The following is a 57671-nucleotide window of genomic DNA, read 5'->3' as shown; positions in this document are numbered from 1 at the left end:
GCCGAAGAGGCGGGGACGGCGAACCTCGCGCATTGCTTCGTCGAGCGGCAGGCGGAGTTCGGCTGGCATCGCGGCATGTTGCTCGACGATTGCCGGATGCAGATTTCCTTCCTGAAGGACCTCGTCACGCAGCGCGATCCGACCAGCCGCTTCACGTTCATCAACTACCTGTTCGAGCGCGGCCGCCTGAACGAATTCGTGAACCTGAAGAATTTCTATCCGACCCGCGTCGAGTTTCACGACTACCTGAACTGGGTCGCGGATGCGTTCGAGGAGTGCGTCCACTACAGCCAGACCGTCACCGCGATCGAGCCGATCTTGGAAGCGGGCGCGAGCGGCGAGATCGCCGCGTTGCGCGTGCTGTCGCAAGACGGCGAGGGACGCGAGTGGCAACGCGTGACACGCGCGCTGTCGGTCGGCATCGGCGGCGCGGCGCGGGTGCCGGAGGCGTTCGCGGCGCTCGGGCCGCATAACGTGATTCATTCGTCGGGCTATCTGAATTCGATCGAGCGTGTCGTCGGCAAGCCGGACGGCGGCACGAAGCGCGTCGCCGTGATCGGTGCGGGTCAGAGCGCGGTGGAAGTGTTCTCCGATCTCGCGCGCCGCTTTACTCACGTCGATGCGAGCCTCGTCATCCGGTCGGGCGCGCTCAAGCCCGCCGACGACACGCCGTTCGTCAACGAAATCTTCAGCCCGGCCTATACCGACGTCGTGTATTCGCAGTCGGAGGACGCCCGGCGCGCGCTGATCGAACGGTTCCGCGATACGAATTACGCGGTCGTCGACCGTCCGCTGATTGAGCAGATTTACGAAATGCTGTACCTGCAGACGGTCACCGACGACGCGCGGCATCGTTTGCTGGCGAACACGGCTATCGAAGGCGCCGTGCGCACGGCGAACGGCCAGATCGAACTGACGATGCACGATCGGCTGACCGGCCACGCGCGCGCCGAACGCTTCGATGCGCTCGTGCTCGCGACAGGCTACCGGCGCGACACGCACCTCGCCCTGCTCGAAGGTCTCGCGCCGCATCTCGGCGACGCGCTTGCCACGCCGAGCGTCGGCCGCGACTACCGGCTCGCGACGCCCGCGCACTTCAAGCCGCGCATCTATCTGCAAGGCTGCTGCGAGGACAGCCACGGACTGTCGGACACGTTGCTCTCGGTGCTCGCGATGCGCTCGGACGAGATTGTCGCGTCGCTCGCGCAACGGGCGGCGGACCGGCACGCCGGCGGCCAGCCGGCGGATACGAAAAAGAATGGGGTGAGCGGCGGCCGCGTGGCTTTCGCTCTTTGATTTCGTTGATCAGTTAGCGGCCGCTGGCCGCAATGCAGCCTGGAGAGAAAAATAATGATGTGGGGAAAAGGGATGCGCCGGACCGCGAGCGCGGCGGCGGCGGGCGTGGCGTTCTGTGCTGCCGCCATGAATCACGCGCTGGCGCAGGAAACATCGCAAACGACGACGCAAGAAGGAACGCAAGAAGGACCACAGGCCACGCTGCCCGCGGTCAGGGTCAGCGCGGCCGCCGAGGGCGACGGCACGGTCGGTCTCGTTGCGCGCCGCAGCCGCACTGGCACGAAAACCGATACGCCGATCGACGAAATTCCGCAGACGATCAACGTCGTCACTTCGGCGCAGATCGAGCAAACCGGCGCGACGAGCATCAACGAAGCGCTGCGCTACATTCCGGGCTTCTCGTCGTATGGCGCGGACGTGCGCTCCGACTGGTACTCGGCGCTGCGCGGCTTCACGCCGACCGTGTTCGTCGACGGCCTGCAAGTGCCCAATACGCTCAATCTGTCGAGCTGGCGCGTCGATCCGTACATGATCGACAGCATCACGATCCTGCGCGGACCCACGTCCGTGCTGTACGGCCAGGGCGATCCGGGCGCGATCGTCGACGTGCAGAGCAAGCTCGCGAACGGCGAGCGCATCCGCGAAGTCGGCATGCAGCTCGGCAACTACGCGCGAAAGCAGGTGCAGTTCGATATCGGCGACACGATCGACGAAGACGGCACGCTGTCGTATCGCGTGCTCGCGGTCGGTCGCGACGGCAATTCGCTCACCGGGCCGCACGCGGAGCAGCGTTTTTCGATCGCACCCTCGGTGCGTTGGCAGCCGAATGCGAGCACGTCGCTGACGGTGGCCGCGAGTTACTTGCAGGACTGGGGCGACGCGTCGAACAACTTCCTGCCCGCCGAAGGCACCGTGCTGCCCAATCCGAACGGCCGGATCTCCGAGAACCTGTACACCGGCGACCCGACCTATTCGTACTATCGCAAGAAGGAGTGGTCGGTCGGCTATCAGTTCGAGCACAAGTTCGATCCGGTCTGGACGTTCCGCCAGAACACGCGCTGGATGCATCTCTCGCTCGACAACGGCGCGGTCTGGGGCGGCGGCCTCGATCCGAGCGATCCGACCCAGCAGACGCTCGCGCGCTATGCCGGGCTCTTCCAGCCGAACTACAGCCGCTTCGACATCGACAACCAGGCGCAGGCGCGCTTCGGCACCGGGCCCATCGAGCACACGGTCCTGCTCGGCTTCGAGTACAACCGCCAGAATTCGACCGACAGCGAATGGCTCGCGCAGGGACCGAGCCTCAACATGTACAACCCGGTCTATACGCCGGTTTCGACTGCGATCTTCAGCGGCCCGGACTCGTTCGGCCAGACCAACACGCGCTCGACGCTCGATTCCTTCGGCCTCTACGCGCAGGACCAGATCAAGTGGAACCGCTGGATGCTGACGATCGGCGCCCGCGAGGACTGGACCGATACGAAGCAGGATGACGTCGTCGGCGGCACGCAGCAGAAGCAGAACGACAGCGCGTTCACCGGGCGCGTAGGACTGACCTATCTGGGCGACTACGGTCTCTCGCCTTACATCAGCTATTCGACGTCGTTCAATCCGATCATCGGCGTGAAGATGGCCGGCGGCGGCCTGCCTGCGCCGACCAAAGGTCGGCAGGTCGAGGCGGGCCTGCGCTGGCAGCCGGCGGGCAAGAACCTGATGCTCAACGCGGCCATCTACCAGATCAACCAGACGAACGTCCTCACGCCCGATCCCACCGACCCGACCAACACGTTCTCCGTGCAGACCGGGGAAGTGCGCTCGCGCGGCATCGAACTGAGCGCGGTCGGCAACGTGACGCGCAACTTCTCGGTGATCGCCGCCTACGTGTATCAGGACGTGAAGAACATCCGCGCGAACGACGTCACGCTCGACAAGTGGCCGGTCTCGATTCCGCTGCCGCGCCAGATGGCGTCGCTCTGGGCCGACTGGACCTGGCACGCGGGTCCGCTCGAAGGCCTGGGATTCGGCGCGGGCATCCGCTATCAGAGCGGCCTCGCCGGTGCCGCCGACAACTCGCTCTACGTGCCGAGCTACACGGCGTACGACGCGGCCGTTCACTACGACATGCGTCACTGGCGCTTCGCGGTGAACGCTTCGAATATTTTCGATCGCACATTCGTGACCGGCTGCCAGTCGACGTCGGCGTGCTTCTACGGCAATCCGCGCACCGTGATCGCCACCGCCCGCTACAACTGGTGACACGCTCACCCCACGCACCTTCATCCATGACGAAGATAAAACTGGTCTACATGCTGTCCTTGCGCAACGCCGCCGCCGATCGGGCGGGACAGGACATCGAATACAAGGGCGGCCTGCGCTACATGAAGTCGCCGCTCGAATTCCTCGTCGAGCAGCTCAACGAGACGGAACTCGGCGACGCCTATTCGCTGGAAGGCGTGATCTACGACGACGACGAAGGATCGTCCACGGACCGCGCGAAGCTCGGCGAATACGGTTTCGCTTGCCAGCCGGGCAAGCCGTGGATTCATCCGCCGCATCTCGCGGTAGAGGGCCGGCCGGTGACGAGTCTGCTGCACGCGATTCCTTCGACATATCGGCGGTTGCCGCTGGATTCGTCCGAGCGCCCGGCCCAAAAGAGCGCGTTCGAGCGGCGCCTGCTCGCCAGGCTGGCCGCGCTCGACGCGGATTTCGTCGTGCTCGACGGCCTGCTCGTGATTCTCGACGAACTGGTGCGGCCGGGTGCGCCGTTTCATCGGCGGATCGCGAATATCCATCCGGGCGTGACGCGGCTCGGTTCGCGCTACGAACGGCGCGGCGCCTACGCGACGCTCGATGCGCTTCATGGCGCGCACGGCCGCAAGGTCGTCGACTGGACGACCGGCGAGACGCGTCCGGTGCCGCCCGTCGACCGGACGGGCGCGTCGTTCCACTACGTCGACAACGGTATCGATTCGGGCGAAGTCATTTTCGATGTGCTGGCAACGCCCATCGACGTGAACGACACGATTCTCGAACTGCGCTGGAACAATTTCCAGCAAAGCCTTTTTCCCGCGCTGCAAGGCGGGCTCGCCACGATGGCCGAGAGCTTCGCGAAAGCGTCGATCTGAGGATCGCGCCTTCCACCTCCCAGTCACACGCCGGAGACATGACGATGAACATTCGCTTCGATCCCGAGATGACGGCGGCTTGCGCCGTCATCGAACCGCCCGATCGCACGCTTGCCGCATGGCGGCCGGATTTCGCGCCCGATGCGCTCCTGCCCGCGCTCGCCGAGCTGTTTTGCGGCGAGACGGACCGCCAGCGTGCGACGCTCGCGATGCCGCTCGCGAGCGCCGACGCTCAGGCCATCGACGCATTCGTCGCGCGCGCGAAGGCTGAAGGCGTGATTGATCAGGCGGCGCAGCAAGACGGCCAACTGCTCGTCACGACTTCGCGCAAGACGTTCTGGCAACTGCCGCGCCCGTGGCTCAGGGCGCGTGCGTCGGGCGACACGCCGCTGCATTACACCGAGACGAACGGACGGCGACATCCCGTGCGGCCGTGCAACGCCGAAGGCACGATCTACGAGCGCCTTTTCCCGCAGATCGGGATGACATTCAGCTTGCGCACCGCCGATCCTGAGGCGGACGCCGACGTCTTCAGCGAGTGGCAGAACCTGGATCGCGTCGCGTACTTCTGGGACCAGAAGGGCACGCGCGCCGAGCACAAGGCGTATCTGGCCGAGCGCCGCGACGATCCGCACATGCATCCGATGATCGGTTATTTCGACGGTAAACCCTTCGGTTATTTCGAATTCTATTGGGCTAAGGAAGACCGTCTCGGCCCGTTCTATGACGCGGGCGATTTCGATCGCGGCCTGCATCTTTTGATCGGCGATCCGCAATTCCAGAGCGCCGGCAAGCTCAGGGCGTGGTGGAGCGGCGTGCTGCACTACATGTTCGTCGACGATCCGCGCACGGAGCGGCTCGTCGGCGAACCGCGCGTCGATCATGTGCGGCACATCGCGTACATGCATCGCATGGGGTTTTATACGCTCAAGGAATTCGACTTTCCGCACAAGCGCGCGGCGCTTACCGTGATCGAGCGCGAGAAGTTCTTCAACGACTTCAGGTTCTGATGCGTCAGGCCGACCACGCGAGCGCAGCCGCATAACCCGGCGGAGCGGCAAGCGTGGCGGTTTGCAGGGAGGCGTCGCCGATGGCGATGCCTTCGCGCGGCGCGCCTAGCGTCGAAACGTGCTGCATGCCCTCTGTAAGCCCGACGCCGTGGGCCTTCAAAACTGCTTCCTTCGTTACCCACATCTCATAGAACGCGGCGTTCTGCGCGGCGCGTTCTAGCTGCTCGATATGCGCGCGTTCGCTGGGACTGAGCGCGATGTCCGCGACGGTGCGCCAGTCGAAATGAATGGCGCATTGTTCGATGTCCACGCCGACCCGCCTTCCCGATGCCAGCGCGATCAGGCCATGCGCGCCCGAGTGCGAAACGTTGAAATCGACGGCCGGTTCGTGCGCGCTTGGGCTTGCCTGCCCTAGCGCCGGGCGACGGTTCCGGCCTTCGACGATCGCCACGTCGGCTGCGCTCAGGCCCGTCACGTCGGCCAGGATTTCGCGCAATGCCGCGCGGACGGTGGCAAAACGCAAGGCATCCTCACGTCGATGAAACGACCGCGCGCGCGAACGTTCGCTGTCCGAGAGAGAGGGGAAAGTTGAATCGTCGAATGGAGCGTCGAGCGCGATGTCGATGCGCCACAAGGAAAGGTCCGCAGGACAGCCTGACGGCAGGGGCAAGGACGGGAACGAAGTCATCGAATGCGTTTTCGGACGTCGCGAAACCGCGAGCGATCATGTTGCTTTCCTAATCGCGGATGGTTTCGACTTCGTGGAGTTGTCACTTCAAAGGCGCGTCGCGCTTGCTTGCGAGTGAATGCCGCTATCCGATGACTTTGGCTCCTTAGGCATCACGCTTGGCTCAAACGCCCGATGTCTTGCCGGGGACGCCCTCGGCAAGACTCGACCATGCTTCGTCAAGCGGCGGCGGCAGGCGCCTGTTCAGCCGCTCCATCGACTACCACCGGCTTTGCACGCGGGCGGCGTGTTGCGGTCTTGGTCGACGCGACACCCTTGCGTTTGGCCGCAGCCTTGACACCCGTCGCTGACTTCTTCGCCGCTGTCTTGCGACTCGCAGCCTGCGTTTTCTTCGCGGCGGCTTTCTTGGCCGCCGGTTTTTTGGCTGACGGGACCGCTTGGCCCGCAGCGCCATCGATCAGGAACTTGGTGCGATCCTTCACGTCCTTGATCCATGCAGGAGGACGCGCATGCCCGCTCCAGGTTTCGCCGGTCTTGGGGTTCATGTACTTGGGCGGCAGCTTGCCCTGAACCTTGCCCTTCGCGGCTACACGAGTCTTCTTGGACGCGGTCTTACGCGTAGCCTTGCCTTTCGTTTCATGCGCTTCGATGTCGGCGGTGGTCAAGCCGTGGCGCTCCATCGTTGCGCGGATGTCATCAAGTACGGATTGAGCCTTCTTTGCGACAATGGCTTCTGCTTGCTTTTGCAGAAGCGCTATTCGTTGGTAAAGCTGATCGAGCGAGGCCATATGCATCTCCTAAAGAAGGTATTGCTCGCACTATGCCATCTTTAGCGCGTTTAGCGAAGGTTTTGGCCGCATCGAACAAGCAAAGTTACTAAAAGCAGGAAATTCCGCATGAGGCGTTGTCGTTTTGGATCGCACGGGTCCGTTCAAAGACGATAAGCGCTAGGGGCAGGGCAAGCTTTATCGGATTCGACGGATCATATGACGCTAGCCGTATGTCCAGCCATCCGCCGACACATTGAAGTGAACCGCTTATTCATTCGCAGGCTTATGCGACCAAGCTTGCGCATCGCGCCCGGCATTGTCGCCGGCGCCGACAATGACCGGCGGCTTCGTTGCAAGAAGGCGTACCGGCGCCGATTGCGTTTGGGCGCTATTATTTCGCTGTGAGCAGATTCGACGCGAGGCGTCCGGATGGTCCGGCGCCGGTCGGCAGACATGAAGCGCGATCATGGAAAGCACACTTACGGCAGAGGCAAGCGTCTCGTCAGACGGGAAAATGGTCCTTTTCATGGCGGTCGCGCACGGCGAAACGGTCCAGTGCGCGATCACGCGGGACGCGCTCGAAGAGCACTTCTGGACGCCCGTCGGCGCGACCGACGCCCGACTCCTGAAGGCCTACATGGACGGGCGCAAACGCATTGCGGCCGCCGTCGAGCGAAAAATGCTGCGCGACAGGCGTGCGCCGATCGTGCTCCACGCAAGCGACTTCTCGCACTAAGGGCGAATCGGGCCGGGCTAGCGCCGATCAAACGCCGCCGGCGGCGCGGCATGCATTTGCCTGACAATCAACCGGCGATCAGCCTGTCCGCACGCAGGCCTTTAGCGCTTCGATCAGATCGCGCGGGTCGTACGGCTTGCGCAAGTGCTGCGCGCCTGCGAGCGCCTGCCGCTCATCGGCCTCCAGCACCACATCGCGGCCGCTGATGAAAATCACGCCGAGCGTCGAATCGAGCCGGCGTGCCGCGATCGCGAGATCGATTCCCGAAGCGCTGCCGAGGCCGATGTCGGTCAGCATCACGTCGATGGCCTGACTGCCCAGAATGCGCGTGGCTTCGGTCTCCGAGTTCGCCTCGACGATGTTCAGTCCGAACGTCGCGAGCAACTCGGCGGTGCTCGCGCGCACGAGGTCGTCGTCTTCGACGAGCAGGATGCGCAGGCCACGCAAGCTGTCGGGCACGAAAAGTGTGCCTCCTTGCCCGGCTTCGTCTTCCGCGGGCGACGCTTGCGCCAGTTGCTGATGCGTCATCGTCAGCACATGCCGCACCTTGCGCGCGAGCGCTTCATGCGTGTAGGGCTTGCTGAGCAGCTCGATACCTTCGTCGAGCCGGCCCGAATGCACGATGGCGTTGTCGGTATAGCCCGACGTGAACAGCACGGCGACCGCCGGCAGCCGCTCGCGCGTCTTGCGTGCGAGTTCGGTGCTGCGCAGCGGCCCGGGCATCACGACGTCGGTAAACAGCAGGTCGATCGGCACGCCGCTCTCGACGATCGCAAGCGCGCTTTGCGCATCCTTCGCCCGCAGCACGCGGTAGCCGAGGTCCGACAGCAATTCGACGACCGTCGTGCGCACTTCCTCGTCGTCCTCCACGACGAGGATCGTTTCCGTGCCGCCCTTCGCGGGGCCGGCGTCGACGTTCGTCTCAAGGTCTTCTTCCTGGCGCACGCGCGGCAGGTAGATGCGGATCGTCGTGCCGTGGTCGGGCTCGCTATAGACCTTCACGTGCCCGCCCGACTGCTTGACGAAGCCGTAGACCATCGAGAGCCCGAGTCCCGTTCCCTGACCCTCGGGCTTGGTCGTGAAGAATGGTTCGAACACGCGCTCGCGCACTTCCGGCGACATGCCCGAGCCTGTATCGGTCACGGCCAGCATCACATATTGGCCGGGAATCACGTCGACGTTGCGTTTAGCGTAGGCGTCGTCCAGCGCGGCGTTGCCTGCTTCGATCGTCAGGCGCCCGTGGCCGCTCATCGCGTCGCGCGCATTGATCGCGAGATTGAGCAGCGCGTTCTCGACCTGGAACGGATCGACGAGCGTATTCCACAACCCGCCCGAGACGATCGTCTCGATTTCGATGCCGTCGCCGAGCGCGCGACGGAACATGTCGTCGAGGCCGCGCACGAAGCGCCCGAGATTCACGACCTTGGGCGCGAGGGGCTGACGCCTGCCGAACGCGAGCAGTTGCGACGCGAGATTCGCGCCGCGCGCCACGCCCGCGAGCGCGTTGCGCACGCGCTGCTCGGGCTTGTCCGATCCCGCGACGTCCTTCGCGAGCAGTTGCAGATTCCCGCCAATCACCTGCAGCAGGTTGTTGAAATCGTGCGCGACGCCGCCTGTCAGCTTGCCGATCGCCTCCATCTTCTGCGCCATGCGCAGCGCCTCTTCGGCGTGACGCAGCGCTTCGGTGGTTTCGCGATCCGACGTGACATCGCGTCCGACGCCGTGGATGCGCTCCGTTGAAGGATCGATCGACAGCGTCCACGCGACCCAGCGCCACGAATGATCGATGCGGCGCAGGCGGCTTTCGTGCCGCACCGGCGCGCCGTTCGCGCGAAGCCGTTCGAGATGCTCGCGCACGGCCGGGATGTCGTCGGGATGCACGAGGTCGAGATACGAGCGCGTAAGCAGCCACGACGGGTTGTGTCCGAGCAGGCGCGACCACGACGGGCTCACGCGTTGCAGCCTGCCGTCGAGCCCCGCGACGACGAGCAGATCCTCGCTCAGTTCCCAGAGTCGGTCGCGGTCCGCGACGGCTTCGATCACGCGGCGCTCAAGTGTTTCGTTCAGATCGCGCAGCGCGTCCTGCGTCTTCGTGCGCTCGGCGATCTCGTTTTGCGCGGCCTGAAAGAGACGCGCGTTGTCGATCGCGATGGCGGCCTGCGCGGCAATCCCGACGACGATCCGTTCCGCGCGCTCGGTGAATATGCCGGGCTGCGGATGGCCGAAGAAGAGGCCGCCCAGCACTTCGCCATTGCGCGAGACGACCGGTGCGGCAAGATAGCTGCGCACCGCGAGATGGCCGTGCGGCATGCCGCGATGCGGCGCGTTGTGGCCGTAGCGCGGGTCGGTCGTGATGTCGTCGGAGCGGACGATGCCGGCGCCCTCGAAGGTCGGCGCGAAGACGGCCGTGTTGCGCGGCATCGGGAACTTCGAGAAGGCGTCCTTCGGCACGCCCGAGAGCGTGTACAGCATGTAGCTGCCGCCCGCTTCGTCGAGCACGTTGTAGAAGAACGAACCGAACGCGGCGCCGGTCAGCTCGGTCGCGGCATCGGTGACGGTCTGCACGGCGCGGTTCAGATCGAGTTCGGCGGCCACCGCCTGGCCCACGCGGTTCAGCACTTCGAGCGTGCGCGAATCCTCGCGCAGCTTCTGCTCCGTTTCGCGCCGCAGCCGCGCGAGTTGCAGATTGCTCGCGACGCGCGCGAGCAGTTCGCGCGCGGAGAAGGGCTTCGTCAGATAGTCGTCGGCGCCGGATTCGAGGCCGCTCACGCGCGCCTCCTCGCCGGCCCGCGCCGACAACAGTAGAACCGGCGTCTCGCGCAACTGCGCGTCCGCGCGCAGTTCGCGCAAGAGGCCGAAGCCGTCGAGGCGCGGCATCATCACGTCCGACACGATGATCTCCGGCTGCGTCGCGCGCGCGGCTTCGAGCGCCGCCTCACCATCGACGGCGACCTCGACCCGATGACCCGCCGCGCTCAGAATGCGCTTCATGTAATCGCGCAGGTCGGCGTTGTCGTCGACGACGAGCACGCGCGCGGGCGCCGCCTCGTTCGCCTGCGGGGCCGCGACGGCGTCCGCGTCGACGCTTTCGGCGGCCTCCGGATTCCAGCGCACGGCGGCATCGACGTAGGTCTGAGCGTTGCGGCTCGTCGCGGCGGTGGAATCGGCCCGGGCCGCGCCCGGCGCGCCCTGCGGCAGCGTGACGGCGAAGCGCGAACCGGCGCCGGGCCGGCTCTCGACGCCGATCGTGCCGCCATGCAGGCGCACCAGTTCCTGCACCATCGCGAGCCCGATGCCGCTGCCTTCGACCGAGCGCCCTTTCGCGCCCGCGACGCGGTGAAAGCGCTCGAAGAGGCGCGGCAGTTCGTCCTCCGCGACGCCGATGCCCGTATCCGCCACGCTCACTTCGACGCCGCCATCGGCTGTCTTCCTCATGGCGACCGTGATCGCGCCCGCGAACGTGAACTTGTACGCGTTCGAGAGCAGGTTCATCACGACCTTCTCCCACATCTCGCGATCCAGATCGACGATGGGACGGCCGCCTTCGTCGTCGAGATCGATCACGAGCTGCATGCCCGCCGACTCGATCGCCGAACGAAAGAGCGACGCGAGATCGGCGGTGAATGCGCCGATGTCCGTGGGTTGCTTGTGGATCTGCATGCGGCCCGCTTCGATGCGCGAGAAATCGAGCAGCGCGTTGACGAGCTTCAGCAGCCGCAAGCCGTTGCGATGCGTGAGTTCGACCAGTTCGCGATCCGTGCTGCCCGGCGTGTCCGGCCTCGCGAGCAGTTCTTCGAGCGGGCCGAGCATCAGCGTGAGCGGCGTGCGGAATTCGTGGCTGATATTGGAAAAGAACGCGGTCTTCGCGCGGTCGATTTCCGAGAGCGCTTCGGCGCGGCGCCGCTCTTCCTCGTAGGCATGCGCATAGCCGATCGCCGCGCCGATCTGGCCGGCGACGAGATTCATGAAGGCGCGGTAGCCGTCGTCGAAGAGGCGGCACGGGTTGAGCGCCGCGATCAGCACGCCCGCGCGGCCCGTTTCGCCGGCCGCGAGGATCGGCAGCACGAGCGCCTGGCGCGGCGGGATGGTCCAGGCGCCGGTCGGCAGCGCGGCGCCGAACTTCGCCGCGAGATCGTCGACGAGCACGGGCGACTGCGTGCGCAACGCTTTGTCGAAGGGCCAGGGCGGCGCGGCGCTCGCGTCCATCGACGCCGGCGCCGCCGGATGGTCCGTGCCGATGCCGCTCGCGCAGACGAGCGAGACGTGCGCTTCGCCCGGCTCCGCGGTGTAGAGCAGCGCGAAGGGCAGGTCGTGCGTATTGGTTGCGAGCGCGCGGGTGGCGAGCGAACACGCCTCGCGCCATGTGTGCGCGTCGGGCGTCGCGGCGGCGAGTTCGCGCAGCAGCGTCAGTTGCCGTTCGCCGAGGACGCGCGCGGTGTCGTCGCTGTTCGCGCAGATGATGCCGCCGATGTTGCCGTCGTCGTCGGGGACCGGGCTGTAGGAGAACGTGTAGTACGTTTCTTCGGGAAAGCCGTTGCGCTCCATGATGAGGAGCTTCTGTTCGACGAACGTGCCTTCGACGCCCGCGAGCGCGGTCGCGAGCAGCGGCGCGATGTCGGACCAGATTTCGCGCCAGACGACTTCGGTCGGTTGTCCGAGCGCGACCGGGTGCTTGCCGCCGATGATCGACTTGTAAGGGTCGTTGTAGAAGAAGATGAGGTCGCGGCCCCAGCCGATCCAGATCGGCTGGCGCGACGTCAGCATGATGCGGATGGCCGTCTTCAGGCTTTGCGGCCAGGTCTCGGGGACGCCGAGCGGCGTCGCGTTCCAGTCGTGCGCGCGGATCAGCGCGCCCATCTCGCCGCCGCCCGCGAGAAAGCTCGCGGTGGCGCCGGCAGGTCCCGCGTTCCCCATCTGGTTGTCTGGTTTCATCGACGCGTTTCTCCTCGACACGCTTGGCGCTGCTGCCGTCCCGAACCCGCTCGCTCGAACGCGACGGCCGCGCTGCCCCCAACGCGGCCGGCCCGTGACGGCCGAACCTCCGAATTTTCGCACGGAGGGAAACGAAACGGGTGACGGTGGAATTGCGCCAGCGAGTGCGCGACAGGAACGGGGTTTGCGCAATGGTCGGAAGGCTTCAGGAGAAAACCGATGACTTACGAAACGGAACATCTGCATGCGCTCGATTCGCGTTGTGAACCTTTCATGCTCGATCGCAACGGCTGGGTGCCGAACAACCGGCGTCTGCCGGTGCTGCTCTACCGTGGTGTGATCGACGGCGCCCAGCCCGGCGGCGCCGAGCGCTTCGAGGCGTTGTTCGCCCGCCACGGCTGGCCGCCGCAATGGCGCGACAGCGTTTTCGACTACCACCATTACCATTCGACCGCGCATGAAGCGCTCGGCATTGCGACCGGGCGTGCGCAACTCATCATCGGCGGGCCGGGGGGACGGGTCATCGGCGTGCAGGCGGGCGACGCGCTCGTGCTGCCCGCCGGGACCGGGCACTGCCTGCTCGCGAGCGAAGGCCGCTTTCAGGTGGTGGGCGCGTATCCGCCTGGACAACAGTGGGACATCCGGCGCGATGCGCTCGATGAAGACGAACTTCGCAGGATGGAAGCGCTGCCGTTTCCGAAGAGCGATCCGGTCGGCGGGGCGCAGGGGGAGGTGGCGCGGCTGTGGACATAAAAAAGCGCTCGCCGATACGGCGAGCGCTTTTCGGGAGGCTGGATGGATCGCTTACCGCGCCGACGTCCACCCCTTATAACTCCCCACATTTTCGCGCGTAATCAGCGTCGACGGCATCTGGATCATCGGATCAGCCGGCTTCTTGCCGTTCATGATTCCATACCCCACTTCCACCGCCGTCTGCGCCATTTTCCACGGGTCCTGGCTCGCCGATGCCTGGATCAGCGTATCGCTCTTGAGCGCCGTTTCGATGTCGGGCGCGCCGTCCACCGACGTGATCACCATCTCCTTGCGATGCAGTTGCTTGGCCGCCAGATCGCTGCCCACCGCTTGCGGATCGTTGATCGCGAACAGGCCGTCGATCTTCGGGAAGCGCGTGAGATAACCCTGCATCGCGTTCATGCCGCCTTCGCGCGAGCCCTTCGCGTCCTGATCTTCAGACAGGATCTTGATGCCCGGCGACTTCGCGAGCACTTCCTTGCAGCCCTTCACGCGGTCGATCACGGCCGAAACCTGCGGGCCGTTTTCGATGACCACGTTGCCCTTGCCGTTGATCTTCTTCGACAGGAAGTCGCACGCCAGTTGCCCCGCCTGCACGTTGTTCGTCTGCACGGTCGCATCGGCGCCGGCGGCGGCGACGTCGACGGCAATCACCACGATGCCCGCCGCGCGCGCCTTCTTCACCGCCGGCTCGATCGCCTTCGGGTCGGCGGCGTTCAGCAAGATGATGTCGACGTGCGCGGAGATGAAGTTGTCGATCTGCGTGAACTGCTTGTTCATGTCGTAGTCCGCCGACACCGCCTGCACTTTCACGTTCGGATTGATCTGCTTCGCCTTCGCTTCCGCGCCCTTCGAAATAGTCACGAAGTACGGATTGCCGAGCGAGCCGACCGTGATGCCAACCGACTTCAGTTCCTTGTCGGCCGCGTGTGCCGCGGGAACGGCGAGGCCGCACGAGAGGGCCAGCGCGATGCTCGCATAAGCGACTTTTTGCTTGAACATTTTTATGTCTCCAGGTGGTCCGTTGGTAGTGGCGGGAACAAGCGGACCTGCCTGTTCCCGCACGCCGCCGTGCAGGTAAAACGATTGGATTACGTGCGTGCCGAGCCGCGCTGGCGATAGCGGTCGAGTGCCACCGCGCCGATGATCACGAGGCCCTTGATGATGTACTGCCAGATGTCCGACACGCCGAGCAGCACGAGGCCGTTGGTCAGCACCGCGATGATCAGCGCGCCCACTAGCGTCCCGACGATCGACCCGACGCCGCCCACGAAGCTCGTGCCGCCGAGAATGACCGCGGCGATCGCGTCGAGTTCGTATGACTGGCCGAGTTGCAGGCCGTTCGCCGCATAGAGCCGCGCCGCCGACATCACCGCGCCCAGTCCGGCGAGCACGCCCGATGCCGCATAGACGAACATCTGGATGCCCCACACCTTGATGCCCGACAGGCGCGCCGCTTCCGGATTGCCGCCGACCGAGTAGATGCGCAGGCCGAGCACCGTGCGTCGCAGGATGAACCACGACACGATCACCACGGCGATCGCGATGATCACGAGCCAGGGCACGCCCAGCACCGTGTCGTTGCCGATGAACGCGAACGAGAGTTGCGGATTGAAGATCGTCGTATCGTGGCCGATGAGGCGCGCGATGCCGCGGACCGCGGTCAGCGAGCCGAGCGTGACGATGAACGGCGGCAGCCGCAAGAGCGCGATCAACGCGCCGTTGACGAGGCCGAACACGAGCCCCACGGCGAGCGCCGCCGGAATGCCGAGCCAGCCCCAGCCCGGAATGTTCGACGCAATGAGCGCGGTCACCGCCGACGCCGCCAGCACCGAACCGACCGACAGGTCGATGCCGCCCGTCAGGATCACGAAGGTCATGCCCGCCGCGAGCACGACGTTGATCGCGGCCTGCTGCGCGACGATCGACATGTTCTGCAGGCTGAAGAAGCCATCGGTCACGACGCCGAACGCGATGCACAGCAAAATCAGCACGGGCAGCATGCCGGCCGTGCGCATCAGCGTCTGCATGCGCTCCTTGTGCTCGATGCGCGATTGCCGCTGGGACGGGTTCTGTCCCTCCGCGATGCCGGGCGCGTCGCCCTCGTGCTTGATCGTCTTGCTCATGTCGTCCTCCGAAGATGTCTCTATGTATGCCGCTGTGTGTATCAGGCTGCCTCGCCGAGCGCGGGGCGTGACCCGGTGGCGAGTTCGATGATCGCTTCCTGCGAGATCGGTTTGCCGCTATAGCCGCCGAGTTCGCCGGCCAGTTCCCCTTCGCGCATGACGAGCACGCGGTCCGCGGTGCCGATCACTTCCGGCAGTTCGCTCGAAATGATGATGATGCCGACACCGGTCTTCGCCAGTTCGTTGATGATTCGATAAATCTCCGACTTCGCGCCGATGTCGACGCCGCGCGTCGGTTCGTCGAGGATCAGCACGCGCGGCTTGGTTTCGAGCAGCCGCGAAAGCAGCACCTTTTGCTGGTTGCCGCCGGAGAGCGCGCCCGCGTTCACTTTCGGGCTCGGCACGCGGATCGTCAGCGAGGAAATCGCATCGCGTGCGCGCGTCGCGCCGCGCGCGAGATCGAGCACGCCCATGCGCGCGTCGCGTCCCGCGACCGACACGTTGATGTTGTCGCGCACGCTCATGTCGAGAAAAAGGCCCTGGCCCTTGCGGTCTTCGGTGAGATAGACGAGCCCGGCGTCGATCGAGTCGCGCGGCGTGCGCGGATTGAGCTTCTTGCCGTCGACGGTGATCTCGCCACGCGTGCGCGGCTCCGCGCCGTAGATCAGCCGCGCGAGTTCGGTGCGCCCGGCGCCGACCAGTCCCGCGATGCCGAGCACTTCGCCCGAATGCAGGTCGAGGCTGCAACCGCGCACGCGTCCCGCATCCGCGACGTCGCGCACCTGCAGCACGACCTTGCCCGGATCGTAGGGCGCGTGTTCCTTCTTGTAGAAGCCGGAGATGTCGCGTCCGACCATCATCTTCACGAGGCTTTCCGCCGACAGGTCCGCGCGTTCGAGCGTGCCGACATAGCCGCCGTCGCGCAGCACCGACACGCGGTCGGACAGTTCATAGATCTCCGCCATCCGGTGACTGATGTAGATGATCGCGAGGCCTTCCTGGCGCAACTGGCGGATCAGCTCGAACAGACGGTCGGTCTCGCGCGACGAGAGCGGCGTCGTCGGCTCGTCCATCACGAGAATGCGCGCCTTCGCGTGCACCGCGCGGGCGATTTCGACCAGCTGCTGCTCCGCAATCGACAAATCGCCGACGAGCGTATGCGGCTTGAACGTGGCGCCGAGGCGCTTGAGCACGTCCTCGCAGCCGCGCTCCATCGCGGGCCGGTCGACGAGGCCGAGGCCGCGCCGCAGTTCGCGTCCCGCGTGGATGTTTTCCGCCACCGAGAGATTCGGCGCGAGGCTCAGTTCCTGATAGATCACCGCGATGCCGAGATCCTTCGCGGCGAGCGGCCCGTCGATCACGACCGTCTTGCCTTCGATCAGGATCTGCCCGCCCGCGTCGGCCTGATAGGCGCCCGACAGGATCTTCATCAGCGTCGATTTGCCGGCGCCGTTTTCGCCCATCAGCGAGTGCACTTCGCCCGGATGCACCGTGAGGCGCACGTTGTCGAGCGCGCGGACACCCGGAAACGTCTTGCTGATGCCGCGCATTTCGAGCAGCACGGGCCGCGCATCGGGCCTCGGTTCAGGACTGGACATGACTCACCTCATTCGTATGGGCGCCGGCGCCCTTGAGAATCCCCGCGCGCGGAGAAAAGTTGAAGAACATCGGCAGCGTCGCCGCGCCGATCGCGCCCGCGTCGCGGCCGAACGAGCCGCGTGCGAGCACCGGCAGGCCGCGCGATTCGGGCGCGTTGGCCGCCATCGTGCCGCGCAGACGTTCGATCAGCGTGTCGAGCAGACCCGCGTCCACGTCGGCGTCGAGCACGACCACCGGCACGTCCAGCACGCAGAGCATCGAGCGCAGCGCCGGAGCGAGGGCGTCCACGCAATCTTCGATCCACTCGTCGATCGCCGGAACGCGACGCGCGATGCAGGCTTCGAGATCGGCACGCGTTTCGACCGCCTCGCCGCAGTAGCGAAGGTGCCGCGCGAGCGCGTTCAGCGACGCGCGCGAGATCAGGATGTCCCATTGCCTGGCCGGTTGCGGCGCCGACGGCAGGCGGCTCGGCGCGACCGGCATCACGCCGATGTCGCCCGCGTTGCCGGACACGCCGCGCAGACAGTCGCCGTCGACCGCGATCCCCGCGCCGATCGCCGAGCCGAGAAACAGATAGATGAAGTCGTCGCAATGGCGGCCGTAGCCGTAGAACAGTTCGGCGATGGCGGCCGAGTTGCCGTCGTTTTCGTTGAACACCGGCAGACCCAGCACGCGGCCGAGTTCGGCCGGGAAGTTGATTTCGTCCCAGGCGCGGAAGGTATCGGTCGGCAGGCCGAGTTCGCGCAGCCAGCTGCCGAGATTGAAGGGTTGCGCGAGGCCGACGCCCGCGAGCCGTTCCCGCTCGCCCGGGCTCAGGTGCTTGAGCAGCGTTTCGATGTCGCGCTGAAGGATCGCGAGGACTTCGTCCGGATGCGGCAGCACCATGTCGTAGGAGGCGCGCGCGAGCACGGCGCCGGCGAAATTGACCAGCACGGTTTCGAGACTCGTGCGGTTGAGCCGCACGCCGATGCCGAACGCGCCGCGCGGATCGAGCCGGATCAGCGAGGCGGGCTGGCCGCGCTGGCCGTCGAGGCGCCGTCCCGAGAATTCGATCAGGCCCGCTTTGTTCAACGATTCGATGATGCTGCCGACGGCCGTGCTGGTCAGATTCGCGTGGCGCGCGAGATCGGCTTTCGAGGCGGGCTCGGTGCGGCGCAACGCCTGCAACAGCAGGCGCTCGTTATAGCGGCGCACGTTGGCCGAATTGCTGCCCTGGCCGATGTGGGGACTTCTCACGCGGTTCCTCCGGGTCTGGACCGTTGGCTTTTTGATTAATTAAATCAAGTTGATTTATTTAATACCATGGGCGGCCGCGCGTAAAGGAGGGAAATCCCCACGCGGAGCGGGCACGGAAGTTAAATCGGAGACGAAGGTTGGATTCGTGCGTTGAATGCCGCGCGTGGCTGAAAAGAGGGTAGTCGCGTCGCGGACAAATAGCACGGAGAGCTTGTCTTGCGGCGCATCAAGTGCCGCATCGCAGAAAAGGGCTGGCGCCCTTTCCGGTCAGGCGCGCGGGAGGCGCCGGCGGCGAGCGAGCGTCGGCACGGCGATGCGCCGGAACCGCTCGCGCTTGTGTTCTTCGTCGAAGTGAGCGAGCGATGGCTTGACGAGATCGCTGCGCGCCACGATGCCGACCAGACGCCGCGTCCCGTTGTCCGCGACGACCGGCAGCCGCTCCAGCCCGTGCACGGCGAGCCGGGTCGCAACGAGCCGGCAGGTCTCGTGCGGCAGCGCGACGACCGGTGTGCGGCCACGCAGGAGATCGGCGACGGTCACATCAGGATCGCCATCGAGCATGCCCCGCTCAACCATGCCCAGCACCGCGCCATCGCGCACCGCCGGATACGCGCGATGCGTTTGCCCCGCGCCGAAGTACTGCACGAGCGCGTCGCCGACCGTGAGGCCGGCGTCGATCGTCTGAACGGCGGTCGACATCACCTCGTCCACGTGATGCCGTTCGAGCGGATCGACGCCGTATTCGCGATAGATGTGATAACCGCGACGCGCGATCTTCTCCGTCATGATCGAGCGCTTCATGACGACCGTCGCGAAGCCGTGCGCGACGAGCGTCGCGGCGAGCAGCGGCAGCAGCGCGTTGACGTCGTGCGTGAGGCCGAACGCGAAGACGATCGCGGTGAGCGGCGCGCCGAGCGTGGCGCCGAGCGTCGCGGCCATGCAGACGAGCGGCCAGAGCGCCGGCTCGCCGCCCGGCAGGACCGGCGCGAGCACCGTGCCGAGTCCGGCGCCGAGCATCAGGAGCGGCGCGAGCACGCCGCCCGACGTCCCCGAGCCGAGCGCGACGACCCACATCACGGCCTTCACCGCCAGAATCGCCACGGCGATCTGCAACGCGACGTGCCCGTGCAGCAAATCGCCGATCACGTCGTAGCCGACGCCGAGCGCGCGCGGCTCGATGTATCCGCCGATGCCGACGATCACGCCGCCGAGCGCCGGCCACCACATCCAGTGGATCGGGAGCCGGCCGAAGAGGTCTTCGGTCTTGTAGAGCGCGGCCGAAAGTCCGGACGCCAGCGCGCCGGAAAGCAGCCCCGCGACGACGCACGACACGAGCGAAAGCCCGTCCGGCGGCGCGGTGACGAGCGGAAAGAGCGGTCCCTGTCCGAAGAACGCGACCCGCGCGAAGCCCGCGACCGCGCACGCAAGCGCGACCGGCAGGAAACTGCGCGGACGCCATTCGAAGAGCAGCAGTTCGACCGCGAGCAGCACGGCCGCGACCGGCGTGCCGAACACCGCGGTCATGCCGGCGGCCGCGCCCGCGACGAGCAGCGTCTTGCGCTCGGCCGACGTGAGCTTCACGCATTGCGCGATCAGCGAGCCGAGCGCGCCGCCCGTCATGATGATCGGACCTTCGGCGCCGAACGGCCCGCCGCTGCCGATCACGATGCCGGACGACAGCGGCTTCAAGACGGCCACCTTCGGCGACATCCGGCTCTTGCCGAACAAAATGGCTTCGATTGCTTCGGGAATGCCGTGTCCGCGAATTTTTTCCGAGCCGTAGCGCGCCATCAATCCGACGATGAGTCCGCCCGCGACCGGCACGACGAGCACCCAGAGCCCGAGCGTGTTACTGGCGGGCGAGCGGTCGGCGAACGAAAAGCTGCCGAAAAAGAAGAGGTTCGTGAACAGATGGATGACGCTGAGCAGGACGAACGCCGCGAGCGTGCTGACGCCGCCGATTACCGCTGCGAGCGCCGAAATGCCGGGAAGTCGCGCGTTGGCGGCAAAGTCGCGTTTTGTGGAATGGAGACTCATGGCGGTCTAGTAATCGATCTGCGGCACGCGGAAAGCGCCCTGCAGCGACTTCAATTCCGCGCGATGTAATTCGGCCAGCCGTGCCAGCACTTTCTCGCCGGGCTTTTCCAGATGCACTTCCACCTGCCGGCGGTCCGTTTCGCTGACCTTACGCCTGACGAGCCCGAGCGCCTCGCAGCGCGACACCAACGCGACGACGCCGTGATGCTGCGCCTGCAGGCGCTCGGCCAGTTCGCCGACCGTCGCCCAGTCGCGGCCGGGGTAGCCGCGAATATGCAGGAGCAGCAGATATTGCAAAGGCGTGATGCCCTCGCCCTGCGCGGCGTTCTCCGAGAAGCGCTCGAAGCGCCGCATCTGATAGCGAAACTCGGATAGCTGTTCGAAGTCCTTCTTCGCCAGGCTGCGGGCCGGCGCGCGGACGAGTTCTTTCATCGTGATGTCTTGAAAAGTGCAAACGGTAAATATATCACAACATGATATGAATGGACGCAGCAGAAGCGCCGTGGCGACGCCGTTCGCTTCAGGCGGCCTGTCTGCTTTGCTGCTGGGTCTGCCGGTAGAGGCCCGCGATCACGTCGGCCTGGGTAATCATCCCGACGAGCCTTTCCTGGCCGTCGAGCACCGGAATATGGTGATGGCCGAAGTTCGCGAAGATCGGCACCAGTTCGGTGATGGGCGTCGCGGCCGAGATCGTGCAGACGTCGGTGGTCATCAACGCGCCGGCGGTGCGGGTCGCCTCGTCGTCGTTCGCGAGCCAGCGCGCCGGCAGGCGGAACAGGGCCGAGAGCGCGCCGCCCGAGCCGTACTGCATCAGGTCCGCGCGCGTGACGATGCCGATCACGCGCTGAGTCGTATCGACGACCGGCAACGCCTTCACCGCGCGCCGGCTCAGCAGATCCGAGGCGGTGGCGGCGGTCGTCGTGGCGAAAATGGACGCGACCGGGTGCGACATGATGTCGGCGCAGGTCAGTTCGTCGAAGGTGCGGACGTACGCCCGCATCTGCGCCTCGTTGACGACCGATTCGAGATCCGCCGGATCGATGTCGAGCAATTCGTCGCGCCGCGCGAGCACGGCGTCGAGATCGGCGCGCGTGAAGCCCGGGTTCGCGGGCGGGTGGCCGGCGGCCTGCGCCTTCGCGGCGTTTTGCCCGGCGGCGTGCGGATAGCGATGGCCCGTCAGCGCGTGGAAGACGATCGCCGCCGTGAGCAACGCGAACGATTGCAGCGCGATGGGTTCCAGCACGAAACGAAAGCCGAGCGAGTGAATCGACGGGCCGCCCAGCACGGCGGTGAGCGCGACCGCGCCGGACGGCGGATGCACGCAGCGCAACGCGAACATCGCGCAGATCGCGATGGCGATGGCGAGCGCGGCGGCGTCGATGGGGTCGGCGATCAAGGTCGCGCAGGCGACGCCGACCGTCGCGGACACCAGATTCCCGCCGATGATCGACCACGGTTGCGCGAGCGGACTGGCCGGCACCGCGAAGAGCAGCACGGCCGAGGCGCCCATTGGCGCGACGAGGAGCGGAATGTTCGCCGAGGGGCCGAGCAGCAACAGCATGGAGCCGCCCGTGAACGCGATGCCGAGCAGCGCGCCGAGGCCCGAGCGCAGGCGCTCGGGCCATTTCACGGCAACCGGCGAAGGGACGAAACTGGCGATCCAGCGAGCGAGAACGGGGCGCATCTAGAGATATCGATTCGGCGAAAAGGGCGGTGCGATACCGTATGAAATATATGGCATTGTGACATAAAGTCGCGGGGTCGCGCCGGCCGGAAAGGGCAGGGAAATGCCTGTTGGCGTTTTCCCTGATATGTGCCGATTGATGATAAAAACGCCTCAATCAAGGCGTTTTCGATGAAAGATGGTGCGAAAACCGAGCGTGCGGCGAATGGAATCCGTGTCCGCGCGGCGCTTCGTAATACCTCACGACATGATGGATCGTGCGCTAGCTGGCGCGGGACAGCATCACGATATACATGACTGTCGAGAACACGATCACGCATGCGCCGATGATCACCTTCCTCTCGTTGAATTCAAGCAATCCATTGACCGCAATGCCGATGCCGACTACCGCGGCGAGCGTGCCGATGGCGGCGAGCAGCACGCGCAACTTGTTGCGCACGACGAGCCGCTGTTCCGCCGTGGCTTCCGGTTTGAGGCGTTCCAGCTTCATGTGAGACCTCCGCGCAACGTGGAGCGTGACCAGAGCGGGCACTGCGCGAATCACCCGCCGCAGGAACGCCGATGATCCGATTATAGGAAACCAAAACGACACGCCGTGGCCGCGCTCATCGTTTCGTCACCGATACCAAAAGCGGTAGTTTTGTGCAACGAACGTTCCGATCGTTGCAGGCTGCGCGCCGCTACATCAGTTCGCGGCCGCCCGGCACGGCGATGCGCTTCCGGCGGAATTGCAACTGCCCGTTTGCGTCGACGACTTCGGAATCGCACGCCAGCACCCGCTCGCCGGCCCACTTCGGATCGCGGCAGCGGCTTGCTTCGAAGAGCTTCGCGCCGGAATCGTCGAAGACCGCGACGCCGTGGACCACGTTGTCCGAGGCGAGGCCCCGCACGCATTCGAAGGCGACATAGCCGTGCTGCGCAATCGCATCCGATGGATTGACGCAGTCGTTGTCCAGCGCGACGCGCTTGCCGCCACGGTTGACCAGCACCACGCGTTCGCGTTTGCCGCCGAAAGGATCGCTGGGATCGTTGGCGAAGTAGCGGACGATGACGAGGCTGCGCCCGTCCGGCAGCGGACGCAGGAGCGAGAGGCGGTCGCCTGCTTCCCAGTTGGCGGCGTTGTCGGGCAAGAGTCCGATCGACCGGTCGACGACGCTCATGCGCAGCGCGACCAGCGATCCGGGTCGGACGTCGCAGAGCCGCATGTAGGCATCCGGGACGGTCTGCCGGATGCGCAGGCGCGCCGCGAGCGCGGGCTTGTCGGCGTTGGCCGTCGCGCCGACCCACATGAAGACGTTTTGCTTGTCGCCGCAGTCCGCGGTCTGGATGACGAAGCCATCGGGCACCGACCGGTAGAGCGGTTCGGCTTTCTTCGCGATGCCCGAGACGCTCGGATCGCTCGGTCCGGCGACGATCCAGACGCGCTCGGCGTGCACGTGCGACGCGAGGGTAAGGAACAGTACAAGCACAGCGAGCGCGCCTGGGCGGCTCTTTCGCGTTGTCCTTTTCACCGCCGGCTGTGCTGGTGTGATCATCCGCGCGTCCTGGCTGGAGTCGAAATGTCTAGAGTTTAGTCATTCCGTCGTGCCTGCCAAGATTTTTGTCGCGCGGTCGTTCGTTTTTGTCTTCGACAAGCGCGCCGTGCCGTCATCCTTGCCGCGCGCGTCGTGGCGCATGCGCGGCCGCACGCCGCCCCGTCACCCGCGACCACACATGCTGGCAGATGTCGCGGCGGCGTCCGGCGTCGAGCGGATTGGGGACGCTTATCGTCAGCGTCGACGCGGAATCGGTGAGTGACGGGCGCACTTCGCCCGCCCGCAGGTCGCCGAGTGGCAACGGCCCTTCCCAGATGACGACGCTGTGGTGGCCGTCCGAGACCTGAATCACCTGATAGTGCGATAAATCGATGTGGTCGAGATCGTGAGGTTCGATGGTTCTGTGCATGGCACGGCTCCGTTGGCTTGCCCGGCCGCTGAGGCGCGTCGCGTCCGTATGGGGGTTATCCGAGTCAAAGCATCGTGCATGCCATCGCGCGCGCGGGCGCCAACGTCATGCCTGACGGCCTTGAGTCGGCGCGCGTCGCTTAAGTACGGCGCTAAGTTTTTCAGTCAGTTGAGAATTTTGCGCAGAACGGCGAGCACGTCGCCAAAGTCGACGCTCACACGATTGCAGCTTATTCCTTAAACTCGAGCACATCTCACGTCAGAGCGAGCGATCATCGATGGCAACCGCAAAGAAGAAGACACACATCAGAATCGGCATCGGCGGATGGACGTTCGAGCCGTGGCGCGGAACGTTCTATCCGGAAGGGCTCGCGCAAAAGCGCGAACTCGAATACGCGAGCCGCCAGCTGAACAGCATCGAAATCAACGGCACGTTCTATGGATCGCAGAAACCGGCCAGCTTCGTGAAATGGCATGACGAAACCCCCGACGATTTCGTGTTCTCGCTCAAGGCGCCGCGCTTCGCGACGAACCGGCGCGTGCTCTCAGAGGCAGGCGACTCGATCGAACGGTTCTTCGCGAGCGGTGTGCTCGAACTGAAGGACAAGCTCGGTCCCGTGAACTGGCAGTTCGCTCCGACCAAGCAGTTCGACGCCGAGGACTTCGAAGGCTTCCTCGCGTTGTTGCCGAAGCGCGTCGAAGGCCGGTCGATTCGGCATGCGGTCGAAGTGCGGCATGAGAGCTTTCGCGATCAGGCGTTCGTGGCGCTCGCACGCAAGTACGGCGTCGCGATCGTGATGGCGGGCGATTCGAAGTATCCGCAGATCGCGGACCCGACGGCGCCATTCGTCTACGCGCGCATCATGGGCACCGAGGAGAAGCATCGGCTGGGCTATCCGAAGAAGCAGCTCGATCTGTGGACGGAACGCGCGCGCGTGTGGGCGTCGGGCGGCATTCCCGAGGGACTCGAAACCGTTACGGCGCCGCCGGCGAAGGAAACGCCGCGCGATGTCTATCTCTACGTCATTAGCGGATACAAGGCGATCAATCCGGCTGCGGGCATCGCGATGATCGAGCGTCTGGCGAGATCGGAAGAATAAGATCGTCTGTCCCATTTCGATACACTGCGCCAGAAGATGACAGCGCATGGGCCGCGCTAACGCGCGCAGCCCGCGCCGGAGCGGCAAGCGGCGGATGGCATGGAACTCGCAAGCGTGGGTGGCCGGTACGGCACGGTTAGACCGGGCCGGTCACTCAAACGATATGCGAGGAGCACACATGAATCACGCCGAGATGCAGTTCCTGACGACCGAATACCCGTTCAAGAAGCAATATGGCAATTTCATCGGCGGCAAGTGGGTCGCGCCGCTAGGCGGCGAGTACTTCGACAACATTTCGCCCATCACCGGCGAGCCGTTCACGTCGATCCCGCGTTCGCGCGAAGCCGACATCGAACTCGCACTCGATGCCGCGCACAAGGCGAAGGCGTCGTGGGGCAAGACCTCCGCGACCGAGCGCGCGAACATCCTTAACAAGATCGCGGACCGCATCGAGGCGAATCACACGCGCATCGCGGTGGCCGAGACCATCGACAACGGCAAGCCGCTGCGCGAGACGATGGCCGCCGACATTCCGCTCGCCATCGATCACTTCCGGTACTTCGCGAGTTGCGCGCGTGCGCAGGAAGGCTCGCTCTCGCAAATCGACGACGACACCGTCGCGTATCACTTCCACGAGCCGCTCGGTGTGGTCGGTCAGATCATCCCGTGGAATTTCCCGATCCTGATGGCGACGTGGAAGCTCGCGCCCGCGCTCGCCGCCGGCAACTGCGTGGTGCTCAAGCCCGCCGAGCAGACGCCGGCGTCGCTGCTCGTCGTGATGGAACTGATCGAAGACCTGCTGCCGCCCGGCGTGCTGAACGTGGTCAACGGCTTCGGACTCGAAGCGGGCAAGCCGCTCGCATCGAACAAGCGCATCGCGAAGATCGCCTTTACCGGCGAGACCACGACCGGGCGTCTCATCATGCAGTACGCGAGCCAGAACCTGATTCCGGTGACGCTCGAACTCGGCGGCAAGAGCCCGAACATCTTCTTCGCCGACGTCATGAACGAAGACGACAGCTTCTTCGACAAGGCGCTCGAAGGCTTCGCGATGTTCGCGCTGAATCAGGGCGAAGTGTGCACGTGTCCGTCGCGCGTGCTGGTCGAGGAGAAGATTTACGACCGCTTCATGGAGCGCGCGTTGAAGCGTGTCGCGGCGATCAGTCAGGGGCATCCGCTCGATTCGAAGACGATGATCGGTGCGCAGGCCTCGCAGGAGCAACTGGAAAAGATCCTGTCGTACATCGATCTAGGCAAGCAGGAAGGCGCGGAGTGCCTGATCGGCGGCGAGCGCAATGCACTCGACGGCGAATTGCAAAACGGCTATTACGTGAAGCCGACCGTGTTTCGCGGCCACAACAAGATGCGCATCTTCCAGGAGGAAATCTTCGGGCCGGTGGTCTCGGTGACGACCTTCAAGAACGAAGAGGAAGCGCTCCAAATCGCCAACGACACGCTTTACGGCTTGGGCGCAGGCGTGTGGACGCGCGACGGCACGCGTGCGTATCGGTTCGGCCGCGACATTCAGGCGGGACGCGTGTGGACCAACTGCTATCACGCGTATCCGGCGCATGCGGCGTTCGGCGGCTACAAGCAGTCGGGTATTGGTCGGGAGAATCACAAGATGATGCTCGATCATTATCAGCAGACGAAAAACCTGCTGGTGAGCTATAGCCAAAAGCCGCTTGGATTCTTCTAAGCTTTTCGAGCGACGCGAGCGGTCTTGAACGGCCGCTCGTCCAAGAGGATCGCGCCATGAGTCAAGAGGACATAGAGCGAGTCGTCGCGACGCCCGCAGCCATCGAGTTGATCGAGCAGCTCAGGGCGGAACACGGCGACGTGCTGTTCCATCAATCGGGCGGCTGCTGCGACGGCAGTGCGCCGATGATGTTTCCGGCCAGCGAGTTCATGGTCGGCGGCTCGGACGTGAAGCTCGGCACGATCGCGGGCGTGCCGTTCTACATGAGCGAATCGCAATTCGAATACTGGCAGCACACGCAACTGATCATCGATTGCGTGAAGGGCAACGGCGGCATGTTTTCTCTGGAACGGCCCACGGGTCTGCGCTTTCTCACGCGCTCGCGTCTTTTCGACGACGCCGAATGGGCGTGGCTTGCGCGGCATCCGGTCGAATCGGCGGGCGGCTGAGCGGTCCCTGCCTGCAAATCTCCGCGGTGGTAAATTCCAGAATTCACCGACACCGGAGACACGCGATGGCAACGATGAAAGCCGTGGAAGTGACGGAAGCGGGCGGCCCGCTGCAACTGGTCGAGCGCGATGTGCCCGAGCCGGGGCCGGGGCAGGTCCGCATCAAGGTGCAGGCGTGCGGCATCTGTCACAGCGATTCGCTGACCAAGGAAGGCCAGTGGCCGGGTCTGCAATATCCGCGCGTGCCGGGACACGAGATCGCGGGCGTCGTCGATGCGGTCGGTGCCGAAGTCGACGAGTGGAAGGTCGGACAACGCGTGGGCGTCGGCTGGCATGGCGGTCACTGCGGCCATTGCGATCACTGCCGGCGCGGCGACTTCGTGCTTTGCCAGCGCGCGCTCGTGCCCGGTATCAGCTACGACGGCGGCTACGCGAACTACATGGTCGCGCCCGTGCAGGCGCTCGCCCGTATCCCCGACGACCTCTCGGACGTCGATGCCGCCCCGCTTCTCTGCGCCGGCATCACGACGTTCAACGCGCTGCGCAACAGCGGCGCGCGGGCGGGCGAGGTCGTCGCGATTCTCGGGATCGGCGGGCTCGGGCACCTCGGCGTGCAGTTCGCGAGGAAGATGGGCTTTCGGACCGTCGCCATCGCGCGCGGCAAGGACAAGGCACCGCTCGCAACCGAACTGGGCGCGCATCACTACATCGACAGCAGCGCGGAGAACGTCGCCGAATCGCTCACCGCGCTCGGCGGCGCGAAGGTGATCCTGGCAACGGCGACGAGCGGCAAGGCGATGAGCGCGGCGCTCGGCGGCCTCGGGCTGAACGGCAAGATGATCATGGTCGGGATCGGGCAGGAGCCGGTCGAGGTGCCGATCGCGCAGTTCATCATGGGGCGGCATTCGGTGCAGGGCTGGCCGTCGGGCACGTCGGCCGATTCGCAGGACACGCTCGACTTCAGCGCGCTCTCGGGCGTGAAGCCGATGATCGAGGAATTCCCGCTTGCGCGCGCGCCCGAAGCCTACGACCGCATGATGAGCGGCGCGGCGCGCTTTCGGGTCGTGCTCACGATGGGCTAAGAAGCGCAGTTACGGTTTGCGCCAGTTCGGCGTGCGCTTGTCGATGAATGCCTGCGTGCCTTCGAGCGCGGCGTCGTCCATCATGTTGCACGCCATCGTCTCGCCGGCAAGCTGGTACGCGCTTTCGATGCCCGCTTCGAGTTGCCGGTAGAAGAGGCCCTTGCCTGCCGCAATCGCCGCGCGCGGCTTTTCGCAGATGCTTGCCGCGAGCGCGCGCGTGGCATCGTCGAGTCGATCGGGCTCGGCCACGCGATTGACGAGGCCGCGTTCGAGCGCCGTATTCGCATCGATGAAATCGCCGGTCACGAGCATTTCGAATGCCGCCTTGCGCGACACGTTGCGCGAGAGCGGTACGCTCGGCGTCGCGCAGAACAGGCCGTAGTTGACGCCCGACGCGGCGAAGCGCGCATCGCTCGCGGCCACGGCGAGATCGCACATCGCGACGAGCTGGCAACCGGCGGCCGTCGCGATGCCGTGCACGCGCGCGATCACCGGCTGCGGCATGCGCTGGATCGTCAGCATCATCTGCGAGCAGCGCGCGAAGAGCGCCCGATAGTAGTCGAGCGATGGCTCCGCGCGCATCTCCTTCAGATCATGCCCCGCGCAGAACGCGCGCCCGCTGCCGGCGATCACGACCACGCGTGCGTCCGACTCCGACGCTTCGTCGAGCGCGCGCTGCAACGCGTCGAGCAGCGCTTCCGACAACGCATTGAACGCGCCCGGCCGGTTCAGCGTGATGCAGAGGACGCCGGGTAGCCCGTATGCGTCCCGTTCGACGATCAAAGGTGCTTCGCTCATGTCTTCGCTCCGTCAGACGTCGATGGCCGTCACCGATCCCGCGCGCTTCCTCAATTCGAACTTCTGGATCTTGCCCGTCGATGTCTTCGGCAGTTCGCAGAACTCGATTGCGCGCGGCACCTTGAAGCCCGCGAGATGCGCCTTGCAATGCGCGATCAGATCGTCGGCGCTCACGTTGGCGCCCGCCTTGAGTTCGACGAACGCGCAGGGCGTCTCGCCCCAGCGCGCGTCCGGCTTCGCGACGACGGCCACCGCAAGCACCGCCGGATGACGGTACAGCACGTCTTCCACTTCGATACTTGAAATGTTCTCGCCGCCGGAGATGATGATGTCCTTGCTGCGGTCCTTGATGCGCACGTAGCCGTCGGGGTACGCGACCGCGAGATCGCCGGTGTGAAACCAGCCGCCGCGAAACGCTTCCTCGGTTGCGGCTGCATTCTTCAGATAGCCTTTCATCGTGATGTTGCCGCGAAACATGATTTCGCCGATGGTCTCGCCGTCGGCGGTCACGGGCTGCATCGTGAGCGGATCGAGCACGGATACCGCGTCCTGCAAGTGATAGCGCACGCCCTGCCGCGCGTTCAGACGCGCACGCTCGCCGATATCGAGCGCGCGCCACGCGTCCTGCTGCGCGCACACGGCGGCCGGTCCATACACTTCGGTGAGACCGTAGACGTGCGTCAGTTCGAAGCCGAGCCGCTCCATGCCTTCGATCATCGCAGCGGGCGGCGCGGCGCCCGCGACCATCGCGTGCACGCGATGCGCGATGCCTTCCTTCATCGAATCGGGCGCATTGACGAGCAGGTTCTGCACGATCGGCGCGCCGCAATAGTGGGTGACGCGTTCGCTGCGGATCAGGTCGAAGATGGTCTTCGCGTCGACGCGGCGCAGGCAGACATTCACGCCCGCGCGCGCGGCGACCGTCCAGGGAAAGCACCAGCCGTTGCAATGGAACATTGGCAGCGTCCACAAGTACACGGCGTGCTTCGGCATGTCCCATTCGAGGATGTTGCTCACCGCGTTCGTGTAGGCGCCGCGATGGTGGTAGACGACGCCTTTCGGATTGCCGGTCGTCCCTGAGGTGTAGTTCAGGCAGATCGCGTTCCATTCGTCCGACGGCGGCGCCCATTGGAACGCCGGATCGCCGCTCGCGAGCAGACGCTCGTAGTCGATCTCGCCGATGCGCTCGCCCGCTCCGGTGTATTCGCTGTCGTCGATGTCGATCACGAGGAGCGGGTGGTCGAGCTGCGCCAGCGCCTCGCGCATCACCGCCGAGAACTCGCGGTCGATCAGCACCGCCTTCGCCTCGCCGTGCGTGAGCATGAAGGCGAGCGTACTTGCGTCGAGGCGCGTGTTGAGCGTATTGAGCACGGCGCCCGCCATCGGAATGCCGAAGTGCGCCTCCACCATTTCGGGGATGTTCGGGAGCATCGCGGCGACCGTGTCGCCCGCGCCGATGCCGCGCGCGTTCAGCGCCGAGGCGAGGCGCCGCGCGCGCGCGTAGGTCTCGGCCCAGTTGCGGCGGATGGCGCCGTGCACGATGGCGGGGAGCGTCGGATAGACGGCCGCGGTGCGCTCGATGAACGTGAGCGGCGTAAGGGCCGCGAAGTTGGCGGCCGTTTTGTCGAGGCCTGCTTCATACATGCCGGTGCTCATGGTGTCTCCCTTTTCGGCTTTTATATTGGCGGTCGGGTTGAGGTGCTCAATATTACGCGCGGTTGAGGGTGCGGCGCCAATGCGGGGACACGGCGTGGGCGTTCGGGCGGATACGTGCGAGGAAGTGTTTAGATCATTTGAAGTTGCCTGTCGCAGCGACGCGAAGCGCGTCGCTCAATCCCCATCCCCCCGCCGCCGCCATTCCACCCTTGTGCGCCCGTGCGGTTCATAGTGCGTCCCAAAGCGCACGAGACCGTGCTTCCTCAAATGACACGTCATCTCATAGCTGATCAGCATCCCGTTCTCGGTCGGCAGTACGTCGAGATCGATCGAACGAATGCGCGGCTCGTAGACAAGCAGCGTCGCTTCCATCTGCGCCTTCAATTGATGCGCCGACGCCGGCAGATTCCGATAGATCGTGCTCAGATCCGGCAGCCCGTAATTCGGCAGATGCTTGAGCGTGCCCGCGCGCGTGTTCAAAATGCGCCTCACGTTCTCCAGCACGCTCAGGATTTCGAGCGTGTTGTTGTCGTGAGCGTCGAGCGACACGCCGTCGATGTGGCCGAGCAGCATGTCGTAGAGCGACGGGCCCGTCGTCATTGCACGTTGCCTGCTTCGTCGAATTCGACGGCAATGCCTTGGTCATCGGAGTACGACAGCCGGACGGCCGCGCTCTTGCGCTGACTCGCCGCGCGCGCCAGCAGTTCGCGCGCGAGCACCGGCAGGATTTGCTGGTCGAGCAGACTGTCGATGTTGCGCGCGCCGGAGTCCGGCAGACGGCAGGCTCGCACGAGTTCCGCGACGAGCGCGTCGTCGCAGACGAGCGGCACGTCGAAGCGCCGTTCGATGCGCTTCGTCACCTTGTCGAGCTTCATGCGGACGATCGACGCCAGCGCGTCAGCCGACAGCGGCCGATAAACGACCGTCTGAAAGCGCGCGAGCAGCGCCGGCTGAAAGTGCTCGACGAGCAGCGGGCGGATGGTTTCCATCAGCATGCCGTTGGTCGCTTCGCCGCCGGCGTCGGTGACCGCGTCCGTCGCGGCCATGATCTCGTCGCTGCCGAGATTCGACGTCATCAGGATCACGGTGTTGCGGAAATCGATCACGCGCCCTTCGCCGTCGCGCATGAAACCGCGATCGAACACTTGATAGAACAGATTCAGCACATCGCGATGCGCCTTTTCGACTTCGTCGAGCAGGATGACGGAGTAGGGCCGCTGACGCACGGCCTCGGTCAATACGCCGCCTTGCCCGTAACCGACATAGCCCGGCGGCGAGCCCTTCAGTTGCGACACGGTATGCGCTTCCTGATACTCGGACAGATTGATCGTGACGAGCGCGCGCTCGCCGCCGAACATCAGATCGGCGAGCGTGCGCGCGGTTTCCGTCTTGCCGACGCCGGACGGTCCCACGAGCAGGAACACGCCGAGCGGCGCTTCCTCCGACTTGAGCCCGGCCTTCGCGGCACGCAGACTCTTGCCGAGCGCAGCGAGCGCGTCGTCCTGTCCGACCACGACGCGGCCGAGTTGCGTCTCCAGATCGAGCAGCGTCGCGAGTTCGTCGGAGAGCAGGCTGCCCGCCGGGACGCCCGTCCAGTCGGCGATCACGCGGGCGATTGCCGCTTCGTCGACTTCCGCGTGGATCAGCGCGTTTGCGCCATGTTCCGCGATGACGGCGTGCGCGGCCGCGATCGCTTGCTTCAGTTCGCGACGCGTCGATTCGTCCGTGGCCGCGCGCCATTCTTCGCGGCGCGCGATCAGCGTTTCGGTCGCGGCCTTCTGCTCGGCGTACTCGCGTTCGAGCCGCGCGAGTTCGAGCGCGAGCGCCGCGAGCCGCGCGTCGATGGCGGCGAGCCGCTCGCTCATGTCGGCGGCGGTCGCCCCCTGATCCTGCACGAGCGCCGTGCGTTCGACGTCGAGCGCCGCACGTTCGGCGATGCAGGTCGACATTGCGATCGGCGTCGCGTCCATGCTCATCCTGACGCGCGCCGCGGCGGTGTCGAGCAGATCGACGGCCTTGTCGGGCAACTGGCGCCCGGTCAGATAACGACGCGACAGGCGCACGGCCGCGCCGACCGCCGCGTCGGTGATATGCACGCCGTGGTGCGACGCATAGCGTTCCTTCAGGCCGCGCAGCATCAGGCAGGCGCGGTCGTCGTCGGGTTCGTCGACCTTGACCATCTGGAAGCGCCGTTCGAGCGCGGCGTCGCGCTCGAAGTATTGTTTGTATTCGGACCACGTCGTCGCCGCGATCGTGCGCAGCTCGCCGCGTGCGAGCGCGGGTTTCAGCAGGTTCGCGGCATCCGCGCCGCCCGCCGTGTTGCCCGCGCCGATCAGCGTATGCGCTTCGTCGATGAAGAGCAGGATCGGCGTCGCCGATTGCTGGACGGCTTCGATCACGTTCTTCAGACGCTGCTCGAATTCGCCCTTGACGCCCGCGCCCGCTTGCAAAAGACCAAGATCGAGCGTGAGCACGCTCACGCTGCGAATGGCCGCGGGCACGTCGCCTTCCGCGATCCTGAGCGCGAGCCCTTCGACCAGCGCGGTCTTGCCGACGCCCGGATCGCCGACGAGGATCGGATTGTTCTTGCGGCGCCGCGCGAGAATATCGACCATTTGCCGGATCTCGACGTCGCGTCCGAATACCGGGTCGATCTTGCCGTCACGCGCCTTTTGCGTGATGTCGATGGTGAAGCGGCGCAGCGCTTCAGATTCGTTGCGATGCGTGACTTTCGGCGCCTGCTGTTCCGGCTCACGCGGAGTTGATGCGCTCTCGTTGCCGTCGCCGTCGATGTGCGTCGCTTCTACCGACACCCGGTCGAGCTCTGCCCGCAGCCGGTCGATCTGCGTCGCGGAAACGGAGAGCAGCGGCCACGCGTCGGGCGCGCGCAAGAGATGCGGCGCGTCGGCGAGCGCCGCGAAAAGATGGGCCGAGCGGATCGACGTCGCGCCTTCTTCGAGCGACGCGCGCATCCACGCTGCTTCGAGCCACGTCCCGAGCCGTTGCGACAAAGCCGGCTTGCCGCGCATCTCGTGCGGGAAACGGTCGATCGCGGCGAGCAGACCGCTCCAGATCGCGTCGACGTCGAGTTCATAGCGGCGCACGATCGCGACGAGATCGCCGTCGCCGAGTTCGAGCAGCTTGATGAGCCAGTGCTCGACCTCGATGTCCCGGTGAGCGCGCGTTTCGCAGAGGCTCGCCGCATCGGCGAGCGCGCGCGCGCAATGATCGTTGAGACGGCGCAGGAACGGGGAGAGGTCGCGTTGGGTCATGACGAAGAGGGAATTAGAAGCGTCAGTCCGCGAGGCGGACTGACAAACGCGCTGGCACTCGGCTGAAGGGGATTCAACCGGACGCGTGCCAGCATCGAAGGAAACGAATTACGAGCGCTCGTTCCAGCTGTCGGCGTGGATGATGTTGCCGTCCTTGTACGACCAGGTGATCTTCTCGTAACGCAGTTCGATGTCTTCGAGGTGGTTGTGCTTCTCGAACGCCGGGTTCTTGATGTCGAGCATCTTCGGCTTGACCGCGACGACTTTCACGTTATCCAGTTTCGTGTTGAAGTACTCCTTTTCCTTGCCGGCGTCGTCGATCTTGTACCACTTGATCTCGATCGATTTCAGCGTCTGGCCGCTCGTCACCGCCTTGTAGAGATACGGCGTCGAGGCGTCGGTTTCCTTCGTGAACGTGATCGGCGCGTGCACGCGCGTGCCGGTCAGCTTGCCGGTGTTGTTGTCGGTCGGGATGTTCACGCCGTGTGCGAACTCGACCATCTCGACGCTTCCTTCGCGGCCATTGACGGTGACAGAGCCCTTGATGTCGGCGCCGCCATCGTCCTTGATCCACATGTATGCCGGAATAGCCATTTCTTTTTCTCCTTGGTGGGTTGCAGCAAAAGCCCCGAAGCCCTCTGCTCCGGGGCGGATTCAGTTCCCGGAATCGTCCGGAACGAGCGTTATCTCGACGCGGCGGTTACGCGCGCGGCCATCGGCCGTGTCGTTGCCGGCGATCGGGCGCGTGTCGCCGTAGCCCTGGATCGCGAACGCCGATTCGGGCGTCGCGGCGGCTTCCATCAGCCAGTCGCGCACGGCGCCCGCGCGAGCGACCGAGAGGCGCTGGTTGCCCGCGCTGTCGCCGACGTTGTCGGTGTGGCCGGCCACGAGGATTCGCTTGCCCGGATGCGCCTTGATCATCTCCAGCGCGCCGACGAGCGCGCGGGTCGAGCCAGGTTTGAGCTGGGCGCGGCCGCTGTCGAAGAGCGACATGCTGTCGAGCGTGATGATGGCCGGCGGCGGAGGCGGCGGCTGATACGACGCGATCGCCCGATTGAGCGGCGGCAGCAGCGCCGCGCCGTGATACATGCCGAAACTCAGACGCAGCGGCACGCCGGTGCGCTCGTAGCGGTCGAGCCGGTCGCGGTCGGCCGTGAGCGCGGCGAGGGCTGAGCGGCGCGCGGCATCGTGATCGGCGGGCAGGCTGGCAAACCGCGCGAGATCCTCGTCGACCTGCGTCATCAGCGTCTGATTGTTCTTCGCCGCGCCCCAGCTCGCGAGCGCGCCGGCGCAGGCAAGAATCGCGATGGCGTGCGCGAATCCGCGCAGAAGCGGCGATACATAAGCACGCTTCGGACAGGCATCGACGAGCAGTTCGGGCAACGGCCAGGGCGCTGGCGATTCGGCGAGCGGCAAAGCGGACAGACGCGTGAGCGAGCGCAGATGCGCCTGCCAGGGCGACGCAGCGTTCGCAGCCGGACCGCAGTCGGTCCATGCCGCGCCGTGCAGCGGCCACGGCGACGACGGCTGGCGGCGGTCCTGCAATGCGTCGTTGACGACCTGCCAGGTCCAGCCGATGAGCGCCGCGAGACCCGCCGCGCGACGCTCGGGCCGCTCGCCGGCCTGCTCGCGCGCGGTGTCGTCGGCCGCTTGCATGACGGCGTCGAACGAACGCGCATCACGCAGCATCGCCGACGACGACAGACCGAACCACTGCGCATCGGCGGGCGTCGGACTGCCGCTGTCTTGCGTGAGCCGCTGATAAACGGCGACATAACCCGGCACGGCCGTGGAGAGCAGGCGCGCGGTATCGCTGAGCGCCTGCCGGTGCACGCGCAGCGTCTGCGTCAGCGATTCGTGCGTGTGAGCGTCGGGCGTGAGCGTGAGCACGACACCGTCTGGCGAACGATCGCCGCGCCATGCCTTGAGCGCGAGCGCGAGTTCAGCGAGTTTCTGAGGCCGGTCCGCGCGCAGCCAGATCGCGCCCGCGCCGACATGCAGGTTGCGTCCGTTCGCGAAGATGCGTTCGAGCGCATCGCCGAGCACGATCACGAGCGGCATGCGCGCGCGAAGTTCGATCGGCAGGTTGCTCAGGGCAGTGGATCGGCCGAGTGCCGATAAAGTGGCGGCGTTCTGCTCCTGCGCGCGCCGCATGCGCAGCGTGTGCCACGCGACCAACGCCGCGCCTGTCGCGCACGCGGCGATCGCCAGGCTCCACGCGACGCCGCGGCTCAACGGCAGCACCGCGAGCACGACACTGGCCGCGAGCAGCGCGGCGAGCGCGACCAGCGTGCAAAACGGATACCGCGCGAAACGGCCGGTGCTCAATAAACTCATTTCGCGCGTCACGTTCTGAAGGCAAGGAGATGCGCCAGTTGCGCATCGAGCGACTGCCGCCACGCCAGCCAGATCAGCCCCGCCACGACGCACGCGACACCCGCGAGCGCCCACGGCGACACTTGCCGCAGCCGGTCGAAGCGACTGCCGCCGCCGCTATTGATGATGAAGGTCGGCTGGCGCGCCGGCCGCGCCTTCGCGATCTGCGCATTGAGCGCCTTGACGAGTGCTGCGCGCTCGCGTTCGTTCTCGTCGCGCGCGTAGCGCCCGCGGAATCCGAGTCCGAGGATGGCGGCGTAACACTCCAGCAGTTCGAGATTGCACGGCGTTTCGCGCATGCGCGCCGTGAGCCGCTCGTACACCTGTTCGCCGGCATTGTGATTCCCCGCACATTCGACTTGCAGCGGAAATTCATCCCATTGCGAGCGTCCGTCGGCGGGAAGATACTTCATCGCCATTTCATCCAGCAGCCCGCATTGCGCATGGATCGCGTCTTCCTTGACGTCGTGCGGAACCTGCCGGGCTTCGAGCGCAGCGTCGAAGTCGTGGACCAGTTGCAGACAACGGCGGCGCAAATCCGGCACGTTTTCGTTGGTTCCACCCTGCGTCAGTTGCGACACCTGAAGCGCCGTGTCGCGCAGCAACGCGCGCATCGTCGGGGTATGGGTGAGCATCGTGTCTGTCTCGCTCATGACGTCAGCACCGCATACAGTTCGAGCGACGCTTCCGGCACCGACGCCGGCAAATAAAGCTGGCAAGCGCGCGCGGCGAGCATGCGAGCATGCGCCGGATCGCTTGCATCGAGCGCGAAGTACTGGTTCTCCAGGCGCACCGGAATGGCCGCCGGCACGCGCTGAACGGCCTTCAGCGGAATGCCCGCGAGCGCCGAATTGACGATGTGCTCGATATCGTCGGGCGAGCCGATCTTGCAGAGCTTCGGAATCTGTTCGATGAGCTGAAACGCCGGCAGTGCCGCATTCACCGAAAGGTAGTAGTCCGCGCCTTCGAGCAGCCGCTCGTCCTTGAACTGGCCCGCCCAGAGGGTGGCGCTCTTGTGCGTGAGGCCGATCGGAATGACGCGCGACGGGATGATCGCATCGAGCAAATCGCGGATCAGCGCTTCGAGCGCGCTGAAAATTTCGTCCTGTTTCGCGTGCTCGTACGGTGGGATCGCGGCAAGCGACGTGCCGGTGGAAAAGGTCATCAGCGCGCCGGACAGCGTGGCGAGCACGTCGTAAAGACGCTCGGGCGGCTGGTTCGGATGCGTGCCGAGAAACGACAGCTTCGGCCAATGCGTGTGAATACAGTGAAGCAGCCAGAAGAGCGATACGTCGGCGACACCGAACTCGGCGATCTGGTCGATGCGTTCGCTGCGCCGGGCGGCAAGCGCCGCGCTTCTCGCGAGCAGAATGTCCGAGAGCCGCGCGATGCGTTCCTGATGGCGTTCATGCGCGGCGAGCGTGAGACACGGCGGCACGAACGCACGATCGACCTCGAACTGACCGCGCACGCCGCGCACGAGTCGCGCGATCGGACACACGACGTGATCCGCGTGCGGCTCGAAATCGAACAGGAGATGCACCGCGTGCCGCTCGACCGACAGCTCCTCGACACCTGTGCCGTTCAGATCGGGCACTTCGACGAACTCGCGAAAGTAGCGGCGCGGGCGCGACAGCGTTTCATCGTCGAAGCGGCAGTTGCTGCCGTCGGCGTTCAGAAGCGGGAGCGCGGCGAGGATCGTCACGCTTTGCACGTCGGACGGAAGATCACGCGTCAGGTCGCGCGGACGCGGCAGCACATCCATCGCAGACGAATCGATCAGCGTGCCGTCGGTCAGGCGCAGTTTCAATCGCGAAAGCGTGAGCCGGCCGGCGGCGAGCGTGTCTTCATCGAGTTGAACGTCGATGATTCCCCAGGGCTCGGCAATAGCAAGCGACGCGAACTGCCGTTGCGCGACATTGAGCCATCGTTCCTGCTGCTGAAAATGCTGAGGCGTGAGAATCAACCCCTCATGCCAAAGCGGCTTGAAAGTCCGCATAACGATTCGTGGTTATCTTTTGGTTTATCGAATAATCGTCGTATTAAACACGAACCGAAGTGTCGCGTCTATTATTGAGATAATTTGGAATGAGTGCGGCATGAGTTGCGCCTCATCGCGTTAATCGTCTCTTGCGCGGATGAAAGGCCGCTCTGACGAGAATTTATAAGATTCATCTGTGCTGCGCTCGGCGTATGTCCGTTGATATGGCGGGGTTCCCGAGGAATACGGGTCTACGCGCAGTTTTTCGGAAACGGCTATCTATTTAGCTTCGGTATCTCGAAAATAATCCTTCAGGCATCTCAATAAAATCTCTAGTTTTAGCGCTTGACGACCGTTTGTCACGCCTGCTCTAATAAAAGAAAAAGGGGCGCAATAATAAATTCAAGTAAGCGGGCCGACTTCCGGATCACTCACAACCTGAGTCCTTTCACTGGGCACGGCTATGGTTCGTGATGATGACGCCTGCGTGTCGTTTAAACCATCGATATAGGAAAGAGCAAAGCCATGTCTGAAAGCTTTCAGAAAGAGATCCCGAAGTCCCGCGTTAATATCTCATTGGATCTACATACGGGCGGCGCGCAAAAGCGCGTCGAGTTGCCGCTCAAACTGCTGGTGATGGGCGATTACAGCGCGGGCCAGGCAACCGGCGCGCTCGCCGATCGCAAGAAGGTCGATGTCAACAAGATCAACTTCGATGCGGTGCTGGCCGAACTGAATCCGCAGGCCCGGATCAACGTGGAAAACACGCTGGCCGGTGACGGCTCGGACACCACCGTCGCGCTGAACTTCAAGTCGATGAAGGACTTCGAGCCCGAACAGGTGGCGCGTCAAATTCCCGAGCTGCAGGCGCTGCTCGCCACGCGCAATCTGCTGCGCGACCTCAAATCGAACCTGCTCGACAACAGCACGTTCCGCCGCGAACTGGAAAAGATCGTCAAGAACCCGGCGTTGTCGGAGCGCCTGCGCGCGGATCTGGAAAAGATCGGCACGAGCAGCATGCCGCCGGTAGGTCATGCCTGAGCGCGCATTCACCGCTCATTCAATCCAGCACGTACAACGCACGCAAGACAGGAAGACCATGGCACGCAACGAAACCCAGCAGTCCGGCGCCGCTACCGCCGAAACGATCACGACCACGCTCGAGCAGGATGGCCGCAGCGTCTACGCGACGCTCTTCGAGAAGATCAACCTGAAACCCGTCGAAAGCGCGCGTCCGCTCGAAGCTTTCCAGGACAACGACGCGCTCGCCGAAGCGCCGAGCGACGAACGTCTCTCGCGCGCGGTGAGCGTGTTCCTGAAGATGGTCGACGAAGCGAGCCGGCCGGTGGATCGTCTCGACAAGTCGCTGCTCGATTTTCATATCGACACGCTCGACCAGAAGATCAGCCGCCAGCTCGACGCGGTGATGCATACGGAACAGTTCCAGCAAATCGAATCGGCGTGGCGCGGGCTCAAGTTCCTCGTCGATCGCACCGACTTCCGCAAGAACATCCGGATTGAAGTGCTCGACTGCTCGAAGGAAGCGCTGCAACAGGACTTCGAGGACACGCCCGAAGTGATCCAGAGCGGCCTGTATCGCCACACGTACATTCAGGAATACGACACGCCGGGCGGGCAGCCGATCGGTTCGATCATCTCGAACTTCGAGTTCGCCAACTCGCCGCAGGACATCGCGCTGCTGCGAAATATCTCGAAGGTGGCTGCGTCGGCGCATATGCCGTTCATGGGCTCGGTCGGTCCGAAGTTCTTCGGCAAGGAGACGATGGAAGAAGTCGCCGCAATCCAGGATATCGGCAACTACTTCGATCGCGCCGAGTACATCAAGTGGAAGAGCTTCCGCGATACCGATGACGCGCGCTATATCGGCCTGACGATGCCGCGAGTGCTCGGCCGTCTGCCCTATGGTCCCGACACGACGCCGGTGCGCGGCTTCAATTATCAGGAAGCGGTCAAGGGCACGGATCACAACCGCTATCTGTGGGTCAATGCGTCGTTCGCGTTTGCGGCGAACATGGTGAACAGCTTCATCAAGAATGGCTGGTGCGTGCAGATTCGCGGCCCGCAGGCAGGCGGCAAAGTGGATGATCTGCCGGTGCATCTATATGACCTCGGCACTGGCTATCAGCCGAAGATCCCGACCGAAGTGCTGATTCCCGAGACGCGCGAGTTCGAGTTCGCCAATCTCGGTTTCATCCCGCTGTCGTTCTACAAGAACCACGACTTCGCGTGCTTCTTCTCGGCGAACTCGGCGCAAAAGCCCGCGCTCTACGACACGAAGGAAGCGACCGCGAACAGCCGCATCAATGCGCGTCTGCCGTACATCTTCCTGCTTTCGCGCATCGCGCATTACCTGAAGCTGATCCAGCGCGAGAACATCGGCACGACCAAGGACCGTCGTCTGCTCGAGATGGAACTGAACAACTGGATCAAGAATCTCGTCACCGAGATGACCGATCCGGGTGACGACCTGCAGGCGTCGCATCCGCTGCGCGAGGCGAAGGTGACCGTGGAAGACATCGAGGACAACCCCGGGTTCTTCCGCATCAAGCTTTTCATCATTCCGCACTTCCAGGTGGAAGGGATGGACATCGGCTTGTCGCTGGTGTCGCAGATGCCGAAGGCGAAGAGCTGAAACCAGCGCCGTTTCCTGCCTGCATGCGCGCGTGCAGGCGTGGGACGGCGCGTTGCGTTTGTAGATGACAGGAGACACATCCGATGGGTTCGATGATTCTACCGACGCAAGCGTACAGCCTGCGTCTCGCGAAGCAGCCCGCACCGTTCTCGGTGCTCGCGTTCGAGGGACGCGAGGCGATCAGCGAGACGTATCGGCTGGCGATTGAATTCACGAGCGTGCGGGCCGCGATTCCCGTGGCGGAAGTGCTCGGCAAGCCGGCGAAGTTTGCTATCGAACCGGTCGATGTGAATGCGGGACTGCCCGCGGAGCTGACCGCGCGCTTGGCGAAGGCGCCGGCGCGGTTGTTCAATGGCATCGTCACCGCGTTCGATGAACTGGGATCGTCGGCGGATGAAACGCGCTATCGCGTGGTGCTGGAGCCGCGGCTGTCGGACTTGAAGCTCGAGGTCGCCAGCAGGCTGTTTCAGAACCAGACGGTGCCGTCGATCATCGAAGACGTGTTGCGTCACCATGGCTTCACCGCCGTCGATTTTCAGTTCAAGCTGCGCGCGGAGTATCAGAGTCGCGAGTACACGACGCAGTACAGCGAATCGGCTCTGGCATTCATCAAGCGAATCGCCGCCGACGAAGGCATCTGGTTTCGGTTCGAACAGACCGCCGAACGCGATGTGATCGTCTTCGGCGACGATCTCGACGCGTATGCGCGCGAGCCCAAGCTGATCGCGCCTTATCGCGCGGAAGGCGGGATGGCGAGCGCGGGGGTGGAATCGGTGATGTCGCTGGCCGAGCATCGCACGCGCGTGACGCAGTCGGTCACGGTCGATGACTACAACCATCGCACGGCGGGCGTGACACTTCTGACCAACATCAACGCTGCCCGCGACGATGAGACGACGAGCGGCAATCAGTATCGATGGGGCGAGCATCATCCGACGCCCAACGCGGGCAAACGGGTGGCGACGCTGCGGCATCAGGCGGAGCTCGCTCGTCAGGTGACTTTCGAAGGCACCGGTAACGTGATCGGCATGACGCCGGGTGCGGTGTTTCGCTTCAGCAACCGCGAGCTTGCCAACGCTGAGCATGGGCTTTTGCTGACGACGGTTCTTCATAAGGCGTCGCGTGGTGAGGCGTATTCGAGCGTCTTCACTGCGATTCCTTCGGATCGTGTCTATCGATCGATGGTCGATCCGGCCGCCAAGCCGAAGATCAGCGGCATCCTTCCGGCACGCGTGATGTCGCCGGATAACTACAAGTACGCGTATCTGACGCCGCAAGGGTGGTATCGGATTCAATTGCCGTTCGATCTGGATTCGTGGAGTCCGGGCGGTACCAGCCGGCCGGTGCGGTTGGCGAAACCGTATGCCGGGCGCGACTACGGGCATCACTATCCGCTGATCGATGGGACGGAAGTCGCCGTCATTCATACGGAAGGCGATCCGGATCGGCCCGTGATCATCGGCGCGATGCACGATAGTCAGCATCAGGATCACGTCAATAACGAGAACAACACGCGCAACATCATTCGCACGGCTGGCCGTAATGAGCTGCGGATGGAGGATCGTGAGGGGACCGAGCACGTTCATTTGACCACGCCGTTTCAGACCAGTGAGCTGAATCTGGGGCATATGGTCGACGGGCAGCGGGAGAAGCGGGGGGAAGGGGCGGAACTGCGGTCGGATGGGCATGTGGCGGTGAGGGGTGCGAAGGGCGTCTACATTTCCGCCGACGCCCAGCAAGCGGCCAATGGCAAGCAATTGGACATGCAGCCTGCGCAGGGTTTGCTTGAACAGGCGCTGCAGCAGATGCAGTCGTTGGCTGAGGCGGCGAAAGCCGCGCAAGCGATCGCTGCTGACTATGACAAGCAGAAGGCGTTGTTCGATGGCACGCTGAACGATCTGAAGAAGGCGGGCGTACTCGTCAGCGCGCCGGCCGGGGTCGCACTCGTCTCGGGCGAGCACCTGCAACTGAGCGCGAATCAGAATCTGATCGCGACCGCGGGCGGAAATGCGGACATCGGTGTGATGAGGCGGTTCACGGTGGCAGCCGGTGAAGCAGTGTCGCTGTTCGCGCAGAAGCTGGGCATGAAGCTGTTCGCGGCCAAGGGCAAGGTGGAGATTCAGGCGCAACGCGACGAGATGTCGCTGGCAGCACTGAAGGACGTGACGATCACGAGCACGGAAGGCAAGCTGATCCTGTCAGCGGCGAAGGAAGTTTGGATCGGCGCGGGCGGGTCGTACATCAAGATCAACGCTGAACGCATCGAGAACGGCACGCCGGGGGACATTCTGGAGAAGTGCGCGTCTTGGGATAAGCCGGGGCCGGTAAGCATGCGGTTACAAGGGCTGGACTTCGCTCAGATACCCGACTCAAAGCAATTCAGTCAAAAATTCGACCTCTCAAAGGTTATTGCCAATGATCCCGCTAGTAATGAGAAGTGGGCGGGAGTCGAGTACGAGATCCGCAATGAGCAGGGCAAGCTGCTTCGCGCCGGCACTACGAGTGAAAATGGAATCACCGATCGCATATTCACCAGTGGGCCTGAGCTGATAACAGCTTTCATCGGCGGGGGAAACTGGGGTGTCGTTGAGGAACTTGAGTTATTGGACGATGACTTTGAACCGGAGAGCGCTACGTGACTACCAGCGATTTCTACATCGTTCAACCGAATGACACATTGTCCAGTATAGCCCGTAGGACCGGCGTGCCCGTTTCCGAACTCGCTAAGTTGAACGGCATCCGAAACCCAAATCGGATTGCAGTCGGGAAGAAGCTCGCTTTGAGTAAAAGGGCGGTTTGCGGAGTGAATGTTCAGTTTCTAGATCGGGATCATAATCCGTTGCGCGACTTGCCATACGTAATCAGGTACTGCGGCAAGGAAGCATCTGGAAAGACGGATGACAACGGCCGTGCAGTTGCTATACAAACCGATTCGCCGGTGGATCAAGTTGCGCTTTTTGTCCGTCGCGCGGAGGGCGATCTTAAGGAGATTGCCACGATTGTGTCCGGTTATGCCAACAAGCTAGTTACGCTTGTCAGTCCGAAGCTCAAGCTTGAGGCGCGAACCCGTCCCCATCCGAACGAAAGTCAGGTCGACCGACAAAACAGGTCTCCCAAACAGCCCGCGGACACACAGCATCATTCAAGCGCAGGTGCGGATGAAAGAAATGACGTGGGAACGACGGAAGGAGTTTTACAAAGCGCGTGGAGTTGGTTGCAGGGAGAGCTTGGAATCCGAACTCACGAGACATGCGACCGCTCGGATAAACCGGTCGCGCGTGTCACTAAGGACGCGGTAAGTCTCGAGTTTCTGGAAAAATACACGGGAGAAACATTAGCAGAAGCCGACTACATTGCTGCGGCGAAGGCGTTTGGCTGCGAGGTAGAAGTAATAAGGGCAATCGAAATGGTTGAATCAGGGGGGAGCGGTTTTGACAAGCATAATCGACCATTCATTTTGTACGAAAGGCACGTATTTTCGCGCAATACAAATCCGAAGCACAAGTATGACGAAGACTACCCGGGGCTTTCGGCAAAAGTCCCTTATACGTATGGGAAGCTTACCAAAATTAAAAGCGTCGATGAGTTGTCGGCCGATCAATATCCCAACGTTGGAGGAAAAGAGTTAAACAACGAGTTTAGCTATCAGCGGCTTATGAGGGCGTACAAGCTAGACAAAGATGCGGCTCTCAAAGCATGCTCGTGGGGCAAGTTTCAGGTACTTGGAGAAAACTATTCTGGGGGCTTTGTCTCGGTTCACGACATGGTAAAGGCGGTGTCGAAAAATGAAGCTGGCCAGTTCCAAACGTTTCTATCTTTTATTAAGATGAATCGTTTGCAGCCGGCACTTCAATCTAAAGATTGGTTGCATATTGCGCGCACATATAATGGAAAGGGGCAAAACGGCTACGACTTGAAATTGAAAAAGCAGTACGAAGCGCTGGTAAAGAAACGATCGCAAAAGGATGGGGTGTAATGGCATCTATCGATTCAAGAATCATCTCAAATGTATTTATCGCGTTCTTTGCGTTTGTTAGTCAGTTTGCAGTTGCAAATACGCTGATCGAATTCGATACGCCGTACATTGTCGCCGAGGAAAAAGATGGAAAAATAAATGGATATTACGGACTGACACTGCCGGGCGTGGAGAGCATCCGGCCCCCGGTGTCCTGCAGATTTTTTTTCACTTCGGCATCCAAACCGGAGCACTCGTCGCAGTTGACAGTACAGACTTTTTCAACGGACAGCACCTACAAAAACCGTGATCCTGCAGAAGATCTACCGGGCGAACTGGTCATCGCCGGAGAACGTTGGACCATTCAGATGGAGCGGCTGCCTGACGGATGTTTGACCGCGGCCGGTGGAGGATTTCAGAAAGGTTCTGCCGTTCCCAATAGCGTCGAGAAGCGCACACCCATTGTCGGCCTTTTAGTAATAAGAGGAAAATCGAATTTCTTCGATTATAAAAATGGTGGATTCTCGAAAAGGAATGGATTTCTCGTCCGCGGTGATGTTGTAGTGGCTCTTGATAAAAGAAACGACTTCTATTTTGTGAAATTTTTGAATGACACAAGCGGCCGGACTTCGACGGGTTGGGTAAAGATCTCGGATACGGTGACTCCGTTCCCGGAATAGAAATTCAGGCGATGCGCGGTCGGGTTTCATGATACGCAGAGCAGTTATCGCTAAGACAGAAAACGCTCTACCCGAGTTTTAAGGAGAAAAAATGATCGACCTGATCCGACTGGGTGACCCGACAGACCACGGCGGCGCTGTCGTCAGTGCTTCGACGACGATGCGCTTCGAAGGACGCCCGGTCGCCCGCAAGGGCGACGAAGTCTCCTGCCCAAAGCACGATATCCATCCCAATCTGATCATCGCCGGCGACGAGTCCATGACCGATGGCGGCGTGCCGATCGCCCGCCACGGGTACCGCGCTGTTTGCGGCTGCCGGTTGCTTTCCAGTCTGGTCTAAAGCGATGCCAGTGGAACTGTCCGTACTCGCATCGCGGATCGAGTCGCCATCGCCACCCAAGCCAGTTGCGTGGCTAGCGCTATTCGTTGCGTTCATGCTCGCCGGCGTGTCGCTGACTCTATTGACGTGGCCAAAGGGCGAGCCGACTGGTTCGGCGTGGTTCTGGGCGCGCGTGCTGGCGTTTCCCGCGCTCGCGTGGTGCTTGGCGTTTGGTCTGCGTCTGTTCTATTACGACGACGAAACCGACAGGCTTCAGGCGGAGAGGGAAGTCTTCGAAGCCGATCGAGCGCGGGCCATTGAATTCGCGCGTGAGCCTCTGGCGGTCTTGGGTTCGGCCTACGTATGCGCGATGGGCGAGTACGGCGTCGCATCTGCCATTGCGGACGAGAAGCAGTCCGCGCTGAAGGCGCGGGCGCCTCGCGTGGGGGAGGGCGCAATTCGTCACACTGCACTGACGCTGACCGGGGACAAAGAAAGCCCCTGCCGCTATCGCGCCTTGTTTCTGTCGTTACTGGGTGAACTCGACGAAACGTTGAGCGGATTCCCAAAAACCGTCCCTTTCGAAGTCAGATTGCAGGTGCCCCCTGAAATGGATGGCGACGAGTTGCTGGAGACATGGAAGCATTGTTGGGAGCAAACTGGACACGCGCAAGCGTCCGCATCGTTGCTGAACGTGCAACGAGGGCTAATGGCAGTCGATGAATGGCTGGATATCAAAGGCGGTCCCGCGCTGGAAAAATTGACGTTGTTCGTTGCCGCACAACTTCACGCGGAGCCGCCTGAGAACAGCGCCGAAGTTGGCGTCGCGTTCTTGTGCGGTTGGACGCCTCTAGTCGAGCGGTCGGGTCTAAAGGCCGTTGCATTGCTGCATAGGCCGGTGGAATCCACTGGGGCAGAACTTCGCGACGCCGTGACGACCAGTTTGCTATGGGGGGGACTATCAGCGGCCGAGCTCCACCACGTGTGGCAGGCCGGGCTCGTCGGACAGGACAAGCCTTCGTTCCTGAACGTTACGACCGAACTCGGACTAAAGCTTGGAGAAGAAGAAGGTTTTCCGGGTATCCACGATATCGATCTTGCTCTAGGCAAACCAGGAGCGGCGGCGGGATGGTTGGCGGCGGCTCTGGCGACGGAGCATGCGTGGCAAAGCGGCGAACCACAGATGATCGCGGTACGCGAGCAGGCATTCAGCGTGGCCGTCGTGCGACCGGTTTCGCAGGGCAATGAAATGGAAATCGAGCAATGAAGGGCATGAAGGTCAAGGGTTATTGGATTGTCGTTTGGACTATCACGTTGTTCGCCGCGATCATCGCGTATTTTTTTGGCTCTGACTATAACGCTTCGCCGGTGATTCGGATCGGCGTCGCCCTGATGGGCGGCATGATATTGCTGTGGCTACGCGCGCCATTGACGTGGGCGTGGCAGCAGGTTGCTAAGCATGCACCGAAGCGCGAACCGGATCGCTATCAACGCGATCCAGCGGCGCGGGCAGGGACGGACGACGCGCGGATCGACCTTGTCGCACAGCGGTACATGGATTTTAAATCAGCGCTACAGCTTGCTTACGGGTGGCGTTGGCGCTACGGGCAACCGTGGCTCCTGATATCGGGTGAAAAGGACGTGGTCGATGCGCTGGTTCCTGGGCTGAGTGCCCGTGGGTGGCACGTCTCGTCCGGTGCGGTGCTTCTCTATGCGGAAGGAAGCGGTAAGCGCGATACCGAGTGGCTCGCGCGATTCCGCGCGGGGTGGCGTCGGCGGTCTGTCGATGCGGTGATTCAGATCGTGCGCGCGGCCGACGGTGCGCGAGCCTCACAAGATCCGGCCATGTTCGAACATGAGCTTGTGCGAAAAAGCCGTCTGCTTGGATGGGCTGCGCCCGCTTACCTCCTCGATGTGGTCGATGTCGACGGCGTCATACCGGCTGCCAGCGATCCCGTCGCCATCACGTGGTCGACGCGTGGTATCGACAGCGCGCAAATGCGACTGTCGCTGGAGAGCGTGTCGCGACGACTCGCAGATCTAAGCGTGCAGAGGCTGGTGCCGAATATCAACGAGCGCTGTCTCGCCCAAGTCTCGCGACATGTGACGCATCGTACCGATGCGCTCTCCGCACTCGTCATGCGCCTGAATAACGGTCGCGCAAGTCGAACAGCCGTGTTCGGCATCCTGTTTGCGCCGCTGTTCAGTTCGCAAGGCGCCGACACTGCTGCGAAGCATGAGGATTCACGCGCGCGCGCGCTTGCGACCTGGCAAACGGTTGCCGAACACAGCCGCCACGTCCGTGGCCGGCGCGTCGGCTTCTCACCGTCGACCTCGGTCGCCTGGGCCGTCACAACGCTTGCCGCCTTGTCGCTCATCGGCACGATCCTGTCCGGGGTGGTGAACCGAACCGGCATTGAGGCGGCTGCGAATCTCGCGCTCAGCGCGACAGCGGCGCTCGATCCCACCCAAGCCGCCCAGACCCTCGACGCCCTCCAAAAACACCTCGACACCCTCGAAACCCGCCAACACGAAGGCGCCCCCTGGTACGCCCGTTTCGGCCTAAACCACGACGCCGCGTTGCTCACCGCCCTATGGCCCACCTACGCCACGGCGAGCAACCGCATCCTGACCCAACCCATCCGCGCAAAACTCGAAGCCGACCTCCGGCAACTCAGCGCACTGACCGACCAGGAACTCGCAAGCGGCGGCGACGCGCAGACAAAACGCGCCTACAGCACGCTCAAGACCTACCTGATGCTCGCCAACCCGCAGCACACTGACACCCGATTCCTGATTCCCGCGCTACTCGAAACAGCGCAGCCCGCGCGCCCCGATTCATCGCCAGTGACCCCGGGCGGCTGGCGCGACCTCACGCAGCGTCTCATCACCTTCCACGCGAATCACCTCGCGCAGCACGGCGCGGCGCTCGCAATGGCACCCGACGCGACGCTCGTCAGCACCGCGCGCCAGACGCTCGTCAGCGTAGTGGGCTTGCAGAACTCGACCGACACCGTCTACGAGCAGATCCTCGACGAGAACCGCAGCAAGTACCCGCCGGTATCGCTGCAAACGCTCCTGGGCGATGCCGCGCAGGAAGGCTCGTCCGGGGCCGCCACGAGTCGCGGTCTATTCATGACGAAGGAAACGCTTCCGGGCGTCTACACGCGCGCGGCGTGGGACGAACGCATCGGCCGCGCGATCGACGATGCCGACGAGCAACGCTCGGTCGCCGGCGACTGGGTGCTCTCGGACGCATCCACGGTCACATCGGCGACATCAGCCGCGTCGCTGAAAGATGCGCTGCGCCAGCGCTATTTCGCCGACTACGCCCGCAATTGGCAGCAGTTCCTGAACAGCGTGCGCTGGCAGCCGGACACGTCGCTCTCGGGCACGGTCGATCAGTTGAACCTCTACGCCGATCCGCAACGCTCGCCGTTGTCGGCGCTGTTCAAGATGATCGTCTATCAGGCGAACGCGGGCGCCACGGGTCGCTCGCTGTCGGACACGCTCGTCTCCAAAGCGCGCGATCTGCTCAAAGGCGGCGAGAAGGACGATCCATCCAAAGCGCCGCCGCCGCCGCCCGAAGCGCCGCTTGCTGGCGCGTTCGGTCCGCTGTTGCGTCTGACCGGCAGCGACCCGTCGAAGGCGAGCACGGCTCAGGACCTGAGCCTGCCGCGCTATCTCGAACGCGTCACGGCGGTGCGTCTGAAGCTCCAGCAGATCATGACGAGTCCCGATCCCGACGCGATGTCGCGCACTGCGGCGCAGGCGATCCTGCAAGGCAAGACGTCCGATCTCGGCGACAGCCGCGACTACGCGAGCCGCGTCGCGGCAAGTCTCGGCGAACAATGGGCGGGTCTCGGCGATGCGCTCTTCCAGCGTCCGCTCGACCAGACCTGGGACGTCGTGCTGAAGCCTGCATCGGCGAGTTTGAACGAGACGTGGCGCGCATCGGTGGTCGCGGCCTGGAACAGGTCGTTCGGCGGCCGCTATCCGTTCGCGGATTCGGACAACGACGCGTCGCTGCCCGAAATGGCGCGCTTCCTGCGCGCGGACAGCGGTGTGATCGCGCAGTTCGTCGCGACGCAGCTCGCCGGCATTCTGGAGCGCCAGGGCGACCAGTGGGTCGTCGCCCAGGGCGCGACGCGAAACACGCTGGCCGTCGATCCCGAATTCGTGCGCGCGCTCAATCGCCTCACGCGCGTGTCGCACGTGCTGTTTCCGAACGGCGACGCGGGCGTGCGCTACGAGTTGCGCGCGGTCTCGACGCCCGGCATCACCGACATGAAGTTCAAACTCTCGGGCCGCGAACTGCATTACTTCAACCAGAAGGAAGAGTGGACGCCATTCATCTGGCCGGGCGATGCGCTGGAGAACAACGCGCACGTCGAATGGCAGACGGAAAACGCGGGCGTTCGCTCGGACCTCGATTTCGCGGGGCGCTTCGGCCTGATCCGGTTGCTCGAACGCGCGGTCGTCACGCAGCAGGATGGCGCGCGTTACGTGCTCAGGTGGACGCCGGGCGCATCGTCCGTGGTTCAGGAGGAGCGTGCGAAGGCGAGGCAGCCGGCGAGCGCACCGGCCGCGCCGCCGCATCCGCGCAACGTCAAGGACGACTGGAGCGCGGACGCGGCGGCGACGATCGTGTCCGTCGCGGAGGCGAATCCGGCGTCGAGCAGCCGCGCGACTTCCAGAGATGAAACGCCGCCGCGCGCGCCGCAAAAGCCGCTCGCGTTGCAGGTGCAGTTGCGCAGCGAAGCGGGCGCCGGTCCGCTCGACGCGCTGCAACTGCGCCACTTCACCTTGCCGTCGCGCATCTTCCTGAGCGGCGCCGTCGCGAAGGGCGCGCCGGGTCAAGGGCCCAATCCGCCGCCGCTGCCCCCAGCGGCAATCGAAGCGGCGAAGCATGCCGCAATGCCCTTGCCGCGTAACGCCGCGCCGGAGTTCGAATGAATCTTTTCTCCACTTTTCTCAAGTCACTGTTCGGCGCGCGCGATCCGGACGATCTGATGCGCGAGCGCATCGGCTCGTGGTCCGCATGGCTGGAGCCGCTTCCCGGCGCGGGCGGCATCGGCCGCGATCCGGGCTACGAAGACGCGTTCTTCGCGATCAAGGACGAACTCGCGAAGCTCTCCGGCATCGACGATGCGCTGGTCGCGCGCTCCTGCGAGCAGTTGCTCAAGGAGACCGGCAAGGATTTGCGGCTCGCCGCTTACTACGCGTTCGCGCGGCTTCGGCAGGACGGAACGGCGGGTTTCGCCGATGGCCTCGAACTGACCGCCGCGCTCGTCGAGCGCTTTGGCGAGGCGTTGCTGCCCGCGCGTCCGGAAGCGAAGAAGGGCGCGCTCGACTGGCTCGCGACGTCGCGCATGATCGATCAGCTGGCGGGCGTCGATGCAAACGCTTCGGGCGATTCGCACGCGTCGTTCGCGCCCGCCGATCTCGAACGCGCGATGGCGGCGCTGAATCTGCTCGTCACCCGCACGAGCGAGTGGACCGAAGCCGCGCGTCCGAACCTTCAGCCGCTCATTTCGCGCTTTGAGTCGGATACGCAGCCGGTGCAGCCGTCGTCGAGCGCGCCCGCCGCGCCGCTTTCGAGCGCGCAAGGCGGCGCGGCGCCGATCGCCTCGTCACGCGATCTGCTCGACCAGACGCGCACGATGGCGCTGTATCTGCGCGCGCAGGAAAACGGCTATCTGCCGGCCGCGCGTCTGGTTCGCTGCGTGCGCTGGGATACCGTCCACGATCTGCCGCCCGCCGATGCTCAATCGCGTACCCGTCTGCCCCCGCCGCGCGCCGAGCTGCGGCAGCAGTTTCGGCGCCTCGTGCTGCAAAAGCAGTGGCACGAGTTGCTGGAGCGCGTCGAGGGCGCGTTCACCGAGGGCGCGAATCATCTCTGGTTCGACCTGCAATTCTTCCAGCACACCGCGCTCGATCACGCGGGCGGGCCGTACACCGAATGGCGCGACGTGCTGCGCACCGATTTCGCGCTGCTGCTCGAACGCCTGAACGGCATCGAACGCCTTGCGTACAGCGACGGCACGCCTTTCGCCGACGACACCACGCTGGACTGGATCGCGCGTCACGCCGTGGTGCGCGATCTGGAAGCGGGCGAGACGCTCGCGCCGCTGCCGGTGTCGGGCGACGAAGACGGTGCGAACGGCTGGGTCGAGATGGAGGCGCAGGCGCGCGATCTTCTCGCGAGCCAGGGGCTTGATGCAGCCTACGCGTGGCTCGCGACGCTGCCCGGCATCCAGTCGGATCGGCAGCGGTTCTTGCAGCGCTGGCTGATGGCGCGCGTCGCCGACCACGGCGGCAAGCCCGACATCGCGCTGCATCTGCTGACCGACCTGAACGACTCGACCGGTCACTTCGGCCTCGCGCGCTGGGAACCGGCGTTGACCTTCGAGGTGAAACATCACCTGCTGCGCGTGCTGAAGGCCGCGATGACGCGTAAAGATGCCGACAAACCCGCGCTCACCCGCCGCGCCGAACAGTTGCAGGGCGAACTGACCGTGCTCGATCCCGCGCGCGCCGTGGCGCTGTAATCGAAGAAGAAACCATCATGGACGATTCCATCCTGCGCTACTACGAAGCCGAGATGCGCTATCTGAGCGAGGCCGGCAAGGAATTCGCCGAGACGCATCCGGACCGCGCGCGCATGCTGAACATGGATCGCGTCGGCGATCGCGATCCGTATGTCGAGCGCCTCTTCGAGGGCTTCGCGTTCCTCACGGGACGAGTGCGCCAGAAGCTCGACGACGAATTGCCCGAGCTGACCGAAGGGCTCGTCAGCCTGCTTTGGCCGCACTATCTGCGCATGATTCCGTCGCTGTCGATCCTCGAAATGACGCCCGCGCTCGAGACTTTGCAGCAGACCGAGATCGTGCCCGCCGGTCTATCCGTGCGTTCCGGCAGAGTGGGCGCGAGCGGCGTTCAGTGCCTCTACCGGACGACGCAATCCGTCACGCTGATGCCGATCCGCCTGACCGATGCCGCGCCGTCCGTGCGTCACGACGGGCGCTCGGTCATCCGCATGAGCTTCGAAATCGACCGCTCGGCGCGTCGCGAATCGCTCGATCTGTCGCGCATCCGGCTGTATCTGAACGCCGATCTGCCGGTTGCGTTCGCCCTGCATCTCGCGCTGACGTGGCAGGTGCAGTCCGTCTCCTGGCGCATTCCCGGCGTGCGCGACGGCGCGGCTACGGTTATCGACAACGCGCGGCTGGAAGCGGCCGGTTTCGCGGCCGACGAACGTTTGTGGCCCAAGGCCGACGTCGCGTTTTCCGGCTATCAGTTGCTGCTCGAATACTTCACGTTTCGCGAGAAGTTCCTGTTTGTCGATCTGCGTGGCCTGAGCATCGATGCGTTGCCCGTCGATGCGTGGAGCTTCGAGGTCGAAGTGCTGCTGAAGGAGAGCTATCCGGCCGACCTGCGCTTCACGGCGGCGAACGTGCGGCTCTTCTGCACGCCGATCATCAACCTGTTCGAACTCGACGCCGAACCGGTGCGCATCAATCATCACGACACCGAGTATCGCGTGAAGCCGATGCATCATCACGGCAGTTTCGTCGAGACGTATTCGGTGGAAGCCGTCGATTCGTTCGATCACGAAACCGCCGAGCGCTTCGAATACGTGCCGTTTTCGACGTTCCGGCATCGCGGCGGCATGCTGCGTCACGAAGCGCCGGAACGGTACTTTCACACACGCGTGCGGCAGGGCGCCAAGGGGCTCTTCGATACGTGGATCATCCTCGGCGGCCACGCGTGGGAAGCGATGCAGGACCTGCCCGAGGAAACGCTGTCGCTGCGCGTGACGGGCACGAACGGCATGCTGCCGCGCAAGGGTCTGCGCGAGGCGAGCATCGACGATCTGGTGGAAAGCGCGCCGAACGTCGCGCAGGTGCGCAATCTCACCGCGCCGACGCTGCCGGTCTATCCGCCTCTCAACGATCGTTTCCAGTGGCGCGTGCTGTCGCATCTCGCGCCGAACTTTCTGTCGCTGATGGACGCCGAAGTCTTGCGCGGCGCGCTCGCGCTCTACGACTGGACGAACGACGAGATGAACCGCCGCCGTCTCGCCGGCATTCAGCACGTCGCGCAGAAGCTGTCGCGTCGCGTGATCCGCGGAGGCGTCGAACGCGGCGTGCTGATCGAAGTGACGCTCGACAGTCACGCGTTCGCGGGCGAGGGCGATGTCTATCTGTTCGGCGAACTGCTGCATCGGTTCTTCGCGCTCTACGCCGAGATCAACCTCTTCACGCAACTGACGATCGTGAGCCTGCCGACCGGCGAGCGCGTCGAATGGGCAGCGAGCCACGCGGAGCGCTCGCCGCTATGAACGCGCCCAAAACGATCGACGGCATCGCGCCGCTCGTGTTCGCGCGCGCGTCGCGGATGAACTTCTTCCAGCTCTGTCAGTTGCTCGAACGCATCGCGCCGCAGCGCGACGGTCTCGGCACACGCGATACGCCCGCCGGCGAGCCCGTGCGCTTCCGGCCATTCCCGAAGGTGGGCTTTCCGGGCACCGAACTCGCGGCAGTCGAATACGACGATGAGCGGCCCCATCGCCCGCCATCGGTTCGCACGACGTTTCTCGGGCTGTACGGCGTGAACGCGGCGATGCCGCCGCATCTGATCGACGACATCGTGTTGCGGCGCGAAGGGCACGAGGAGGTCATGGCCTTTCTCGACGTGTTCAATCACCGGATCGCGACGCTTTTTTATCGCGCGTGGCGCAAGTACCGTTATGCGGCGGGCTTCGAGCGCGGCGGCAATGATCCGATGTCGCGCAATCTGCTGTGTCTTGCGGGCTTCGGTCTCGGCGACAAGGCCGAAGGCGCCGGACTGCCGTCCGTGCGCGTGCTCGGCTTGCTCGGACTGCTCACGCAACGCACGCGCACGGCGGAGGGGCTCGCGGGGATCGTCGCGCTGGCGGTGCCGGGCGCGGGCGTGAAGGTCGACGAGCGCTTTCCGGTGTGGGTTCACGTCGACGATCGGCCTCGGCTGGGCTCGGGCGCGCATTCCTCGGACGAAGCGGGTTTGAGTCGCGGACATGTGCTCGGACGGCGTGTTATCGATCGCGGCGGCGCGGTGCGCGTCACGCTGTCGCCCGCGACGGCCGCGCAGGCGCAAGGGCTCTTGCCCGGCGCGCCGCATTATCGCGAAATGATGAGCCTGCTGCGCGTGTATCTCGGAACGAAGGCGGACGTGGTGGTGCGCATGGAAGTGTCGGCGGCGATTGCGCCGTTGTTGAGGCTTGGCGGCACGCGCGAAGAAAGCGCGCCCGGCGCACGGCTTGCCTGGACGACGTTGTTGAAACCCGTCGGCAATCGCGTCATCACGATCCCGCTCGGCCGATACGAGGCGATTCCCACGCCGACGGCCGCGAGACGCGCCGTGTCCGGCCACCCTGCATAAACTGGAGTTTGCATGCGAGCAGTTTCACTAGTCACGACCATCGCCGCGAGCCTGATCCTGAGCGCATGCGGCGCCTGGCAATCGGTGTCCGATACGACGTCGGACGCTTATCAGGCGGTGTTCTACAAGCAGGTCAAGACACTGAACCTCGATCTCACCGCGCGCGCGTCGCTCAATCCGGATGAGGCGGATCGTCCCGTGTCGGTGGCGGTGCGGGTTTATCAGTTGAAGGACCGCAAATCCTTCGATGCCGCTTCCTACGACGATCTCCTCAAGAACGATCGCGTGGTGCTCGGCGCCGATTTGCAGGACAGCGCGGGCGTCGTCGTCAATCCGGGAAGCGCGGCGAGCGTCTCGCAACCGATGCGCGCGGACACCGAATACGTGGCGATCGTCGCGTTCTTCCGGGACGTGCGAAGCGAGCATGACTGGCGTCGCGTGATTGCGAAGAAGTCGATGCCGGCCGACAAGCCGTTGAAGTTCGATCTCGTCGATCGCGAACTAGTGGCCGTCGCCGATGTGCCGCGCACGCGTCCGGCGCGTTGAGCGCTAACGCCGGCGAACGAAGGCTTACGGTCAGGCGTCGTCGAGCTTGACGTCGAAGCCGCGCTGCACGCCGGGGCGCGCGAACAGCGCCTCGTACCAGCGCTTCACGTTCGGGAAATCGTCGAGCGAAACCTGATGGCGCTCGTGGCGCCACGCCCAGCCGAGAATCGCGAAATCGGCCACCGACAGCGCGCCCGCCACGTATTCCACTTCCGCGAGACGGCGGTCGAGCACGCCATAAAGGCGGCGCGTTTCGTCCGAATAGCGTTTGAGGCCGTAGCGCCGGTCGCTTTCCGCTTCGACCAGGCGGAAGTGATGCACCTGTCCCGGCATCGGACCGAAGCCGCCCATTTGCCACATCAGCCATTCGAGCACAGGCACGCGCTCGCGCAGGCTCGCTGGCAGGAACCTGCCGGTCTTCTCGCCGAGATAGAGCAGGATCGCGCCCGATTCGAAGACGCTGATCGGCTGACCGTCGGGGCCGTTCGGATCGACGATCGCGGGAATGCGGTTGTTCGGACTGATGCGCAGGAACTCGGGCGCGTGTTGCTCGCCCTTCGAGATGTTCACGGTTTTGACCATGTACGGCAGTTCCATTTCTTCGAGCGCGACGCTGATCTTGCGGCCGTTCGGCGTGTTCCAGGTGTGCAGGGCGATGGTCATGGCGGTGAGGTGAAATCGAAATGATGTTCTGCGATCTTGCGCTTGCTGCAAGGTTCACATCACACGATACCTCATCCGGCTCCCTTCGCCTGCAGGGGCTTCGCCCCGTCCCAAGCGGGGTGTTTCGCCGGCGCCGGATCGCCCAGAGTACGGGCATGGCAAGTCTGCGTGAACGCCCGGAGGACATCGCTCATGTCACATTCGTTCGATCCAGCGAGTGCATCGCCGTACTATGGTTTCGTGTGGGTGGACCTGACGCGTCACGCTGAAGCGTCGCTCGCCGAAACGCTCGACGGCGCATTCGACATTCACTTCGTCGACGATCCGGAGGACGTGTCGAACGCGATAGCGAGCCGTAGGCCGGCATTCGTCTGTTTCGAGTTCGACGAGCCGAGCGCGCAGGGCATCGATGCGCTCACGCGCGTGCGTCGCGAGCATCCGGCGCTGCCGGTCCTCGTGATCGCGGGACGCAATTCGATGTCGATCGCGATCTGGGCGATGCGCCTGCGCGTGTGGAATTTTCTGGTGAAGCCCGTGCCGTTGCGCGAACTGTGCAGCAGCATCCTCACGCTCGCAGCGCTCACAAGGGACGGTGTGCCGCAGCGTCCGCGTGCTTCGCTTATCGCAAGCGGTTGAGCGCGACGGTTGAGCACGACGCGACAGACTATAATTGCGCTTCGATCGCGGCCTTGTCGATTACCGACCAAACCTGCGCGATCTTTGCGCCGCGAAACAGATAGAACACATTTTCCGCGAAGGCGATCCGTTTGCCGTCGATTCGCAATCCGAGGAAATTGTGTCGGGGCGTGCAGTCGAACCGCAGACGGCTCGCGAGCACAGGCGGTTGGTTCGCGAGCAATTCGATTTCGAAGCGCAAGTCGGGGATGTCGAAAACATCCTTTTCCAGCATGTCACGATAGCCTGACAGACCGATCGGCCGGCCGTTGTGACCGACGTCGTCCTCGACAAACTGACCGAGCGACGCCCAATCGCGCTTGTTCAGGCAATCGAGGTAGCGCCGATAGATAGTGCTCAGGTCCAGCTCGCTCATGCTCGTCTCCTTATCGACTGACGGATCAGGTTA

46 protein-coding genes (1 of these 46 only partly in view) are annotated in these 57671 nt (G+C 64.2%); 23 read left to right on the top strand and 23 right to left on the bottom strand.

What is annotated here, in order from left to right; translation table 11 throughout:
• The 4 genes in view from AWB66_RS10105 to AWB66_RS10090 are tightly spaced (at most 54 nt apart) and all read left to right on the top strand, a layout consistent with a single transcriptional unit that may run on beyond the window.
• A protein-coding gene (locus AWB66_RS10105; protein ID WP_087630153.1) for a lysine N(6)-hydroxylase/L-ornithine N(5)-oxygenase family protein crosses the window boundary here: on the top strand, window positions 1–1296 show its 3' portion. The gene continues 75 nt to the left of window position 1, outside the view; only the last 1296 of its 1371 coding nucleotides appear in the window; its start codon lies off the left edge, out of view; it ends in the stop codon at window positions 1294–1296.
• Between the two features lie 54 nt (window positions 1297–1350).
• Entirely contained in the window at window positions 1351–3552 is a 2202-nt protein-coding gene (locus AWB66_RS10100; RefSeq protein ID WP_087630152.1) for a TonB-dependent siderophore receptor, read from the top strand.
• 26 nt (window positions 3553–3578) lie between these two features.
• A complete protein-coding gene (locus tag AWB66_RS10095; RefSeq protein WP_087630151.1) occupies window positions 3579–4421 on the top strand; it encodes a formyl transferase in 843 nt (280 codons plus the stop codon).
• Window positions 4422–4465: 44 nt separating this feature from the next.
• The gene (locus AWB66_RS10090) at window positions 4466–5431 is read left to right on the top strand and encodes a GNAT family N-acetyltransferase (RefSeq protein ID WP_087630266.1); all 966 of its coding nucleotides are present in this window, start codon (window positions 4466–4468) and stop codon (window positions 5429–5431) included.
• A 4-nt stretch (window positions 5432–5435) separates the two neighbouring features.
• Here AWB66_RS10090 and AWB66_RS10085 read toward each other — a convergent pair whose 3' ends face one another.
• Window positions 5436–6119 (bottom strand): 4'-phosphopantetheinyl transferase family protein, encoded by a 684-nt coding sequence (locus tag AWB66_RS10085; RefSeq protein WP_087630150.1) that lies wholly within the window; start codon window positions 6117–6119, stop codon window positions 5436–5438.
• A 218-nt stretch (window positions 6120–6337) separates the two neighbouring features.
• Complete coding sequence (locus AWB66_RS10080) at window positions 6338–6907, bottom strand: H-NS histone family protein (protein WP_087630149.1); 570 nt, start codon at window positions 6905–6907, stop codon at window positions 6338–6340.
• A 448-nt stretch (window positions 6908–7355) separates the two neighbouring features.
• On the opposite strand from AWB66_RS10080, the gene AWB66_RS10075 reads away from it, so the two are divergent.
• Window positions 7356–7625, top strand: coding sequence for a DUF1488 family protein (locus tag AWB66_RS10075; RefSeq protein WP_087630148.1), 270 nt, complete (start codon window positions 7356–7358; stop codon window positions 7623–7625).
• A gap of 78 nt (window positions 7626–7703) precedes the next feature.
• On the opposite strand, the gene AWB66_RS10070 is transcribed toward AWB66_RS10075, so the two are convergent.
• Window positions 7704–12557, bottom strand: a complete 4854-nt coding sequence (locus tag AWB66_RS10070) for a response regulator (RefSeq protein WP_087630147.1) — start codon at window positions 12555–12557, stop codon at window positions 7704–7706.
• Between the two features lie 219 nt (window positions 12558–12776).
• Here AWB66_RS10070 and AWB66_RS10065 point away from each other — a divergent pair, with 219 nt between their 5' ends.
• Window positions 12777–13310, top strand: coding sequence for a cupin domain-containing protein (locus AWB66_RS10065; RefSeq protein WP_125469703.1), 534 nt, complete (start codon window positions 12777–12779; stop codon window positions 13308–13310).
• A gap of 51 nt (window positions 13311–13361) precedes the next feature.
• On the opposite strand, the gene AWB66_RS10060 is transcribed toward AWB66_RS10065, so the two are convergent.
• The 10 genes from AWB66_RS10060 to AWB66_RS10015 all read right to left on the bottom strand — a co-directional run bounded on the left by AWB66_RS10060 (window position 13362) and on the right by AWB66_RS10015 (window position 23936).
• A complete protein-coding gene (locus AWB66_RS10060; protein WP_087630146.1) occupies window positions 13362–14312 on the bottom strand; it encodes an ABC transporter substrate-binding protein in 951 nt (316 codons plus the stop codon).
• Between the two features lie 89 nt (window positions 14313–14401).
• Window positions 14402–15436, bottom strand: a complete 1035-nt coding sequence (locus AWB66_RS10055; protein WP_125469702.1) for an ABC transporter permease subunit — start codon at window positions 15434–15436, stop codon at window positions 14402–14404.
• A gap of 41 nt (window positions 15437–15477) precedes the next feature.
• Window positions 15478–17034 (bottom strand): sugar ABC transporter ATP-binding protein, encoded by a 1557-nt coding sequence (locus AWB66_RS10050; protein ID WP_087630145.1) that lies wholly within the window; start codon window positions 17032–17034, stop codon window positions 15478–15480.
• Window positions 17021–18271, bottom strand: a complete 1251-nt coding sequence (locus tag AWB66_RS10045; protein ID WP_087630144.1) for an ROK family transcriptional regulator — start codon at window positions 18269–18271, stop codon at window positions 17021–17023. Before AWB66_RS10045 ends, AWB66_RS10050 begins: the two co-directional genes overlap by 14 nt.
• A 267-nt stretch (window positions 18272–18538) precedes the next feature.
• Entirely contained in the window at window positions 18539–20308 is a 1770-nt protein-coding gene (locus AWB66_RS10040; protein ID WP_087630143.1) for a chloride channel protein, read from the bottom strand.
• Between the two features lie 6 nt (window positions 20309–20314).
• Complete coding sequence (locus AWB66_RS10035; protein ID WP_087630142.1) at window positions 20315–20740, bottom strand: MarR family winged helix-turn-helix transcriptional regulator; 426 nt, start codon at window positions 20738–20740, stop codon at window positions 20315–20317.
• Between the two features lie 88 nt (window positions 20741–20828).
• The gene (locus tag AWB66_RS10030) at window positions 20829–21992 is read right to left on the bottom strand and encodes an HPP family protein (protein WP_087630141.1); all 1164 of its coding nucleotides are present in this window, start codon (window positions 21990–21992) and stop codon (window positions 20829–20831) included.
• 262 nt (window positions 21993–22254) lie between these two features.
• Window positions 22255–22482: a DUF2964 family protein gene (locus tag AWB66_RS10025; RefSeq protein WP_087630140.1), complete on the bottom strand. Its 228-nt coding sequence runs from the start codon at window positions 22480–22482 to the stop codon at window positions 22255–22257.
• A gap of 190 nt (window positions 22483–22672) precedes the next feature.
• Window positions 22673–23461, bottom strand: a complete 789-nt coding sequence (locus AWB66_RS10020) for a hypothetical protein (protein ID WP_125469701.1) — start codon at window positions 23459–23461, stop codon at window positions 22673–22675.
• 178 nt (window positions 23462–23639) lie between these two features.
• Complete coding sequence (locus AWB66_RS10015; protein ID WP_087630138.1) at window positions 23640–23936, bottom strand: hypothetical protein; 297 nt, start codon at window positions 23934–23936, stop codon at window positions 23640–23642.
• A gap of 277 nt (window positions 23937–24213) precedes the next feature.
• On the opposite strand from AWB66_RS10015, the gene AWB66_RS10010 reads away from it, so the two are divergent.
• The 4 genes from AWB66_RS10010 (at window position 24214) to AWB66_RS09995 (ending at window position 28265) form a co-directional block, all read left to right on the top strand.
• Window positions 24214–25035: a DUF72 domain-containing protein gene (locus AWB66_RS10010; protein ID WP_087630137.1), complete on the top strand. Its 822-nt coding sequence runs from the start codon at window positions 24214–24216 to the stop codon at window positions 25033–25035.
• Between the two features lie 178 nt (window positions 25036–25213).
• Window positions 25214–26734 (top strand): aldehyde dehydrogenase, encoded by a 1521-nt coding sequence (gene adh, locus AWB66_RS10005; protein WP_087630136.1) that lies wholly within the window; start codon window positions 25214–25216, stop codon window positions 26732–26734.
• A gap of 56 nt (window positions 26735–26790) precedes the next feature.
• The gene (locus AWB66_RS10000; protein ID WP_087630135.1) at window positions 26791–27183 is read left to right on the top strand and encodes a DUF779 domain-containing protein; all 393 of its coding nucleotides are present in this window, start codon (window positions 26791–26793) and stop codon (window positions 27181–27183) included.
• Between the two features lie 65 nt (window positions 27184–27248).
• Entirely contained in the window at window positions 27249–28265 is a 1017-nt protein-coding gene (locus tag AWB66_RS09995) for an alcohol dehydrogenase (protein WP_087630134.1), read from the top strand.
• A gap of 9 nt (window positions 28266–28274) precedes the next feature.
• On the opposite strand, the gene AWB66_RS09990 is transcribed toward AWB66_RS09995, so the two are convergent.
• The 8 genes from AWB66_RS09990 to tssK all read right to left on the bottom strand — a co-directional run bounded on the left by AWB66_RS09990 (window position 28275) and on the right by tssK (window position 38366).
• Window positions 28275–29063, bottom strand: coding sequence for an enoyl-CoA hydratase (locus AWB66_RS09990; protein WP_087630133.1), 789 nt, complete (start codon window positions 29061–29063; stop codon window positions 28275–28277).
• 12 nt (window positions 29064–29075) lie between these two features.
• Entirely contained in the window at window positions 29076–30719 is a 1644-nt protein-coding gene (locus AWB66_RS09985; RefSeq protein WP_087630132.1) for an acyl-CoA synthetase, read from the bottom strand.
• Between the two features lie 174 nt (window positions 30720–30893).
• Window positions 30894–31319, bottom strand: coding sequence for a type VI secretion system baseplate subunit TssE (tssE, locus tag AWB66_RS09980; protein ID WP_087630131.1), 426 nt, complete (start codon window positions 31317–31319; stop codon window positions 30894–30896).
• Window positions 31316–33991: a type VI secretion system ATPase TssH gene (gene tssH / locus AWB66_RS09975; RefSeq protein ID WP_087630130.1), complete on the bottom strand. Its 2676-nt coding sequence runs from the start codon at window positions 33989–33991 to the stop codon at window positions 31316–31318. Before tssH ends, tssE begins: the two co-directional genes overlap by 4 nt.
• 108 nt (window positions 33992–34099) lie before the next feature.
• The gene (locus AWB66_RS09970; RefSeq protein ID WP_087630129.1) at window positions 34100–34585 is read right to left on the bottom strand and encodes an Hcp family type VI secretion system effector; all 486 of its coding nucleotides are present in this window, start codon (window positions 34583–34585) and stop codon (window positions 34100–34102) included.
• Between the two features lie 60 nt (window positions 34586–34645).
• Window positions 34646–36328 (bottom strand): OmpA family protein, encoded by a 1683-nt coding sequence (locus tag AWB66_RS09965; protein ID WP_087630263.1) that lies wholly within the window; start codon window positions 36326–36328, stop codon window positions 34646–34648.
• 8 nt (window positions 36329–36336) lie between these two features.
• Window positions 36337–37020: a DotU family type IV/VI secretion system protein gene (locus tag AWB66_RS09960; RefSeq protein WP_235021067.1), complete on the bottom strand. Its 684-nt coding sequence runs from the start codon at window positions 37018–37020 to the stop codon at window positions 36337–36339.
• Window positions 37017–38366 carry a type VI secretion system baseplate subunit TssK gene (gene tssK / locus AWB66_RS09955; RefSeq protein ID WP_087630128.1) on the bottom strand — a complete coding sequence of 450 codons (1350 nt, stop codon included), beginning with the start codon at window positions 38364–38366 and terminating at the stop codon, window positions 37017–37019. Before tssK ends, AWB66_RS09960 begins: the two co-directional genes overlap by 4 nt.
• Window positions 38367–38873: 507 nt before the next feature.
• Between tssK and tssB the strand changes: the two genes are divergently transcribed.
• The 12 genes from tssB to tssJ all read left to right on the top strand — a co-directional run bounded on the left by tssB (window position 38874) and on the right by tssJ (window position 55924).
• Entirely contained in the window at window positions 38874–39389 is a 516-nt protein-coding gene (gene tssB / locus AWB66_RS09950; RefSeq protein ID WP_087630127.1) for a type VI secretion system contractile sheath small subunit, read from the top strand.
• A gap of 58 nt (window positions 39390–39447) precedes the next feature.
• Complete coding sequence (gene tssC / locus AWB66_RS09945) at window positions 39448–41001, top strand: type VI secretion system contractile sheath large subunit (protein WP_087630126.1); 1554 nt, start codon at window positions 39448–39450, stop codon at window positions 40999–41001.
• 83 nt (window positions 41002–41084) lie between these two features.
• Window positions 41085–43640, top strand: coding sequence for a type VI secretion system Vgr family protein (locus AWB66_RS09940; RefSeq protein ID WP_087630125.1), 2556 nt, complete (start codon window positions 41085–41087; stop codon window positions 43638–43640).
• Window positions 43637–44977, top strand: a complete 1341-nt coding sequence (locus AWB66_RS09935) for a LysM peptidoglycan-binding domain-containing protein (RefSeq protein ID WP_087630124.1) — start codon at window positions 43637–43639, stop codon at window positions 44975–44977. Before AWB66_RS09940 ends, AWB66_RS09935 begins: the two co-directional genes overlap by 4 nt.
• Window positions 44977–45636: a hypothetical protein gene (locus tag AWB66_RS32905; RefSeq protein WP_125469700.1), complete on the top strand. Its 660-nt coding sequence runs from the start codon at window positions 44977–44979 to the stop codon at window positions 45634–45636. Before AWB66_RS09935 ends, AWB66_RS32905 begins: the two co-directional genes overlap by 1 nt.
• A 91-nt stretch (window positions 45637–45727) precedes the next feature.
• The gene (locus AWB66_RS09930; protein ID WP_087630123.1) at window positions 45728–45976 is read left to right on the top strand and encodes a PAAR domain-containing protein; all 249 of its coding nucleotides are present in this window, start codon (window positions 45728–45730) and stop codon (window positions 45974–45976) included.
• A 4-nt stretch (window positions 45977–45980) separates the two neighbouring features.
• Window positions 45981–47222, top strand: coding sequence for a hypothetical protein (locus AWB66_RS09925; RefSeq protein WP_125469699.1), 1242 nt, complete (start codon window positions 45981–45983; stop codon window positions 47220–47222).
• 578 nt (window positions 47223–47800) lie between these two features.
• The gene (locus tag AWB66_RS09920; RefSeq protein WP_159462902.1) at window positions 47801–50911 is read left to right on the top strand and encodes an ImcF-related family protein; all 3111 of its coding nucleotides are present in this window, start codon (window positions 47801–47803) and stop codon (window positions 50909–50911) included.
• Window positions 50908–52506, top strand: a complete 1599-nt coding sequence (tssA, locus tag AWB66_RS09915) for a type VI secretion system protein TssA (protein ID WP_087630120.1) — start codon at window positions 50908–50910, stop codon at window positions 52504–52506. Before AWB66_RS09920 ends, tssA begins: the two co-directional genes overlap by 4 nt.
• A gap of 17 nt (window positions 52507–52523) precedes the next feature.
• Window positions 52524–54299 carry a type VI secretion system baseplate subunit TssF gene (tssF, locus tag AWB66_RS09910; RefSeq protein WP_087630119.1) on the top strand — a complete coding sequence of 592 codons (1776 nt, stop codon included), beginning with the start codon at window positions 52524–52526 and terminating at the stop codon, window positions 54297–54299.
• Window positions 54296–55378: a type VI secretion system baseplate subunit TssG gene (gene tssG, locus AWB66_RS09905; RefSeq protein ID WP_200818959.1), complete on the top strand. Its 1083-nt coding sequence runs from the start codon at window positions 54296–54298 to the stop codon at window positions 55376–55378. Before tssF ends, tssG begins: the two co-directional genes overlap by 4 nt.
• A gap of 12 nt (window positions 55379–55390) precedes the next feature.
• Entirely contained in the window at window positions 55391–55924 is a 534-nt protein-coding gene (gene tssJ, locus AWB66_RS09900) for a type VI secretion system lipoprotein TssJ (RefSeq protein WP_087630117.1), read from the top strand.
• A 30-nt stretch (window positions 55925–55954) separates the two neighbouring features.
• Here the strand turns inward: tssJ and AWB66_RS09895 are convergent, their stop codons facing one another.
• The gene (locus AWB66_RS09895; protein ID WP_087630116.1) at window positions 55955–56587 is read right to left on the bottom strand and encodes a glutathione S-transferase family protein; all 633 of its coding nucleotides are present in this window, start codon (window positions 56585–56587) and stop codon (window positions 55955–55957) included.
• A 192-nt stretch (window positions 56588–56779) separates the two neighbouring features.
• Here AWB66_RS09895 and AWB66_RS09890 point away from each other — a divergent pair, with 192 nt between their 5' ends.
• Window positions 56780–57223: a response regulator gene (locus AWB66_RS09890; protein WP_087630115.1), complete on the top strand. Its 444-nt coding sequence runs from the start codon at window positions 56780–56782 to the stop codon at window positions 57221–57223.
• Window positions 57224–57251: 28 nt separating this feature from the next.
• Here the strand turns inward: AWB66_RS09890 and AWB66_RS09885 are convergent, their stop codons facing one another.
• Window positions 57252–57638: an ester cyclase gene (locus AWB66_RS09885; protein WP_087630114.1), complete on the bottom strand. Its 387-nt coding sequence runs from the start codon at window positions 57636–57638 to the stop codon at window positions 57252–57254.
• Window positions 57639–57671 lie beyond the last annotated feature (33 nt).

This window comes from Caballeronia telluris (assembly GCF_001544495.1).
GTDB lineage: Bacteria > Pseudomonadota > Gammaproteobacteria > Burkholderiales > Burkholderiaceae > Caballeronia > Caballeronia telluris.
The sequence above is the reverse complement of the archived record's forward strand: the minus strand, read 5'-3'. Positions and strand labels throughout refer to the sequence as shown.

Coding starts and splice junctions, on each gene's coding strand:
- AWB66_RS10085 (WP_087630150.1), bottom strand. CDS start 6,119: ATGACTTCGTTCCCGTCCTTGCCCCTGCCGTCAGGCTGTCCTGCGGAC.
- tssE (WP_087630131.1), bottom strand. CDS start 31,319: ATGACGACGGGCCCGTCGCTCTACGACATGCTGCTCGGCCACATCGAC.
- AWB66_RS10070 (WP_087630147.1), bottom strand. CDS start 12,557: ATGAAACCAGACAACCAGATGGGGAACGCGGGACCTGCCGGCGCCACC.
- AWB66_RS10075 (WP_087630148.1), top strand. CDS start 7,356: ATGGAAAGCACACTTACGGCAGAGGCAAGCGTCTCGTCAGACGGGAAA.
- tssF (WP_087630119.1), top strand. CDS start 52,524: ATGGACGATTCCATCCTGCGCTACTACGAAGCCGAGATGCGCTATCTG.
- AWB66_RS10060 (WP_087630146.1), bottom strand. CDS start 14,312: ATGTTCAAGCAAAAAGTCGCTTATGCGAGCATCGCGCTGGCCCTCTCG.
- AWB66_RS10015 (WP_087630138.1), bottom strand. CDS start 23,936: ATGCACAGAACCATCGAACCTCACGATCTCGACCACATCGATTTATCG.
- AWB66_RS10080 (WP_087630149.1), bottom strand. CDS start 6,907: ATGGCCTCGCTCGATCAGCTTTACCAACGAATAGCGCTTCTGCAAAAG.
- tssA (WP_087630120.1), top strand. CDS start 50,908: ATGAATCTTTTCTCCACTTTTCTCAAGTCACTGTTCGGCGCGCGCGAT.
- tssK (WP_087630128.1), bottom strand. CDS start 38,366: ATGCGGACTTTCAAGCCGCTTTGGCATGAGGGGTTGATTCTCACGCCT.
- AWB66_RS10025 (WP_087630140.1), bottom strand. CDS start 22,482: ATGAAGCTGGAACGCCTCAAACCGGAAGCCACGGCGGAACAGCGGCTC.
- tssC (WP_087630126.1), top strand. CDS start 39,448: ATGGCACGCAACGAAACCCAGCAGTCCGGCGCCGCTACCGCCGAAACG.
- AWB66_RS09920 (WP_159462902.1), top strand. CDS start 47,801: ATGTTCGAACATGAGCTTGTGCGAAAAAGCCGTCTGCTTGGATGGGCT.
- AWB66_RS32905 (WP_125469700.1), top strand. CDS start 44,977: ATGGCATCTATCGATTCAAGAATCATCTCAAATGTATTTATCGCGTTC.
- AWB66_RS10050 (WP_087630145.1), bottom strand. CDS start 17,034: ATGTCCAGTCCTGAACCGAGGCCCGATGCGCGGCCCGTGCTGCTCGAA.
- AWB66_RS10040 (WP_087630143.1), bottom strand. CDS start 20,308: ATGAGTCTCCATTCCACAAAACGCGACTTTGCCGCCAACGCGCGACTT.
- AWB66_RS10000 (WP_087630135.1), top strand. CDS start 26,791: ATGAGTCAAGAGGACATAGAGCGAGTCGTCGCGACGCCCGCAGCCATC.
- AWB66_RS10095 (WP_087630151.1), top strand. CDS start 3,579: ATGACGAAGATAAAACTGGTCTACATGCTGTCCTTGCGCAACGCCGCC.
- AWB66_RS09990 (WP_087630133.1), bottom strand. CDS start 29,063: ATGAGCGAAGCACCTTTGATCGTCGAACGGGACGCATACGGGCTACCC.
- adh (WP_087630136.1), top strand. CDS start 25,214: ATGAATCACGCCGAGATGCAGTTCCTGACGACCGAATACCCGTTCAAG.
- AWB66_RS10090 (WP_087630266.1), top strand. CDS start 4,466: ATGAACATTCGCTTCGATCCCGAGATGACGGCGGCTTGCGCCGTCATC.
- AWB66_RS09885 (WP_087630114.1), bottom strand. CDS start 57,638: ATGAGCGAGCTGGACCTGAGCACTATCTATCGGCGCTACCTCGATTGC.
- tssJ (WP_087630117.1), top strand. CDS start 55,391: ATGCGAGCAGTTTCACTAGTCACGACCATCGCCGCGAGCCTGATCCTG.
- AWB66_RS09930 (WP_087630123.1), top strand. CDS start 45,728: ATGATCGACCTGATCCGACTGGGTGACCCGACAGACCACGGCGGCGCT.
- AWB66_RS10055 (WP_125469702.1), bottom strand. CDS start 15,436: ATGAGCAAGACGATCAAGCACGAGGGCGACGCGCCCGGCATCGCGGAG.
- AWB66_RS09995 (WP_087630134.1), top strand. CDS start 27,249: ATGGCAACGATGAAAGCCGTGGAAGTGACGGAAGCGGGCGGCCCGCTG.
- AWB66_RS10010 (WP_087630137.1), top strand. CDS start 24,214: ATGGCAACCGCAAAGAAGAAGACACACATCAGAATCGGCATCGGCGGA.
- AWB66_RS10035 (WP_087630142.1), bottom strand. CDS start 20,740: ATGAAAGAACTCGTCCGCGCGCCGGCCCGCAGCCTGGCGAAGAAGGAC.
- AWB66_RS09925 (WP_125469699.1), top strand. CDS start 45,981: ATGCCAGTGGAACTGTCCGTACTCGCATCGCGGATCGAGTCGCCATCG.
- AWB66_RS09890 (WP_087630115.1), top strand. CDS start 56,780: ATGTCACATTCGTTCGATCCAGCGAGTGCATCGCCGTACTATGGTTTC.
- AWB66_RS09940 (WP_087630125.1), top strand. CDS start 41,085: ATGGGTTCGATGATTCTACCGACGCAAGCGTACAGCCTGCGTCTCGCG.
- AWB66_RS10100 (WP_087630152.1), top strand. CDS start 1,351: ATGATGTGGGGAAAAGGGATGCGCCGGACCGCGAGCGCGGCGGCGGCG.
- AWB66_RS09895 (WP_087630116.1), bottom strand. CDS start 56,587: ATGACCATCGCCCTGCACACCTGGAACACGCCGAACGGCCGCAAGATC.
- AWB66_RS10065 (WP_125469703.1), top strand. CDS start 12,777: ATGACTTACGAAACGGAACATCTGCATGCGCTCGATTCGCGTTGTGAA.
- AWB66_RS09970 (WP_087630129.1), bottom strand. CDS start 34,585: ATGGCTATTCCGGCATACATGTGGATCAAGGACGATGGCGGCGCCGAC.
- tssH (WP_087630130.1), bottom strand. CDS start 33,991: ATGACCCAACGCGACCTCTCCCCGTTCCTGCGCCGTCTCAACGATCAT.
- tssG (WP_200818959.1), top strand. CDS start 54,296: ATGAACGCGCCCAAAACGATCGACGGCATCGCGCCGCTCGTGTTCGCG.
- tssB (WP_087630127.1), top strand. CDS start 38,874: ATGTCTGAAAGCTTTCAGAAAGAGATCCCGAAGTCCCGCGTTAATATC.
- AWB66_RS09965 (WP_087630263.1), bottom strand. CDS start 36,328: ATGAGTTTATTGAGCACCGGCCGTTTCGCGCGGTATCCGTTTTGCACG.
- AWB66_RS09985 (WP_087630132.1), bottom strand. CDS start 30,719: ATGAGCACCGGCATGTATGAAGCAGGCCTCGACAAAACGGCCGCCAAC.
- AWB66_RS09960 (WP_235021067.1), bottom strand. CDS start 37,020: ATGAGCGAGACAGACACGATGCTCACCCATACCCCGACGATGCGCGCG.
- AWB66_RS10030 (WP_087630141.1), bottom strand. CDS start 21,992: ATGCGCCCCGTTCTCGCTCGCTGGATCGCCAGTTTCGTCCCTTCGCCG.